The sequence below is a fragment of the Streptomyces sp. NPDC043746 genome, from assembly GCF_056436485.1.
This window is the reverse complement of sequence record NZ_JBWKCM010000011.1, coordinates 1-52,206: the sequence shown is the minus strand read 5'-3', so window position 1 is coordinate 52,206 and position 52,206 is coordinate 1. Positions and strand designations below refer to the sequence as shown.

The following is a 52,206-nucleotide window of genomic DNA, read 5'->3' as shown; positions in this document are numbered from 1 at the left end:
GGTGCCGAGGTCCCCACAAGGGGCGATGAGAAGAGGAGGGGGGAGGGGTGCCCCCGCCGGGCCCCCCCCCTCACCCCTGTCGTGCGTGCGGGGTCAGTCCCCCGCGCCTCCGGGCCGCTCGCCCGGCTGCCCGTCGCTCTCCCCCGGCTGGGGCGGGGTCTCGGGGTTGGTGGGCGGGGCGGTCGGCGGGGTGATCGTCGGCGGGGCCGAGGGCGTGGTCGGGGTCTCGCTGGGCGTCTCGCTCGGCGGAGTCTCCGACGGCTTCTCGGACGGGGTGGGCTTCTCCGACGGGGTCGGCTCCTCCGACGGCGTCGTCGTGGGGCTCGGCGGGGGCGGCGGGACCTCGCCGCGCTCCACGTCCTGGAGGTCGAACTTGGCGTTCGAGCCGCCGCCGAGGGCGCCGAGGGTGTAGTCCGCCCAGATCCGGGCCGGGAAGCCGCCGCCGTTGGCCCGGCCGGAGTTGGCCGTACCGGTGAGGGAGACCTGCCGGCCGCCCTGGGGGGACTCGCCGAAGAGGGCGACGACCGTGGTCAGCTCGGGGGTGTACCCGGCGAACCAGGCCGACTTGTTCTCCTCCGACGTACCCGTCTTGCCCGCCGCCTGGTAGGCGGAGGTGTTGGCGGCGCGGCCGGAGCCGGACTGGACGACCCCGGTGAGCGCGGAGGTCACGGTGTCGGCCGAGGCGCGGCTGATCACCTGCTGCTGCTTGGGCGCCCCCGGCTTCACCGTACGGGCGCGGTGCTCGGCGGACTGGAGGATGTGCGGGGTGACCTTGCGACCGTGGTTGTCGAGGGTCGCGTAGACGCCCGCCATGTCCCAGGTCGAGGCGTTCATGGTGCCGAGGGTGACGGCGGGGCGCTCGGGGAAGTTCTTGTCCGGTACGCCGAGGGCGAGCGCGGTCTTCTTGGTGGCGGCGGGCGTCACGTCCACGATCATCTGCGCGAAGACGGAGTTGACCGAGCTGTTCATCGCCTTCTGGACGGAGATCGGGCCGTAGCTCCGGTCGTCCTCGTTCTGCGGGTTGAACGGGGTGTCGCTGCCGACGACGGGCCGCTTGCTGGTGCCGTCGTAGACCGTGTTGAGTCCGATCAGACTGCCGTCCTGCGTCTTCGCCTCGTTCTCCAGGGCGGCGGCGAGCACCAGCGGCTTGAAGGTGGAGGCCGGCTGGTAGTCCTGGCGGGTGGCGTTGTTGACGTAGTGCTTGACGTAGTCCTCGCCGCCGTACATCGCGAGGACCTTGCCCGTCTTCGGGTCGACGGAGGTCGCGCCGGCCTGGACGGTGGCGTCGATCTTGTTGCCCTCGCGGTCGAGCTGGGACTCCAGCTCCTTGCGCATCGACTTCTCCAGCTGCTGCTGGTGCTTCTTGTCGATGGTGAGGGTGAAGGTCCAGCCGCCCGCCTCACGGTCCTCGGCGGAGATGCCCTGCTTGTCCAGCTCCTTGTTGACCGCCTCGACGAGATAGCCGGTCTGGCCCTCCATGCCCTGGGCGGGCTTGGGCTTGTCCGGGACCGGGAACTCCTGCTTCGCCCGCTCGGCCTCGGTCAGCCAGCCCATCTCCACCATGTTCTTCAGGGTGTAGGCCCAGCGGTCCTTGACCAGGCGCTTGCCGGTGTCGGTGGCGGTGGCCCAGTCGTACTGGCTGGGGGCCTGGAGGAGGGAGGCGAGGTAGGCGCCCTGGGAGACGTCCAGGTCCTTGGCGTCGATGCCGTAGTACGCCTGGGAGGCCGCCTGGATGCCGCTGGCGCCGCGTCCGTAGTAGGCGGTGTTGATGTACCCGGCGAGGATCTGCTCCTTGGACTGCTTCTGGTCGACCTTCAGCGAGATCACCAGCTCGCGGAGCTTGCGGCTGATGGTGGGGTCCTGCGTCAGGTAGTAGTTCTTCACGTACTGCTGGGTGATGGTCGAGCCACCCTGCTTGCCCTTGCCGCTGAGCGTGTTGATCAGACCGCGGGTCGTGCCCTTGAGGTCGATGCCCTGGTCCTTGTAGAAGGTCTTGTTCTCGGCGGCGACGAAGGTGCGCTGCACCTCCGTGGGCACCTGGGCCAGGTCGACGATCTGCCGGTTGACGCCGTTGTCGGAGCGGGCGAGGACCGTGCCGTCGCTGTACTGGTAGACGTTGCTCTGCCGCTCCGCGAGGGCGTTGGGGGCGGGGACGGGAACGTACAGGTAGAGCGCGAGGAAGGCGCCCATGCCCAGCAGGACGATCCCGAAGAACGTCCCCAGCAGCTTCTTCCACGTGAAGAGTCTGCGTATGCCCCCGCTCTTCGCAGCCCGGCGCGATCCCCGCGCCTGGGCTCGTCGCGCATCCGCTCGACCCATGACTGTGTTGCTCCCGCTTCTCTGCTCGACCGGCTCGCTCGGTCCACCCAGTCCGTTCAGACCTGCCAGCTAACACCGTCGGCAGGGACAAATGGCAAGCGATCCAGTCTTTTCCGGACGTGACAATCAGCACGCGTTCCCTAGGGAACCGACTCCTGGAGGGTTCACAAGGTTGCGAGAACTGTTAATGTGAAATCACATTGCTAGCGCGACGCGCGCCGGCACGGAACGGGGGACCCCATGACCGGACAGCACGACGGCCACCGCCCGGAGGCCGCGGCCCCACTCGACATCGACGCACCCGACATGCCGGAGCCGCAGGTCACGGAGGTCACCGCGCACTCGATCCCGGGCGGCCTGGGGCTGCTGCTGACCGTGTTCGGGGTGCTCTTCGGAATCAGTCTCGCCATCGCGGGCGGCATGATCGGGGCGGGCGGCAACAACGCCGTCGGCGTGCCGCTCTGCGTCTTCGGCATCCTGCTCACCCTCACCTCGTTCTTCTGCATGAGCGGTGTGAAGATGGTCGCTCCGGGCGAGGCCCGGGTGATCCAGCTCTTCGGGCGGTACGTCGGCACCATCCGCGCCGACGGGCTGCGCTGGGTCAACCCGCTCACCTCCAGCCGCAGGATCTCCACCCGCGTCCGCAACCACGAGACCGCCGTCCTCAAGGTCAACGACGCCTACGGCAACCCGATCGAGCTGGCCGCGATCGTCGTCTGGAAGGTCGAGGACACCGCACAGGCCCTCTTCGAGGTCGACGACTTCCTGGAGTTCGTCGCCACCCAGACCGAGTCGGCCGTCCGGCACATAGCCATCGAGTACCCGTACGACGCCCACGAGGAGGACGGCCTCTCGCTGCGCGGCAACGCCGAGGAGATCACCGAGAAGCTGGCCGTCGAGCTGACCGCCCGGGTGAAGGCCGCGGGCGTCCGCATCATCGAGTCGCGCTTCAGCCACCTCGCGTACGCCCCCGAGATCGCCTCCGCCATGCTCCAGCGCCAGCAGGCCGGCGCGGTCGTCGCGGCCCGCCAGCAGATCGTCGAGGGTGCGGTGGGCATGGTCGAGATGGCCCTGACCCGGATCGCCGAGCAGGACATCGTGGAGCTGGACGCCGAGCGGAAGGCCGCCATGGTCAGCAATCTGATGGTGGTGCTGTGCGGTGACCGCGCGGCCCAGCCGGTCCTCAATACGGGCAGCCTCTACCAGTGACCGACGAGACACCGCCCCGGCGGACGCCGGCCGCCCGGCCGCGGCAGCGCAAGCAGATGCTGCTGCGGCTGGACCCCGCGGTGCACGACGCGCTGGCCCGCTGGGCCTCCGACGAGCTGCGCAGCGCCAACGCGCAGATCGAGTTCCTGCTGCGCCGGGCGCTGAAGGAGGCGGGGCGGCTGCCGGGTTCGGCGGCACCCATCGCCCGCCGGGGCCGCCCGCCGAAGCGGCCCCCGGAGGAGCCGGGGACGGACGCGTAGGGCCCCGCGGACCGGGTCAGAAGGGCCCCCTCCTGAGCCGGTGGAGGTATTCCGACCGCATATACACGCCAGGTATACACGCCGTGTAGAGTGCTCCCCATGTCTATCGGTCACACCCTCCTGGGACTCCTGGAAGCCGGGCCACGCCACGGCTACGACCTGAAGCGGACGTTCGACGAGAAGTTCGGCCAGGACCGCCCCCTCCACTACGGCCAGGTCTACTCGACGATGTCGCGCCTCCTGAAGAACGGGCTCGTCGAGGTCGACGGCATAGAGAGCGAAGGGGGGCCCGAGCGCAAGCGGTACGCCATCACGGACGCCGGGATCACCGACGTCTCGCGCTGGCTCGCCCAGCCCGAGAAGCCGGAGCCGTACCTCCAGTCCACGCTCTACACCAAGGTCGTCCTGGCGCTCCTCACCGACCGCAGCGCGGCCGACGTGCTGGACACCCAGCGCTCGGAGCACCTGCGGATGATGCGCATCCTCACCGACCGCAAGCGGAAGGGCGACCTCGCCGACCAGCTGATCTGCGACCACGCCCTGTTCCACCTGGAGGCCGATCTGCGCTGGCTGGAACTGACCGCCGCCCGGCTCGACCAGCTCTCCAAGGTGGTGGCCGCGTGACCCCCGAAGGCGCCCTGCTCGCCGCCCACGACCTGCGCAAGACCTACGGTTCGACGCCCGCCCTGGACGGTGCCTCGTTCTCCGTCCACCCCGGTGAGGTCGTCGCCGTGATGGGCCCCTCCGGCTCCGGCAAGTCGACCCTGCTGCACTGCCTGGCCGGGATCATCACCCCGGACTCCGGCACCATCACCTACGCCGGCCGCGAGCTGTCCGCGATGTCGGACGCCGAGCGCAGCGCCCTGCGCCGCAGCGACTTCGGCTTCGTCTTCCAGTTCGGCCAGCTGGTGCCCGAGCTGACCTGCGTGGAGAACGTCGCGCTGCCGCTGCGGCTCAACGGGGTGAAGCGCAAGGCCGCCGAGCGCACCGCCCGGGAGTGGATGGAGCGCCTGGAGGTCGAGGACCTCGGCGCCAAGCGCCCCGGCGAGGTCTCCGGCGGTCAGGGCCAGCGGGTCGCCGTGGCCCGCGCGCTGGCCGGCTCCCCGAAGGTGGTCTTCGCGGACGAGCCGACCGGCGCCCTGGACTCCCTCAACGGCGAGCGGGTGATGGAGCTGCTCACCGAGGCCGCCCGCTCCTCCAACGTGGCGGTCGTCCTGGTCACCCACGAGGCCCGGGTCGCCGCCTACTCCGACCGTGACGTCACCGTGCGCGACGGCCGGGCGCTCGACCTGGAGCACGCCGTATGACGCTGCTCGACTCCCGTACGACACCGCCCGCCGCACCGGAGAGCCCGAAGCCGTCCCCGCGCGGCGCGGCCGCCCTCCGGGACCTCGGCCTCGGCATCCGGTTCGCCGCCGCCGGGGGCCGGGAGGGCTGGATACGTACGCTGCTGACGGCGGTCGGTGTCGGCCTCGGGGTGGCGCTGCTGCTGCTCGCCTCCGCCGTGCCGCACATGCTCGACGCCCGCTCCGGCCGCGACCAGGCCCGCAGCGAGGTGAAGGTCTCCGCCGACGACTCGGCGAAGTCCGACACCTCGGTGCTGCGGCTCGACACGAGCACGGAGTACCGCGACCGGACGGTCATCGGCCGGCTGCTGCACGCCGAGGGTTCGGCGCCCGTCCGCCCGCCGGGGGTGGCCCGCTTCCCCGGGCCGGGCGAGATGGTGGCCTCCCCCGCGCTGAAGGAGCTGCTCGAAGCGCCCGGCAGCGAACTGCTGCGCGAGCGGCTGCCGTACGACATCACCGGCACGATCGGTGACACCGGGCTGCGCTCGCCCAATGAGCTGTTCTACTACGCGGGCAGCGACACCCTGACGCCCGCCGCCGGGGCCGAGCGGATCTCCGGCTACGGGCAGCACCGCGAGGCCGACCCGCTCCCGCCGCTGCTCGTCGTGCTGACCGTCATGGTCTGTGTCGTGCTGCTGGTGCCGGTAGCCATCTTCATCGCCACCGCCGTGCGGTTCGGCGGCGACCGGCGCGACCGCAGGCTGGCCGCGCTGCGCCTGGTCGGCGCGGACATCCGTACCACCCGGCGCGTGGCCGCCGGGGAGGCGCTGTTCGGGGCGGTGCTCGGGCTGCTGTTCGGGCTGGTCTTCTTCCTGGTGGGGCGGGAGTTCGTCGGCTCGGTAGAGGTCTGGGACGTCAGCGCGTTCCCGGCCGACGTGGTGCCCGATCCGCTGCTCGGCCTGCTGATCACGGTCGCGGTGCCGCTGACCGCCGTGCTCGTCACGCTGGTCGCGATGCGCTCGGTGGCGATCGAGCCGCTCGGCGTCGTGCGCCGGGGCAAGGACCGGGGCCGCCGGCTCTGGTGGCGGCTGCTCATGCCCGTCGGGGGTCTGGCGGTGCTCGGGATCACCGGCCGGGTCGACGAGTACGCGTACGAGCCGGTGAAGCCGTTCCCGATCGCGGCCGGGGCCGTGCTGGTGCTGGTCGGTCTCGCCCTGCTGCTGCCGTGGCTGGTCGAGGCGTGCGTGAAGCGGCTGCGCGGCGGTCCGGTGCCCTGGCAACTGGCCGTGCGCAGGCTCCAGCTGAGCAGCGAGGCCGCGTCCCGCGCGGTCAGCGGGGTCACGGTGGCGGTGGCCGGGGCGATCGCCCTCCAGATGCTGTTCGCGGCGATGAACGCCGACTTCAACCGGGTGACCGGCCAGGACCCCGCCCGGGCCCAGTTCGCCGCCTACTCGGAGAACGTCACCGGCGAGGCGGCCACCTCGGCCATCGAGCAGTTCCGCGCCACCAAGGGCGTGGACGTGGTGATCGGCTCGGTGCAGGCGTACGCCTCCAAGCCCGGCGTCTACGCCGACGACGACATCCCGCCCACCACCTCGATGACCGTCGGCACCTGCGAGACCCTGCGCGAGCTGGCCCGGATCACCTCCTGCGAGGACGGCGACACCTTCGTCGTCCACCCGCCGGGCGACAAGGACATGTCCTTCTGGATCGACCAGGCCGCCCGCAAGGGCCAGGTGGTCGAGATCGGCTCCGGGGAGGGCAAGCCGCTGCGGTGGACGCTGCCCGCCGACTCCCCCACCGTGCAGGGCCGCAAGGACCCGATGGGCGACCCGCACTACGGGATCATGGCCACCACCGGCGCGGTCGACGCGGGTACGCTGCCCGGCGCGCAGATCACCGCCCAGATCCGGGTCGACCGGAGCGTGCCGGACGTCGCCGAGCACGTACGGAACACGGCGGCCCGCATCGACCCGGGGATGCGCTTCGTCACCCTGGACTCGGTGGAGCGCGACCGCCAGTACGACAGCATCCAGACCGGGCTCAAGGTGGGGGCGAGTGTGGTGCTGCTGCTGATCGCCGCCTCGATGCTGGTCTCCCAGGTGGAGCAGTTGCGCGAGCGCAAGCGGCTGCTGTCGGTGCTGGTCGCCTTCGGCACCCGGCGTACGACGATGGGCTGGTCGGTGCTGTGGCAGACCGCCGTCCCGGTCTTCCTCGGCCTGGTGGTCGCGGTCGCGGGCGGGCTGGGGCTGGGCGCCGTGCTGGCCTGGATGATCGCGAAGTCCGTCTCCGACTGGTGGCTGTTCCTGCCGCTGACGGGGGTCGGCGCGGGGCTGATCCTGCTGGTGACGGCGGCGTCGATGCCCTCGCTGTGGCGGCTGATGCGGCCGGACGGGCTGCGGACGGAGTAGCGGGAGCGGGGAGCACGCGGGTGCGACCGGGCGGAAGTCCGGCCGCACCCGCGTGCGTTCGTACGGCAGACACGTCGATCACCCGGCCGCACCGCACGCGCTCATGCGCTCAAGCGGGAGGCGCGTCCACCACCCGCACCGGGAGCGGCTTCATCGCCCCGCGCAGCGCCGCCCCGAACTCCTCGAACTCGCCGCCCCGCGCGGAGCCCGCCCGCATCGCGAGCGCCACTCGCCGGGTCGGGGCCGGGTGGGCGAAGTACCCGGTGGCCAGGGCGTCGTTGCGGGCGGTCTCCACCGTGAGGGCGGTCCGCGGCAGCAGCGTCACCCCGAGCCCGCCCGCCACCAGCTGGACCAGGGTGGAGAGCCCGGCGGCGGTCGTGGTGACCGGGGCCCCCTCCGTACGGCCCGCCTCCCGGCAGATGTCCAGGGCCTGGTCGCGCAGGCAGTGGCCCTCGTCCAGAAGGAGCAGCGGCAGCTCCCGAAGCGCCTCGCGCGGGATGTCGGCCCGGCCGCCGAGCCGGTGGTCCTGCTCCATGACCAGCACGAAGTCCTCGTCGAAGAGCGGGATCTCGCTCACCCCGGGGACCCCGAGGGGCACGGCGAGGAGGAGCAGGTCCAGGCGTCCGGCGGCGAGCCCCTCCAGCAGGGAGGAGGTCTGCTCCTCGTGGACCTGGAGGTCGAGGGAGGGGTAGCGGTCGTGGACCAGCCGGAGCACGGTGGGCAGGAGGTACGGGGCGACGGTCGGGATCACGCCGAGCCGGAGCACCCCGGTGAACGGCGCCCGGGCGGCTTCGGCCTCCTCCATCAGCGCGGCGACGGCCTCCAGCACGACGGCGGTCCGCCCCGCGAGCCGCTCCCCGGCGGGCGAGAGCAGCACCTTGCGCGTCGTGCGCTCGATGAGCTGGACACCGAGTGCCTCCTCCAGAGTGGAGACGGCTCCGGAGAGTGCCGGCTGACTCATCCCGATTGCTGCCGCCGCGTCCCGGAAGTGCAGATGTTCCGCCACGGCCGCGAAGGCGCGCAGCTGCGACAGGCTGGGCTGCCTGGTGGCCGGCTTACCGGACTGCTTGGGACGTATGCCCTGTTTCCCCTGGCCCACTGATAGGCACCTCCGATCATCACGACCGAGTGTAGCTATTTCCCTGATCAATGCACTCTGTGCCAAGGTGGATCTCGTCCAACCCTCAGGAACTCTCCCAAAAGGGGAGTTCCGACGTTGCAAGGAGTGCGCGTGCTCACTGTCGGTGACAAGTTCCCCGAGTTCGACCTGACCGCTTGTGTCTCGCTGGAGAGCGGCAAGGAGTTCGAGCAGATCAACCACAAGACCTACGAGGGCAAGTGGAAGATCGTCTTCGCATGGCCGAAGGACTTCACCTTCGTCTGCCCCACGGAGATCGCCGCCTTCGGCAAGCTGAACGAGGAGTTCGCCGACCGCGACGCCCAGATCCTCGGCTTCTCCGGTGACTCCGAGTTCGTGCACCACGCCTGGCGCAAGGACCACCCGGACCTGACCGACCTGCCCTTCCCGATGCTGGCCGACTCGAAGCACGAGCTGATGCGGGACCTCGGCATCGAGGGCGAGGACGGCTTCGCCCAGCGCGCCGTCTTCATCGTCGACCCGAACAACGAGATCCAGTTCACGATGGTGACCGCCGGTTCCGTGGGCCGCAACCCCAAGGAGGTCCTGCGGGTCCTCGACGCCCTGCAGACCGACGAGCTGTGCCCGTGCAACTGGACCAAGGGCGAGAACACCCTCGACCCGGTCGCGCTCCTCTCGGGCGAGTGAGCTGATACCGACATGGCTCTCGACGAACTGAAGTCCGCCATACCGGACTTCGCCAAGGACCTGAAGCTGAACCTCGGTTCGGTCATCGGCAACAGCGACCTCCCGCAGCAGCAGCTGTGGGGCACCGTGCTGGCCTGCGCGATCGCCTCGCGCTCGCCGAAGGTGCTGCGCGAGCTGGAGCCCGAGGCGAAGGCCAACCTCTCGCCGGAGGCGTACACCGCGGCGAAGTCGGCGGCCGCCGTCATGGCGATGAACAACGTCTTCTACCGGACCCGGCACCTGCTGTCGGACCCGGAGTACGGCACGCTCCGCGCGGGCCTGCGGATGAACGTCATCGGCAACCCGGGCGTGGAGAAGGTCGACTTCGAGCTGTGGTCGCTCGCCGTCTCCGCGATCAACGGCTGCGGCCAGTGCCTGGACTCCCACGAGCAGGTGCTCCGCAAGGCCGGCGTGGACCGGGAGACCATCCAGGAGGCCGTCAAGGTCGCCTCGGTGATCCAGGCCGTCGGTGTGACCCTCGACGCCGAGGCCGTACTCGCCGAGTAGTCACCCGCACCACACTCGCTACGCGCGGAGCCCCGGGACGACCGACCGTCCCGGGGCTCCTACGTGTACGCGACGACTCCTATGTCCGCGGCGGCTCGCCATCGGACGGCTCCGGGGGTACGGCCTCGCCGTCCGGCTCGCCCGGACCGGTCCGGGGTGCGGCGGCGGCGGGCGGCGGGGCCGGTGGCTCTGCCGGGCCCGCCGCCGGGGCGATGCCCAGCGCGGTGGCCCCGTGCTGTCCGCCGACCGGGCCGGCCGTCGCGTACGAGCGCAGATATCCGACCACCGTGTTGGTGACCGCGACCAGCGGTACGGCGACGACCGCGCCGCCGATGCCCGCGACGAGGCCGCCCGTCGCCACCGAGAGGACCACGGCCAGCGGGTGGACCCGCACCGCCCGGCCGAGGATGAACGGCTGGAGGATGTGGCCCTCGATCTGCTGCACCGCCAGCACCACGACCAGCACCATCAGCGCGGTGAACACGCCCTCGGTGACCAGCGCGACGACCACCGCCAGCGCCCCGGAGACCACGGCACCGAGCAGCGGGATGAAGGCGAACAGGAAGATGAAGACGGCCAGCGGCACCGCGAGCGGCACATTGAGGAAGTAGAGGCCGAGGCCGATGAAGATGGCGTCGATCAGGGCGACGAGCACCGTACCGCGGACGTAGGCGGTCAGGGTCCGCCAGGCGCGCGGTCCGGCCCCCGCGACCCCGGGGCGGGCGGCGGCGGGCACCAGCTTCAGGGACCACTCCCAGATGCGCCGGCCGTCGTAGAGCAGGAAGAGCGTGGAGAACATCGCGAGCAGCAGCCCGGTGAGGAACTCCACCATCACGGTGACACCCTGGAGACCGGCGGAGGTGATCTCCTCGGTGTTGGTGCTGATGGTGTCGCTGAGGTTCTTGGCGATGTCGTTGATCTGCGACTCGGTGACATGGAAGGGGCTGTCCAGCAGCCAGCGCTTCAACTCGTCGATGCCGTCGCGGACCCGGTCGGAGAGCGTGTCGAGGTTCTCCATCACCTGCCACACGACGAACCAGCCGACCAGCCCGATGACGACGAACCCGAGTACGGCGGTCACAGCGGTGGCGAGCCCGTGCGGCAGCCCTGTCCGCTTGAGCCGGACCACGGTCGGCTGGAGCATCGCGGTGATGAGCAGGGCCGCGGCGAAGGCGAGGACGACCAGCTGCACGGCGGTGATGACCTGCATCAGCACCCAGAGGGTCCCGGCCAGCACGAGCAGCCGCCAGCCCGCCTCGGCCGCGACCCGCATCCCCCACGGAATGGCGGCCACCGGATCCGGTTTGGCGGCGACGGAGGGCGCGTACGAGGGGGGCGCGGGCACCTGCCCCGGGTCCGGGGACTCCGGGGCGACGGCGGGGCCGGGGCCCGGGCCTCCGAGGGGGTCGTCGTCGGCCGCGGCGGCCGCCCGGCGCTCTTCCAGGCGAGCGCCCAGCTCCGTCAGTTCGGACCCGAAGCGGCCCAGCCAGCCCGGTAGTTTCGACATGTCCCTTTCCCTTCCCCCATCTTCGCTCCCCAGCGCTGCCCTGGATCGCCGGATGCGACCGTACACGCGAGGAGCCCCCCACCGCGGATGGCGGTGGGGGGCTCCTGGGGGCTGTCGGACCCTAGTACCAGTTGTTCGCCTGCCAGAAGGACCAGGCGCCGCACGGGGAGCCGTAGCGGCTGTCCATGTAGCTGAGGCCCCACTTGATCTGGGTGGCCGGGTTGGTCTGCCAGTCGGCGCCGGCGGAGGACATCTTGTGGCCCGGGAGGGCCTGCATCAGTCCGTACGCACCGGAGGACGGGTTGACCGCGCGGTAGTTCCAGGTCGATTCGTGGTTCACGATGTTGCTGAAGCACTGGAACTGGTCGGCGGGGACCATCTGGCGGGCCATCGCCTTGACCTGGGCGACCGTGTAGGAGCCCTGCGCGGTGAAGGAGGAGGCGTCGCGGACGGCGGACCGGCTGGCGCGCTCGGCCTCCTCCTTCTCCTTCTTCTTCTGCTCGGCGGCCTTGCGGTCGGCCTCGGCCTTCGCCTCGGCGGCGGCCTTCTTGGACTTGGCGTCCTTGGCTGCCTGGAGGCGGGCGGACTCCTCGGCCGACTTCTTCGCGGCGGCGTCGGCGGCGGATGCCTGGGCATCGGCCTGCTGCGTCAGCGAAGCGGTCTGGACCTGGGCCTGCTGGCCCGCGGGGATGTCTGCGAGCAGCGTGGTGTCGGCTGCGGCAGCCTCGAAGTTGTTGTCGTCGGCGGCAGGTGCGCCGCCCGCAGCAACGCCTACGACGGCGCCAACGGTGGTGACCGCAGTGGCAGATGCCACGGCGAACCCCCGGACCGAGATCCGGCTCACATGGTGTCCTTCCAGCATCGCCCGCTTAGGTGACCTCGCGAGCGCGTTCGTGCCCCTGGCGCTGGCCTCCCTACTGCGTGGGTCACGGGAGGCACGGGCCCGTTGGGCAACCCCGGTCGAGGGGCTGCCGCGTGGTGCTCGCGGGCGGCATACGGACAGGTCTGGTGTGGAGTTGTGTGGTGCGTGGCGCCTCTGGAGGTGCCCGAGTGCCGTATGCGGGGCCTGACGGAAGCAAGACTCTGCCGGACGGGGACGCCACGGGGCAATTCTGTGTTGCGTGGGAAAGGTCACACCTCGTTCGGACCATTGGTTCGGTGCAAATGACGGCGCAACACGGTGCCGCCCGGCTAAGCTCTTTGGCTCGCCGGGCGGCAGGAACGGGACATGCGGGTCAGATGTGCACTTCCTCCAGCATTTCGGTCACCAGTGCGGCGATCCGCGAACGCTCCGAACGCGTGAGCGTCACATGCGCGAAGAGCGGATGGCCCTTCAGCTTCTCGACCACGGCGACGACTCCGTCGTAACGGCCGACCCGGAGGTTGTCCCGCTGGGCCACGTCGTGCGTGAGCACCACGCGCGAATCCGCCCCGATCCGGGACAACACGGTCAGCAGGACATTCCGTTCGAGCGACTGCGCCTCGTCGACGATCACGAAGGCGTCGTGGAGCGAGCGGCCCCGGATGTGGGTGAGCGGCAGGACCTCCAGCATCCCGCGCCCGAGCACCTCCTCGATGACCTCGCGCCCGGCGACCGCCGAGAGCGTGTCGAAGACCGCCTGCGCCCAGGGGCTCATCTTCTCGGCCTCGCTGCCGGGGAGATAGCCCAGTTCCTGGCCGCCCACCGCGTACAGCGGACGGAAGACCATCACCTTCTTGTGCTGCCGGCGCTCCAGCACCGCCTCCAGACCGGCACAGAGGGCGAGCGCCGACTTCCCGGTGCCGGCCCGGCCGCCCAGCGAGACGATGCCGACGTCCGGGTCGAGCAGCAGGTCGAGGGCGATCCGCTGCTCGGCGCTGCGGCCGTGGATCCCGAAGGCCTCCCGGTCGCCGCGCACCAGCCGCACATGCCCCTCGGCCGTCACCCGGCCGAGCGCCTTGCCGCGCTCGGACTGGAGGACGAGCCCGGTGTGGACGGGCAGTTCGGCGGCCTCGGGGACGTACAGCGTCTCCTCGGTGAAGAGCAGGTCGACCTGTTCCCCGGAGAGGGACAGGTCGGCCATTCCGGTCCAGCCGGAGTCGGTGATGGCCAGCTCGGCGCGGTACTCCTCGGCGAGGAGGCCGACCGAGGATGCCTTGATCCGCAGGGGCAGGTCCTTGGAGACGACCGTGACGTCGTACCCCTCCGCCTGGAGGTTGCGGGCGACCGCGAGGATCCGCGAGTCGTTGTCCCCCAGCCGGTAGCCGGCGGGCAGGACCCCGGGGTCGGAGTGGTTGAGTTCGACGCGGAGCGTCCCGCCCAGATCCCCGAGGGGGATGGGGGCGTCCAGCCGGCCGTACCGGATGCGGAAGTCGTCCAGCAGACGCAGGGCCTGGCGGGCGAAGTACCCCAGCTCCGGATGGTGCCGTTTGGCCTCCAGCTCCGTGACCACCACGATCGGCAGCACGACTTCGTGCTCGTCGAAGCGGGCCATGGCTCCGGGATCGGCCAGCAGGACGCTGGTGTCGAGAACGTATGTGCGCCTGTCGGGCATGCGGCGCTTGCTACTGGTCACCACGGAAGGACGTACCCCCTCGGACGAGGTCGGGAAGCGCGACGGACGGCCGCGGAGCTCCCCGAAAGGAGAGGACGGACCGGGATCGGGCCCCTGTGCGCGGGCCGGACCACGGCCTCCGCGTCGGCCGCAGGCTGACTGCGTCTACGGTCCTTCGTGTGCAAAGGGCCTCCCGGGCGAGCGGACTGGGTGCCGCTCACTTGGATGCGACATCCGCCCGGCTGGTGACCGGATGTCGACCTGTCAGGGGTATTCCCTGTTCGGCCCGGAGCCATGCCGCTGCATATGACACGGTGTGGAGAAGTCCCGGTGGACGCGCGGTGACCCCCGTATATACGTGTCGGCCCCCCTGTGGAGGCCCGGTGAGGCCTGTAGAGGGGAGCCGACGTGCACGGAGAAGGGGAGGGCCGGATTCAGGCGCCGTAGCGGCGGTGCCGGGCGGAGTAGTCGCGCAGCGCCCGGAGGAAGTCGACCTTGCGGAAGGCCGGCCAGAAGACCTCGCAGAAGTAGTACTCGGAGTGGGCGCTCTGCCAGAGCATGAAGCCCGACAGCCGCTGCTCACCGCTGGTCCGGATCACCAGGTCGGGGTCGGGCTGACCGCGGGTGTAGAGGTGCTCGGAGATCAGGTCGGTGGAGACGATCTCCGCCAGCTCCTCGAAGGTGGTCCCCCGCTCCGCGTGCTCCATGAGCAGCGAGCGCACGGCGTCCGCGATCTCCTGACGGCCGCCGTAGCCGACGGCGACATTGACGATTATCCCGTCGACGTGGGAGGTCGACTGCTCGGCCTCCTTGAGCACGAGCTGGGTCTCGGCGGGCAGCAGGTCGAGCGTGCCGACGTGGTGGACGCGCCAGCGGCCGTCGGCGGCGAGGTTGCGTACGGTGTTCTCGATGATGCGCAGGAGCGGCTTCAGCTCGTGCTCGGGCCGGTCGAAGTTGTCCGTGGAGAGCATCCAGAGGGTGACGACTTCGACATCGGTCTCGCTGCACCAGCCGAGCAGCTCGGAGATCTTGTCCGCGCCAGCCTGGTGGCCCTGCACGGCCGAGCCCCCCGAAGCCTTGGCCCACCGCCGGTTGCCGTCGAGGATGACCCCGATGTGCTTCGGCACCTGGTCGTGGTCCAGGCGGCCTTCCACCCGGCGCGCGTAGAGCCTGTACACCAGGTCGCGGAAGTTCACTGAGTTCACCCTCTCGGTTCCGTACGGGCCCGGGGCCCGCCCTCCCCGTCGCCGGGGGTCGGGGGCCCACCCCCGCGGGGAGCACCGCACGGTCCGCACGGACCCGCGCGGGCGTGAGCCGCGCCGCACATCTGCGTTCCCCGAAGCCGCCACATTACTGCGACCGGGTCACGGGGGCCCAACCCGGTCTGTCACAACTCCGTGATAAGGAGGGAAAGTGACTGAATACCTCTCCCCCGACCTCTTCTACCGCGCCGCCGGCACGCGCTACGACGCGATGGAGTACCGCCGCAGCGGACGCAGCGGCCTCAAGCTGCCCGCGCTCTCGCTGGGCCTGTGGCACAACTTCGGCGACGACCGGACGCTGGACTCCCAGCGGGCGATCCTGCGCCGCGCCTTCGATCTCGGGGTCACGCACTTCGATCTGGCGAACAACTACGGCCCGCCGCCCGGCTCGGCCGAGCTGAACTTCGGCAGGCTGTTCGCCCAGGACTTCGCCCGATACCGTGACGAACTGGTCATTTCGACCAAGGCCGGCTATCTGATGCATCCCGGCCCGTACGGCGAGTGGGGCTCCCGCAAGTACCTGCTGTCCTCGCTCGACGCCTCGCTGAAGCGGATGGGCGTGGAGTACGTCGACATCTTCTACTCGCACCGCTTCGACCCGCACACCCCGCTGGAGGAGACGATGGGCGCCCTGGCCTCCGCCGTCCGGCAGGGCAAGGCGCTGTACGTGGGCGTCTCCTCGTACAACGCGGAGCAGACGGCCGAGGCGGCCGGGCTGCTGCGGGAGATGGGTGTCCCGGCCCTGATCCACCAGCCGTCCTACTCGATGATCAACCGCTGGATCGAGGACGACGGCCTGCTCGACACGCTGGAGGCGGCCGGCATGGGCTGCATCTCCTTCGTGCCGCTCGCCCAGGGCCTGCTCACCGACAAGTACCTGCAGGGCATCCCGGAGGGCTCGCGCGCCACTCAGGGCAAGTCGCTCGACCCCGGGCTGCTCTCGGACGAGGTCCTGCGCCGACTGCGCGGCCTGAACGACATCGCCCGGGGCCGCGGCCAGTCGCTCGCCCAGATGGCCATCGCGTGGGTGCTGCGTGACAGCCGGATGACGTCGGCGCTGATCGGCGCGTCGAGTGTGCAGCAGCTGGAGGAGAACGTGGCGGCGCTGGCCGGGCCCGCGCTGACGGCCGAGGAGCTGAAGGAGATCGACACCTTCGCCGTGGACACCGAGGGCACCAACATCTGGGCCGGGCGGGGCTGACGAGGCTTCGCCGACTGCGGGGCACCGGGGGCTGGGGGCCGAGAGCAGGGCACGGACGGCGGATCACTGACGACGGATCACTGACGGGGCGTCGGCGATGGCGGACGCCGACGGAGCACCCTCGCCCGCAGAACGCTGACGGCGGGTCAGTGCGCCGCCTGGCCGGGCCGGGAGACCTCGGCGGGGCGGCCCGTACCGGCCCCAAGAAAACGGGCCGGTCCGTGGGGGGGGATACGGACCGGCCCGAGGGGGGGTTTCCACCATAACCCTTCGTAAGTCCTGCGGGGTGCCGCGCCGCGCCACAACTACTCTCCGGGTTCACGGGACTCCGCAACGGCCCGGGACAGCGCCCTGCGACCGGCGCTCACGGGGCCGGATTCGTCCCCGGTATCGAGGGGGTGCCCCGGGGCGCGGCCTTGACGCCGAGGTCTGCCGCCGCTCGCTTGCGTGGACAGGTCCGGGGCCGGGCGCGCGAGCGGACGCCCGGCCCGACCGGCAGGCGGGGAACCACCCGGCGCTGCCGGTGGACGGGGGTGGTGGCGGGCGTCCGGCACCAGCGCCGTCCGGGCGGCGGATCGCGTGCCGGCTCGGCTCAGTGGCGGCGGTGGAAGCGGACCGCCACCGTGTCGCCCGCCGTGACCACGAAGTCGCCCTCCTCGCACCGGATGACCGCCTCGTGGACCTCGCCGTTGCCGTCCCTGCGCTCCAGCGTGCCGACGACCGTCCAGGCCCCCTCGTACGGCACCGGCGGCAGCTGGGTCAGCGGGGCGTGCTGCCACTGGCTCGCCGGTACGCACCAGTCGGGCAGCAGTGGCCAGGTGCCGGGGGTGATGCGTAACGTCCAGTCGGAGGTGCAGGTCAGCAGGACGGACTGGTCCCCCGCGATCACGAACTCCACGGCCTCCGGCTCACCCGCGCGCCCCTCGGGCCGGTAGAAGACCCCGTGCACGGCGGTGATCCGGGAGCCCGTGAGCCAGTCGGAGTTGCCGCCGCGGGCGCGCCCGGCCGGCCCGCACTCGCCGCTCTCCACCGTCATGCCGCTCCCCCTCTGCCTCGCTGCGCCTGCCGCTCCCACCGAGTAGGACGGTGGCGCGCCCGATCGCGTTGCCTGCGGGACGGTGTTGAACTGGCGTCCGTGGTAAGCGGGTTGACCCCTTTTCCGCCCGACCTTCCTCCTCCGACCGTGCCTCGTGACGCATCTTGATACGTCACCGGGGCTTGCGGGCCTCGATCAGGAAGCGCGTGGTGTGGGCGAGGAACGGCCCCTCCTCCTCGATCCTCCGGTGCAGGGAGGCCAGCTGGGGCCGGTACCGCTCGACCGTGAACCCGGGCACCATCCAGATCACCTTGCGGAGGAAGTAGACGACCGCGCCGATGTCGAAGAACTCGGTGCGCAGCCGCTCGGCCCGCAGGTCGACGACGTCCAGCCCGGCGGCCTCGGCGGCGGCGCGGGCGTCCTCGGGGTCGCGGGCGCGGCGCACCTCGGGCGGCTGCGGGCCGAGGAAGTGCTCGACGAGTTCGAAGACGCTGGCCGGGCCGACCTGCTGGGAGAAGTACGTGCCGCCGGGGGCGAGCACCCGGGCGATCTCCTCCCACCAGGTGGTCACCGGATGCCGGCTCACCACCAGGTCGAAGGCCGCGTCCCCGAAGGGCAGCGGCGGCTCGTCCGCGTCCGCCACGACGACGGCACCGAGGGGGTGGAGCCGGGCGGTGGCGCGGGCGATGTTCGGCGGCCAGGACTCGGTGGCCACGGTGAGCGGCGGAAGGACCGGTGCGGCGGCCAGCACTTCGCCGCCCCCGGTCTGGATGTCGAGCGCGGCCCGGGCCCCGGCGAGCCGGTCGGCCATGGCGCGGGCATACCCCCAGGAGGGGCGCTGCTCGGTGGCCCGCCCGTCCAGCCAGGAGAAGTCCCAGCCGTCCACGGAGGCGGCGTCGGCCTCGGCGACGAGAGCCTCGAAGCGGTCGCGGGAGGCCGAGGATTCCGGGGAGGCGAAGGGCGGAGGAGGCTGTGCGGACATACGGGGATCGTGTCAGGCCTGGGCGGAGGGCGCGACCGGATTCCGGAGCCCGGGGCAGAGGGCCCCCCGCCGGGCGGGGCCTCGCCCTTGTCGGCCTCAGTACGGAGTCAGCCGGAGGGAGCAGCCCCCGCACGCCCCCGCACGCCCCCGGAGGCGCACGGAGCGACCGGGGGACGGACCGCTACGCCCCGGGGCCGAACGCGGTAGGGATGAGGTCGCCTGTGTGCCGCCGGGTGGAGTCCTCGTACGTCCCCGGGACCGTACGCGCCCGGGATGAGCGGCTCAGGCCGCCGCACCGCCGAGGAGCACGCCGACCAGTGCGCCCGCGATCATGAACGGACCGAACGGGATGCCGGTCTTGCGCCCCGCCCGGCGCAGCAGGACGAGACCGAGTCCGTACGCCGCACCGAAGAGGAACCCGGCGAACCCGCCCAGGAACAGCACCGCCCAGCCGTACCAGCCGAGGGCGACGCCCAGGGCGAGGGCCAGCTTCACATCGCCGAAGCCCATGCCGTTCGGATTGATGAGGAAGAGCAGGAGGTAGAAGCCACCGAGGGCCGCTCCCCCGAGCAGCCCGGAGGTCCAGGACCCGGCGTGTCCGGGGAGCAGGGCGGCCCCGCCGAGCAGCAGGACGGCCGCGGCGGCGAGGGGCAGGGTGAGGAGGTCGGGCAGCCGGTGGACGCGGCGGTCGACGGCGGCGAGGAGGACCGCGACGGGCGCCAGCAACAGCCACCCGGCCAGCTCGGGCCGGACCCCCGTGGCGGCGGCGAGCGCGAGGCAGGCGACGACGGTGACGAGGGGGGCGAGGGTGCCGGGGGCGTACGGGACGGGGGGACCGGGGGTCCGCGGAACAGCGCCGTCGCCTCCGTACGGGGCGGGCCCGGCACCCTCGCCGTCGTACGGTACGGGTGCCCGCGCGCGAGAGCCGCAGGGGGCGCAGCGGGCCGGGCCGAGCCAGCCGCCGAACGGTCCGGTGAGCGCGTGCCCGGCGGGGCAGGCGGTACGCCAGGTCTCCTCGGGCTCGACAGCGAACCGGTAGGCGGCACGCGGGATCAGCCATCCGGTGGCTCCGCCCCAGACGGCGGCGACGGCGAGCAGCGCGAGGTCCACGGGACGACCCTAATCGGCGGCGAGGGCACGGGGCTTGGGCCCTGGGACCCACTCCGGCCCCGCGTTCGGGACGGGTTCGGGAGCCCCCCGGACCCGTCCCTGACCGTTCCCGTCTCTTCCCGGCCGGTCCCGTCCGTTCCCGTCTCTTCCCGTCCGTTCCTGACCCGGGCGCGGACGCCGGGCGCTACGGTCTGGGGCCATGAGAACGCGGAGATGGCGGGACGGCGAAGGGACGCTCACGGTCGACGGGGGCCAGGAGGCCCGGCGGGTACCGCTGCGGATAGCGGCCTCGTACCGGGCCAGGGCCCGGGGGCTGCTCGGGCGGGACGGGATCGACGGGGCACTGCTGATCACCCCGTGCGGGAGTGTGCACACCTTCCGGATGCGGTTCGCGATCGATGTGGCGTACCTGGACCGGCAGTTCACCGTGCTGGCGGTCCGCACGATGAAGCCCGGCCGCCTGGGCCTCCCCCGCCTGCGGGCCCGCCATGTGGTGGAGGCGGAGGCGGGGGCGATGGAACGGTGGGGAGTACGGCCGGGGGTCCGGCTGAGGCTGCGGGCGGCGGGGACGTCCTGGGGGCGGGACGAGTCCGCCATGTCCTGGGGCCGGTAACCAACGTGCTGGTCATCGGCGCGCCACCATCGGAGGCCGGTCCGCCGGCAGCCGGTCCGCCGGCAGCCGAATGCGCGGCGGCCGAATGCGCGGCGGCCCAAGGGCTGTCCGTCCTCCCTGGTGGAACAGCGCACGGCGTCAGACGCGGCGCGTCGCGAGGCGGCGGGACATCCGCGCGTACGGGATGCACCCGGGCGTTCCGACAACGCCGCGAGGTGCCGTAGCCCCCGTCGTGCGCCCGCCGGGGAAGACGGGGCGGCCCTTAGGGCGGCCCCGCGCCGAGCAGGGTCCAGGCCCCGAAAGCGGCCGACGCGCAGGCGAGCACGGCGAGGACGGTGACGGCGGGAGCGGTGAGGGCCGAGGGCTGCGCAGGGGCCGTGAGCGCCCGGGGCCGCACGAGGGCGTCCCTCGGCGGAGGCGCCTCGCGATCCGCGCCCGCCCCGGTCACGCCGCCCTGCTCCGCACGCACCCCGCCCGGCGCGCCCCGCCCGCCCCCCAGCCGGGCCAGGGCGGCGGCCGGGGGCAGGAGGAGCGGGAAGGCGGGCATCATCAGACGGGGCCGGGAGCCGAAGTAGCCGGCGCCGATCAGCGAGATGACGACGATCGCGACGGTGTAGACGAGGACGGGCAGCGGCAGCCGTTGCCGTACGCAGAGCACCACCAGCCACCCGAGCAGCCCGAGCGCCGCGCAGAGCCCCAGGGCGGCGGGCAGCGGCAGCCCGGCGATGAAGGCGGCGAGCGCGCGTCCGCCGTCGATGTGGTTGCCCCACTGCGCCTGGACGTCGAAATACGCGAACGGGCTTCCTTCGCGCACGGCGACGAACACCACGTACGCCAGCCAGCCCAGCGGCGCGAGCGCCACCCCGGCGAGCATCCGGGCGTTGCGGCGGAGCAGCGGACCGGTACGGCCACCGGCGCGGAACTCCCGTACGAGGGCGGCGGCGGCCGTGATCACCAGGGCCGCGATGAGGGCGGCGGCCGAGGGCCGGGTGAGCCCGGCGAGGACGCACAGCGCCCCCGCCACCGGCCAGCGGCCCTGGAGAACGGCGTACAGCGCCCAGGCGGCCAGGGCGGTGAAGAGCGTCTCCGTGTACGCCATCGACTGGACGAACGCCGTCGGGTACACGCCCCAGAGTGCGGCCAGCACCACCCCCGTACGCCGTCCGTGCAGATGCGCCCCCACGGCGAAGATGCCCCACGCGGCGAGCAGCCCGGCCGTCCAGGCCACGAGGAGTCCGGCACCGCCGAGGGTGAGCGGGGTCACCTCGGAGATGCCGCGCTCCAGGGCGGGGAGAAGGGGGAAGAAGGCCAGGTCGGAGTGGAGGGCCCCGTCGGGGAGGGTGACGGTGTGGCCGTATCCGTTCTCGGCGATGCGCTGGTACCAGACGGAGTCCCAGCGCCCGCTGAGCCGCACCACGGGATCCTTGCCGGAGGCCTGGGCGGCCACCCAGAGGACCAGGAGGCCCAGGGCCCGGACGGCGGCGTAGACCGCGAGCGCGGGCGCGGCGGCCCGCCAGGCGGCGGCCGTGCGGGGGCCGGGGCCGCGCGGGGCCGCCGGGGCCGGGGCGGGGGCGCCGGGCGTCCGGGTGCGGAGGTGGTGATCGGACATACGGCCGATTATGTCGTCCGCTCCGGACATTCCCGACCGCTGCACCGCCTCCCCGCCCGCCCCTCCCCCTCTTCCCTCCCCCTCTTCCCTCCCTCGCCCCGGCTCTGTTCACAGGCTGGGAACAGCACGCCCGAACACCTTCCACGGCGGGATGGTGACGGCGTCCACCACCGTCAGCTGCGGGTGTCCGGCGGCGATCTCCTCCCGCACGGCGAGGGCGTCCGGCCAGGAGTCGAGGTGCGCGGAGCCCTCGATGACGACGCCGTCCCAGTCAGTGCCGCCCGTCGCGCCGCTCCGGTCGACGACGAAGCCGATGCAGAGCACGGACGCCCGGCCGACAGTCCGCCGGATGGCACTCACCGTCCGTTCCCGCTCCACCGGCGGCAGCTCCCCCACGGAGAACTCGACGGCGACGACACCGCCGCGCGCACGCCGTATCCGCACCAGCAGATCGGGGCCGTCGTCCACCCACAGCCGGAAGCCGACCTCCTGAAGTCTTTGCAGACCGGAAATAGAGAGAAGTTGCTCCCGCGTCACCGGCGAACGGGCCCCGCACGAGGGGGCGTCCAGACTGACGAGCACGGCGCGCCCGGTCACGGGATGCACTGGACGAATACCCTCCGACTCCAGGTCACCCAGGAGTGTCGCGGCATCCAGCCGGGCCCAGCCCAGATGGTACGAGTAGAAGAACCCGGCACTCATCGACATTCCACCCCCCGTCACGACCCGAGCCTATTCATTCGCTCACGCAAACACAAGAGCGGGCGGCCGCCGTCACGGCCGAGCGTACCGAGCCGCACCGGGCACGGGCGTGGGCCCACGGGCCCACCGGCGACCCAAAGAGCGGGGCGAAGGGAGCTTCGCAGTCAAACCGGCGCACCGACCGACTGCCCACCGCATCAGGTTCGGTTCGGCCCGGGGTTGGTTCGGCCCGGGGTCGGCCGGGCCCGAAGCCAGGCCGAACCAGGACCGAAATGACACACGGCACCGGCACAACGGCCTCCTGGCTCAACGCACTTGGGCCCGACGTCGGGGCCGGGTTTGGGACCGGCTTTGGGGCCGGGGACCCGTGCCGCGGCCGCACTCCCCCCGTACGCTCACGGCCGCGGAGGGCACAGGCGCAGTCGGGGTTCGGGACGGGAGGGCGCACCGTGGGCGTGGGCGGTGGCGGTGGCGGAGGCGCGGGCGGCTGGGGGGACGGAGGGGGCGCGGGCCACATACCGTCGGGACGCCGGGGCGCGGGGGGCTCCGGCGCCTCGGCAGGCAGTCAAGCGGGCGGCCGTTTCCTCGCGCTGACCCGGAGTTGGGCCGCGGGCGCGCTGGTCTATGTCGCCGCCGGGTTCCTGATGAGTCGGGTCCTGCTCGAACCGCTGGGCTCCGGGGAGAGGTTGGAGACGTTCGGCTGGCGGCTGGCCCTGCTGCACGTCCCCGCCCTCGTCGTCACCCTGCTCACCGTCCTGGCCGCCGCCCGACTGCTCCCCGACGAGCACCGGCAATCCCGCGCCCTCTCTCTGCTCGCCGCGCTCACCGTGCCGCTGAGTGGTCTGGCGTACGGCTTCGCGGTGTCGTGGGAGGCGGTGGGGATCGAGGGCGTCCTGATGCCGGTGGTGTCGATGGCCACGGGCGCGGCTTCGGGGGTGCTCGTCGACCGGCTGCTGGAGGAACGCGCCACCCGGCCGGCGCCCCCGCCGTCGTACTCGTACGACTGGCGGGACGGCGGCGCCACCGCGACGGAGTACCTGGGCGTGGTGGTCCTCGTCGTGACGCTGATCGGCGCGATGGCGATGGCGGGGGTCGGCGGGCAGATCGGGGACCGGATCCGCTGCGCGGTCAGCTCCCTGGCCGGGGGCGGGGGCGGTGGTTCGTGTACGGCGGGCGGCGGGGACGCCGAGGCGCGACCGAGGACGGACGCGGACTACGAGCCGAAGACGTGCCAGATCTCGTCCGTCTCCGACACGGCGGGCGGGAAGGTGAAGATCGGCTGGTTCGAGTGGGGCGAGGAGTACGGGTTCCAGCAGAAGGTCTCCCAGGCCAACGCGGACGTCAACGGGGACGGGAAGGTCGACGGGAACGACCTGGTCGTCACCATGACGTTCACCGACGCGGCCTCCGCCGGGGTCACGGCGAGCACCCCGGGCGTGAAGCTCGGGAGCCTGGGCAAGGCGGATGTCGACATCGGCGGCGGCATCAAGATCACGAACGGTGACACCTGGATCTTCGCGAGCGAGGAGGAGGCCCGGAAGATGCGGGACGACATCGCGGAGATGAAGATGTGGGAGATGGCCACGAAGCACGGCGGCGGCTACGGGGGCAACTGGTACTCGGGTATGAAGTGGGCCGAGAAGAAGCAGGACATCGAGCGGAAGATCGGTGACAGGAAGATCTCGTACTCGACGGTCGGCCTCAACGCCTATGCGGACGGCGGACTTTCGGTCAAGGGCGGCGACGAGGACGAGCTCGGCGCGAAGCTGGGCGGCAAGGCCAGGTTCTCACCCGAGGTGACGGTCGCCAGGGACGACGTGAACGGCAACGAGTCGTACACCTACACCGCAAAGCTCGAACTGGAGGGCAGGCTCAGCGGAAACGCGGGCCCCCTCAAGGGCACGGTGGGCGCCGAGCAGAGCCGTACCGGTGCCATCGCCGTCACCCGCGACCAGAAGACCGGGAAGCTCGTCCGTATCGACATGACGCAGACGGTGGAGGACGTCTCGACGTCCGGAAAGGTCGAAGTCGGCGGAGACAACGGGGAGTCGGGCGCGGGCAAGCGCGGCGGCAAGGGCAGCGTGTCGGAGGGGTCGGGCAGGACCGGCGTCCAGGTGGTGACGGACTCGCTCGTCTTCGGCAAGGAGACGGACGCGACGACGGAGGCCCAACGGGCGGTGACAGAGGAGTGGTTGGGCGGCTCCGGCAACAACACGGCCCCGTTCGAGTACCTCTTCGCGAACCGGGGCATGGAGACCAGGCCGACGGGCAGCGACCCCTTCGAGCACCTGATGTTCGAGGAGGGCCGCTCCAGCACGATGCGCTACCTAGGGGAGGCGGACGCGCAGGACTTCGCCTTCGAGATCTCGCTCGGCATGAGCCTGGGCTTCTCGCTCTCCCAGGAGCAGAAGAGCCAGACGCTGACGGACGCGCGGTTCCTCGGGGCGCCACGCGGGGACGGTCGCACGTATCTTCCGTACAGCTACTGTGCGAACTGAGCCCGCTGCCCCTCGCATGACGGACCCGGCCGACCGGCACGACGGAGAGGCGATGGCAATGACGAGAACCCGGCGGATGCACAGGGCGGCCGCCGCGGCCGCCCTGGGGCTCACACTCCTCCTCCCGCTGTCCGGCTGCGGCAGCGACACCGGGGGCGAGGCCTCGGTCCCCGAGGGCTGGTCCACGCTGGACACCAGCAGTCTGAGCGTCGGCTACCCGAAGGAGGAGGGGTACGCGGAGCAGCCTGCGGGCGAGCGGAGCCCGAACAACGCGGCGGTCGCGCTGAAGGTCGAGAACGGCATCCGCACGGGCATGGTCTCCGTCCAGCTGGACTTCGCCACGGGCGTGAGCGACGCGGGCGGGGCGGCAGCCGCGGCGGGCGCCGGCATCGGCCTTGGCTCCACCCGCAAGGCGACGAAGGACGTCCGCCTGGCGGGCCCGGAGAAGGCGCGGGACGCCTGCCGCATCGACTACGGCTTCACGGCGGACGGCAAGGAGGACACCCCGAACCGGGGCACCCCGATGACGGGCGTGCTGGTCGCGGGCGTGGACTCGGGCGGTGTGCCTTTCGTGGTGCGTCTGAACGCGGTGAAGGGCGCGGTGAGCGAGAAGGAGCTGGACGCGTTCGTGGGGTCGATCACGGTGAAGTAGGGGTGATGCAAGCCCGTTCGAGCCCCCACCAGCGGCTGAGGTAGCCGTTCGTCGTCGTGGCCGTGACCTGGCGGCCGTCCGAGGTGTCGACGGTGACCTCGGCGGCCTCCGAAGAGACCCACCCGTGGGAGAAGTGAGCGGCGTTGCCGTCGCCGCTGTTGCGGGTGTGGAGCGAGCCGTCGTCCAGAGTGAGGGTGACGAGCGGGCGGTACCGACGCGGGCGTGGTCCCGTGTGCGTTGCGGTGATCGCCCACGCCGACGCGCGCACCGGCACCTGGACTGACGGTCGACCGGCGGACCGCCGAAGTCCGCTTCGAGAGCGGAAATTCCCCTCAACACACGTCATTGACACTCCACTTGGTCTGGACCAATGATTCGGCCCATGCGAAGATCCCGAGTAGCGCTCGCCGCCCTTGTGCCCCTTCTGATGCTCGTCGGCCTGGGGGGAACCGCACAGGCCGGGCCCGCCCAGGCCTGGCCGAAACCCGTCCCCGTCGTCACCAAGGTGGAGACCGAGGACCCCGTCGTCTTCATCACCATCGACGACGGCTGGTTCGAGGAGGAAGACCTCCCCGCGCTCATCGAGGCCCGGCAACTCCTCCTCGACCGTCGGGTCCCGGCATCGCTGTTCCTCCTCCCGGGCGCCTACGCGCAGCGCACCGACTACTTCCGGACGTTCCTCGACCACGGCCCCTCTCGGATCGAGAACCACACTCTCAACCACCCTGATCTGACAACCCTGGACGGGGCGTCCCAGCGTGCCGAGATCTGCGGTGCCCGGGATCGGCAGCTGGCTGCGTTCGGCGACGGGCCGCGACTGCTGCGGCCCTCGGGCGGAGCGGATTACCAGTGGCCCTACTACAGCGACGAGACCCTGACCGCTGCCCGCGCCTGCGGAGCCGAGGCCCTCGTCACCTGGACCCACGGCGACCTGACCAGCTGGGGCTCGTGGACGCCACCCATGCCTGAACTGCGGGCGGGCGACATCCTCCTGCTGCACTTCACCAAGAACCTGAAGGCTGATCTGACCCGCGTGCTCGACGCCGTCGACGAGGCGGGCCTCACCCCCGCGAACCTGCGACAGTACGTCCTCGACGGAGGCCGCGGCTGAGCATCGATCCGCCGGCCGGGGCCCGGGGATGGACGCGGGACAGCACGGGGGCGCGGCCCGCGTCTTCGCACCCCCGGTGCGGCGGAAGTGCCCAGTCGGGGTGCCAGCACGCCGGACGCGACACCCCCGGGGCACCAGGCGACTGACGCAGCGCGTCGTCCCGCTCGCGCACGGAGACACACTCCTCCCTGCCGGGCACCACTCTCGGCGCCTGGACGGAAGTCGACACAACGCGCGTTCGGCTGATCAGGCATGTCAGGGGGCTCATGAGCGCGCAGCGCCGGCGGCGAGCAGGGTACGCGCGATCGCCGCGCTGCGCGGGTCCCGCCCAGCAGGATCCCGCTCAACGCAAGACCGCACCCGTTCGTGTCTGGTCGCACGCACAGGCCAGGAACCCTGGGGCTCTTCACTGCCGCACGGCCGCGGTGACATCCCGGAACGGCAGGCCCACGCCGTACGGATAGCAGCCGCGTAGACCCTCCGCGCCACCGGCCTGCCGCACCACCTGATGAGGCCGTCGGAAGAACAGTTGCACCGTCCGGCAGGGCGAAGAACAGTCATGCCTCACGGATACCGGGAGGCATTCCAACAGACGATCCGCGATATCAAGGCCGGCCAGGCGGCTCACCTGCTGTGACGGTGAGGGGCCCGCACCGTGAACACGTCAAGGTGCGGACCCCCGGCCGTCCACGGAGCGGAACAGGTCAGGAGCCCTCGCCTCGCGGGAAGGACACCTCCACGCGGCGGTTCTTCTTCCGGCCCTCCTCGTCGGCGTTGCTGGCGATCGGGTACTGCTCGCCGTAGCCCCGGATCTCGTACGTGATCGTGGGGCCGAGCTGCTTCGACAGGACGCCGTGCACGGCGTCGGCGCGCTGCTTGGAGAGAACGTCGCCGTGGGCGGAGGAACCGAGGTTGTCGGTGAAGCCGAAGATGCGGACCTTGGTCGTGTTCTGCTTCTTGATCTCTTCGGCGATGGCCGCGATACGGGCGTGGGCCGCCGAACTCAGCTTCGCGCTGTCCTTGCCGAAGAGGACCTCCGCCTGGAGCGCGAACTTGATGTCGGCGTTGCTGTCCTCGCGCCGCTCCTCGCCGCCGAGGTCTTCTACGACCTGGACGATGTCGAGGACCTTGGCGGGTCCCAGCGTGCCGCCGTCGGGCATCCTCAGGTCCGGGTCGTTTGCGTCGACCTCCACAGGGGGGACCGAATGCGCTTCGGTGCCCGGTGGAACGCTGGGGCCGTCATCAGCCAGGGCGGGCATGGTTCCGAGCAGCGTGACGCTGGCGACGACCGCACACGAAACGACGGAGAGAGCCACCGGCTTCATCCGGGTACGCAGGGGAATCATGTCGGCCGTCACCCGGAGATCTTGAGGGAAGTCGTCGCGAAGGTCGGGAGCGTGAAATCGACCTCGGTCGTCGTGGCGGGCGGGGCCGGGAATTGCATGAAGACCGATGTGCTCTTTCCGGCCATGAGGGGCGGGATACCTGTCGTGCACAGGCAGCGGTTCTCGGTGTCCCGCAGAATGTAGTAGCGCTTCTTCCCCACCTTGTCGACCAGCGTGGCTCCGGCGACAGAGTTGGGGTTCGCCGCAAGTAGCGCCGTCTCGGATCCGGCCCAGGCTGTCGTATTCGCCGACTGGGTTCCCTCGTTCTTGATCACGCCGTGCACGGTCACGAAGCCGCCGGAGTCACGCTTGACCTGATTGACCACCAGCGTGAGCCCGTCCAGACCTCGCGCCTCGGCCAGTCTGGTGTTCGGGTCCACGTTCTCCGCCGCAGCGGTGTCCATCGGCGGTTCGCCCTTGCCCTCGGACGGCGGCGAACTGGCCGATGCGGACGGCTCGGCCGAGCTCTCGCTCCGGGGCGCCGCCCCGCCGCCGTCGTCACCGCATCCGGTCAGGGCGAGAGCGAAGGCGACTACGGCGGCGAAGGCCAGCGCGAACCTTCTCTTTCCTGTGGCACGCCGAAAACTCATGGTCCGATTCCCCTACTCGTCGTTCGATGTCACTGGTCGACCAACCGCACATCGAAGAGATCCTTACTCACACGAGGCCAGTCAGGGCGGCTACTCGTGGAGATCTCGAGCACCGCGCCGTTTCGGCACGTGAAGATGTACAGGTCCTTGATGCCGTCCTGGGTGAGGTCCTCGGCTTTCCATGTGCACCGGAACTCGATAAGCGCAGTCGCCGTGGCCTTCGCGACCGTGCGCTCGGAGCCGGGAAGGACCGGCGAGTCGACAGACTGGCGTCCCTCGACGTTCACGGTGATCTTGTAGCGGGGGTATCCGTACTCCGCCACGCAGGAACGCCCGTCATTCCCGTTGGCGTCTGCCAGCCGCTTCGCCTCGGCACAGGGCCGGTAGTTCTCGAAGGGCCTCTGCAGGAACAGGTCCAGCGTCTCCAGCGGGAGGGCCCGGAGGAACCTGGTCTCGATGTCGTCGCGAGCGGTTTGCGCGGCGGCCAGGGCGGCAGCGTCCGCGGCTCCCTGGGACCCGTTGCGCAGAGCGGACGCCTTGCCGACGGCAAAGAAGGCGAACGCAAGGAAGAGCAGGCCCGCCACCATCACCACGTAGATGGGGAAGGCCTGCCCTGAATCCTTGCGCGGGCGAGCGAAGATCACTGGGCCGTGATGGCGTTCACCAGGCCCTGGATGCGTGTGGAGATCGCCCCGCCGATCCCCGTAGCCACGATCGCCCCGATGATCGCCACGACCACCAGAATGATGCCCAGGTACTCGAACGCCGTCTGCCCCCGGTCCTTCGCCGCGTAGCGTTTCTGGATGGCGCTGACGGCCGTGCTGGTCCAGCCGTTGACGCGGACGGCGGCCTTCAGGGTGAAGTTCGACATGGGGTTCCCCTCCTGGTTCGGCCGACCGGTTGCCGGCCGACTCGGGCGCTTCTGCGGTGTCGGCCTCGGGTCCGGCTTCCTCCTGGCCGGGGCCGGGGGCGACGGGAGAAACATAGGGGGGGGTGGCGTGCGGTCAGAGGGCCCGTGGGCCCATTCCCGGGCCCAAAGGGGTTTCCGGGGGCGCTCGTTCGGCGTACCGGCGGTCATGGGTGCCGTCCGGGGTCGCGGGGGGCCGTGCCCAGCCAGCGGGCTATCGCCTCGCTGCGGGTGGTGCTGTGGAGCTTGGTGAAGATGCGGTTGATGTGGTTCTTGACGGTCTTCTCGCTGATGAAGCAGGTGGCGGCGATCTGCTGATTACTCATTCCGGACGCAATCAGGTCCATGACCTCCACCTCCCTCGAACTGAGCCCGTACTGCTGCCTGTTGGGGGGAGAGACCGACCCCCCGGCCTCAGAAGACTGTCCCACAGGAGGTTGCAGTCGCGAAAGGCTTTCCGAAGGTTCGCCCGGTCGGGGGGCGTGGTGAACGGGCACCGGTGCGGTGGCGAGGGCAGCGCCCAGGCCGTCGGGCAGGGGGACGCGGTCCGGGGCCGTGCCGTGGCGCATGTGGGCCAGCAGGGCGTCGGCGGCCGTGGCGGTGAAGTTGGCGCGGCCGTTCCTCGTGTCCCGTACCGCCTGGACGAGCTGGTCCGCCGTGAACTCGCCGTGCACCAGGTAGCCCCCCGCGCCCAGCCGCAGGGCCTCGTGCACGATCTCGCTCTCCCTGCTGTACGTCAGCATCAGTACGGGGGCGATGCCCACCAGGTGCGGCAGCGCCGAGATGCCGTCCACCCCGGGCATCCGGACGTCCAACAGGACCACGTCCGGGCGGTGGTGCAGCGTCTTCTCGTACGCCTCGCGGCCGTCCGCCGCCTCCGCGACGACCTGGATGTCCGCCCGGCCCGAGAGCAGCACGCCCAGGCCCGCTCGCACCACGGGGTTGTCGTCGGCCACCACCACCCTGAGCGTGGCCACGGGGGGTGCGGAGGGCAGGGCGGGGGGTCCGGCCGCGGGGCGCGGGCGGCGGGGTGAATCGAAGGGGTCGTCCGGCATGTTGCGACCTCCTCTCTCCGGGCGGGGGTGGGATGTAGGGGTGCGGGGCAGGTGGGGGACGCGGGCAGGGGTGTGCGGGTTCAGTCGGGGAGGGGCCGGGCGGGCGCCCTGGCCGGTGGAGGTACGCCCGTCAGGGCCGCCAGCGGAAGTTCCACCCGTACCTCCGTCCCCCGCTCCGCCCTCCCCCGGCCGATCCTGATCCGGGCCCCGATCGACGCCGCCCGCTCCACCATGCCGACCAGGCCGAAGTGGCCCGCCCTGCGCAGGCTCTCCAGCGTGGTTCCGGCGGGGAGGCCGCGGCCGTCGTCGTACACGCTCACCTGGAGGACATCGCCCTTCACCCCGGCGAGGACGACCAGGTAGGTGGGGGACGCGTGGCGGTGCGCGTTCTCCAGCGCCTCCGAGGCGACCGTCAGGAGCTGGCGCGCCACCGCCTGCGGGACCGGGGGGACGGGGGTGTCCGCCGAGAGACGGCGGAACCTCGCCCCGACGGGGTGGCCAGCGGTGAAGTGCGCTGCCTGCGCCTCCAGTTCGGCGATCAGGTCCACCCCGCCCTCCAGGCCCTGCTCCCGTCGCAGGTCCGTGAGCAGTTCCCTCGACTCCGCCGCCGCCCGGCGCGCGGCCCTCGCCACCAGCTCCGCGTGGCGCCGGACCGTCGGCGGGTCCATCCGGTCGGCCGAGCACGCCAGGCCGTCGGCGGCCAGGGCCAGGCCGTGCAGGGTCTTCGCCACCGAGTCGTGCATCTCCCGTGCCAGACGCGTACGTTCGCCCTCCACCGCCTCGTTCACCGCCAGCCGCGCCCGGGTCTCGGTGAGCGCCTGCGTGGCCGTCCCGAACCGCAGGAGCAGGTTGCGCAGAGTGACCCCTACCGCCCCGGCGATCACGCAGAAGCCGGGCAGGAGCAACGCTGTCGCGCCGCCCGCCTCCAGCTTCGGCACACTCGCGTACACCCCGAAGACGATCACGACCTGGAGCGCCGCGAAGACCGCCGCACCGCGCCAGCCCTGGACCAGGCCCGCCAGCAGGGGGGTGCAGACGGTGACGTACGCGAGGGTGGACTCGGGCGTCGCCGTGATCAGCAGCAGCGAGCCGAAGGCCGCGTCGACGGCCAGCAGCCAGGGGTGGCGCAGCAGGACGGGGCCGAACCGTTCCCAGTCGCGGAACAGAACGTACGAGCCCATGAACGTGACCAGGATCGCCGCGCCGATGAACCAGGTGGGCAGGCCGGGGGCGGTGCGGGCGATGGCGTACGGGGTCGCTATCGCGATCATCGCCAGTCGGAAGCCGAATACCTGGCGGCACATGGCCTGCAACGCGTTGACCTGGATGGCGAAGGCCGGGGCCTCAGGGGTGTCCGTGTGCGCCCGCGCCAGATCCGTGGCCAGGTCGGTGGGCGCGAGGGTCGTCCCCGCGTCGGAGATCGTCACGTCAGCGGCCCTGGGGCCGGCGGCTGCGAAGCCCGCGCCGAGGTTCGCCTTCAGGCCGGGGCGCCCGCCGCTCAGTTGGTATGCCATGCGCCTGTCACCTCCGGTGCGCTGCCCGTACGGCCCCGTAAGGACCCGGCGGCCCCGCGGGCCCCGTCGTACTCGTCGTCCCCACCCCTCATGCCGTTCATGTCAGCCGCCCGTGAGGAACGAGAAGTCGACATCCGCTCCGTACACGAAACCCACCGTGAGGAGGACGAGCGTGCCCGGCAGCAGGAACGACGTCACCGCGAAGGTCGCCTTCGGGACCGCCTTGGCCGCCTTGCGGCGGGCGTTCTGGGCGTCGGTGCGGCGCATGTCGTTGGCGATCTGGATGAGCGTCTCGACGATCGGGGCGCCCAGCTCCTCGCCCTGCTGGAGCGTGGTGACGAACATGGCGACCTGCTCCGAGTCGTTGCGCCTGCGCAGCTCCTCGAAGGCCTGGCGGCGGCTGACGCCCATGTCCATCTGGCGCAGGGTGATGCGCAGTTCGTCGGACCACGGGCCCTCGTACTTCTCCGCCACCCGGTCCAGCGCCTGCCGGAAGCCGAGGCCGGCGGAGACGACGACGGCGAGGACGTCGAGGAAGTCCGGCAGGGTGCGTTCGATGTGCTCGCGGCGGACCCGGACCGCCGACCAGATGCCCGCCTCCACCCAGAACAGGCCGAAGGCGATCATGAGGAGGGCGAGGAAGACCTGGCCCTGGAGGAGCATGGAGAAGGCGCCCAGGAGGCCGAGCGCGCCGTAGACGGCGCGGCGGGCCGCGTAGCGGTCGATGGTGAGGCCGCCCGGGTTTCCGGCCAGGTCGATCTGGCGGCGCTTCTTGTTGACCGCCTTCGGGCCCATCATCCGCAGCACCAGCGGGGCCCAGCGGATGCCGAGCCGGTCGATGCCGGAGCCCACCGCGCTCGTGCGGGTGGCGCCGGACTCCAGGGCGACGGCGAGGTCGCCGGGGAGCTTGGCGTCGGCGCGGTACATCCGGATGCCGTGGATGGCCCCGTAGACGGCGATGCCGGCCACCAGGGCGAGCAGCAGGTCCATGGTCCGTACGTCCCCTCTCTCTTCCCGGCTCTTCCCGGTCTCAGACGTCGATACGGGACAGGCGGCGGATGACCACGAACCCGATGGCGTACAGGGCGATGGCCACGACCACCGCCGCCTGGCCGATGAACGCACCCGTCATCCGGTCCAGCGCGCCCGGCATGACCGCGTTCATCAGGAGCATCGCGCCGATGCCGAACGCCGGTACGGCATAGGCGGTGACGGTGACCTGGGAGAGCTGGGTCTTGACCTCGCGGCGGGTCTCCTTGCGCTCCTCCAGCGTCTCGGTGAGGTTGCGCAGGGAGCTGACGACCGTACCGCCGGCCCGGTTGGAGAGCACCAAGGTCGTGACCAGGACGACCAGTTCGCGGGAGGGGAGGCGGTCGGTCAGCTCGCTCAGGGCCTCTTCCAGGGTCTCGCCTACCGTCAGCCTCCTTGCGACCCGCGCCAGTTCCTCGCCCGCCGGGTTCTCCATCTCCTCCGCCGCCATGGAGAGCGCGGTGCGCAGGGCCAGCCCGGCCTGGGTGGCGTTGGCCAGGATGCGGGAGAGTTCGGGGAGTTGGTTGATGAACCGCTCGGTGCGCTTCGTACGCTGCCAGTTGAGGAACGCGTTGGCGCCCCAGAGGCCGATCAGGGCGGCGACCGGGCCGAAGAACGCCGCGAGCATGGAGGAGGCGATCATCCACAGTCCGGCCATCGCGACCAGGGCGTAGACGAAGAACTCGCCGGGGGTCGACTCCATGCCGGTCGCGGCGAGTTTCAGTTCCAGCTTCCGGCCGAGCGCGGTGGCCCGCAGCCTGCGGTCCAGGCCCTTGAAGCGGCGGTGGCGGCCGGTCTCGGGGAGCTGGCCGACGTGGGAGAGCCGCTCCACGAGCGCGTCGCGGTCGGCCTTGCCGCCGGAGTAGGCGTACAGGCCCATCACGCCGAGCACACAGGCGAGCAGCGTGACGCCGACGGTGACGAGGGCGAGGTTGACGTTGTCCATGGCGCGGTACCTAGTTGGCCTCTCGGGTGGCGAGTTGGGCGGCGTGCTCCGCGACGCCGAACGCCTGCGGGACGGGCTGGCTCGCCAGATAGAGCCGGTCGGCGACCCTGCGGGGCAGCGGCAGGTACTGGAAGCGGCCGTAAATGCGGCCGTCGGCGGCCATCGGCTGTGCCTCGAACCGGGCGACGGTCACGATGCGGTACGGGTCGCGGCCGTGCGAGTCCAGCACCGCGATCTCGGTGACCTTCCTGGTGCCGTCGGCGTGCCGGGTGAGCTGCACGATCACGTCCACCGCGCTGTTGATCTGGTCGTGCAGCGCCTCGAAGGGGATCTCCACCTCGGACATCGAGGCGAGGGTCTGAAGCCGCATCAGCGCGTCCTCGGCGCTGTTGGCGTGGACCGTGGCGAGCGAGCCGTCGTGGCCGGTGGACATCGCCTGGAGCATGTCGAGCGACTCGCCGCCGCGGACCTCACCGACGACGATGCGATCGGGGCGCATGCGCAGGGAGTTGCGGACCAGGTCGCGGATGGTGATCTGGCCCTTGCCCTCCACGTTGGCCGGGCGGGACTCCAACCGGATGACATGGCTCTGCTGGAGCTGGAGTTCGGCGGAGTCCTCGATGGTGACGATGCGCTCGGCGTCCGGGATCAGTCCGGAGAGCGCGTTGAGGAGCGTGGTCTTCCCGGTGCCGGTGGCGCCCGAGACGATGATGTTGAACTTGGCCTGGACGAGACCGGCGAGCAGGATCAGCATCTGCTCGTCCAGTGAGCCGAACCCGATCATCTCCTGAAGGGTGAAGGAGCGCGGGAAGCGGCGGATGGTGAGCGTGGCGCCGGTCAGGGAGAGCGGCGGGATGATGACGTTGACGCGCTCGCCGCTGGGAAGGCGGGCGTCGACCATCGGATTCGACTCGTCCACCCGGCGGTTGACGGTCGACACGATGCGCTCGATGGTCTGCATCAGCTGCTCGTGCGAGCCGAAGCGCAGGGGCAGCCGTTCGACCTTGCCGCTGCGCTCGACGTAGATCTGGTCGGGTCCGTTCACCATGATCTCGGTGATCGAGGCGTCCTCCAGGAGCGGTTCCAGGATGCCGAGGCCGAGCGCCTCGTCCACCACCCGTCGGATCAGCTGCGAGCGCTCGACGGTGGAGAGGACCGGGCCCTCGCGGCTGATGATGTGGCCGAGGACGCGCTCCAGCCGGGCCCGGCGGTCGGCGGCGGCCAGCGAGGACATCTCCGCGAGGTCGATCTCCTCCAGCAGCTTGGCCCGGTAGGTGGTCACCAGGTGGCCGTCCTCCCGTGCACCGCCCTGCTCGTCGGGGGCGGTCATGCGTGCCCGCAGGCTCATCTGCCCAACTCTCCTCGGTGTAGCGGGTGTAGCGCGTCAAGCGGGTGTCCCGTGCGGGGTCACTCGCGCGGCATCGTGGCGCTCCGGGTCGCCGTCCAGGGGCCGATGCCGGGGACGAGCGAGGGGACCTTGACCGCGACAGTGGCGGTGATGTCCTCGAAGCCGCTCTGGCTGTAGGAGAACCCGTTGCCCTCCACCCAGCCGCTCACCGCCCCCCGGGCCGCCGCCTCCGGGTCCCCGGGGGCGTCGTAGCTGGCTGCGGTACGGGCTCCGGCGCGGGCGGCCGTGCCCGCCTGGTTGGCGGCGTACGCGGCGATGCCGAGCTGGATGGCCAGCAGGGCGACCAGGAGCAGGAGGGGGAGGAAGCCGAGGTACTCCAGGGCCACCTGGCCGCGGTCCCGACGCCCCTTCCGGGCCGGTGCCGGTACGTTCGACCGGCCCCGGCGCGCCGTCCCGGCCGGTGTCGACCCGCTCGCGCGGTCCCGACGCGCCATCGCGGACGGTGCCGGTACGTTCGAGCGTCCCGGGCGCCTCCCTCTGCCGAGGGCCCCGAGGCCTTCTCCGTACGCAGCGGTCGTCATCGCCAGTCCTCCAGCGCCGATCCGGCTTCCCCGTCGATGTCGATGTCCAGGTCGAACAGGCCCGGCACCAGCACCGGCACCTTGAGCGTCACCTTCGCCTCGTACAGGTCCGCGCCCCGGCCGCAGCTCACCCGGGCCCCGCTCGCCCAGGCGGCGGGCAGATCCTCCAGGGCCCCGGCCCGGCAGGCGGCCCCCGGCGCGTACTCCGCCCCGCTCCCCTTGCGTGCGCCCACGTCCGCCGCGTTGCCCGCGAGACTGAAGGTGTAGCCGATCAGGGCGCACTCCCAGAGCACGAGCATGATCAGGATGATGAAGGGGGTCATCCCCAGGAACTCGACGGCGGTCTGCCCCCGGTCATCCCCCCGGAGTCGCCGGAGTCCTCGGGGCCCTCCGAGCGCCCCCGGCCCCCGTGCCTCCCCGGCGCTTCGCGCTCGTCCGGCGCATCCGGCTCCCCCGGGCCCCCGTATGGAGCCGCGCGCCGTCCTCGTGGTCGTCGTCATCGCTCAACGTGTCCCCTCGGCGTCTGCGGGCCCGCCGCGCCGTCGGCGCGGGCGTCCGATCGAGCCCCGGTCGTTCGTGAAGGTGCCGCTGTTCCTCTTGGCGAGCACGCCGCCGCCCTTCTTGGCGGTCGCGCTCGGCCTGACGATGCCCAGCTCTCCGGCCAGGCCCCACAGGGCCTGCTTGACCGTGCTCCTGGCGTCCAGTTCGTGCAGCCGACCGGAGTCGACCGACGCCTGGAGCTCCTTGAAATTGGCCGGGACCGCCGCACTCGCGACCCGGGTGCCGGTGATCTTCTGGATCAGCGGCGGCTGGATCTCGGTGTTGCGGGTGAAGCGGTTGACCAGGGTGACGGTCTCCTCGGCCTTGCGGATCTGGAGCCGTTCCCACATCCGTACGATCCGCTTCGCACCGCGCACCGCGACCACGTCCGGGGTCGTCACCAGCAGGGCGGTGTCCGCCATCTCGATGGCCGCCGCGTTGGCCCCGTTCATCTGGCCGCCGCAGTCGATGACGACGATCTCGTACCGGGAGCGCAGGGCGCTGACGATCTGGCGGGACGAGCGGTCGCTGACCTCCTCGCCGCGTTCGCCCTCGCCGGGAGCGAGCAGCAGGGCGAGGCCCGTGGAGTGGGAGAAGACCGCGTCGGCCAGCACCCGGGGCGAGATGTCGGTGATCAGGGCGAGGTCGGCGAGGGAGCGCCGGAACTGTACGTCGAGGTACGAGGCGATGTCGCCGGTCTGGAGGTCCATGTCGACCAGGGCGACCGTGTGACCCGACGCCTGTGCGGCCAGCGCGAGTTGGATGGCCGCGACGGTGGCCCCGACGCCGCCCTTGGCGCCGGTGACGGTGACGACCGTGCCGCCGGGGCCGGTGAGGACGTCGCCCGCGGAGGAGAGGTGGCGGCGGACGCCGGTGGACCACTGGGCCGCGGCCTGGACCCGGTTGGCCAGCTCCTCGTAGCCCACGGGCAGCGTGACCAGGCCCCGCGCGCCGGAGTCCATGGCGGCGGCGAAGAGGCTGGGGCTCGCGTCGGTGGTGATCATGACGACCCCGACGGAGGGGAACCGCAGGGAGACCTCCCGGATCAGCTCCAGGGCCGGGACCGGGCCGATCCGCTCGTGCACCAGCACCACTTCGGGCAGCTCGTCGAGGGCCTCGCCGGCGAGCCGCGCCAGGGTGTCGATCAGCTGGGTCGAGTCGATCACCGGGCCGGCCGGTTCGGCGTCGGGCAGCTGGCTGAGCAGGGTGGTGAGCGAGCGGGCCGCGTCGGGGTCACCGACGGCCGGGAGGATTCTGGTGGTCATCCGATCCTCACTTGTCCTTGTCGAGCGTGTAGGTGCGGTCGCCCGGACGGATGGTGCCGTCGCTGCCGGGGGCGACGAGGGCGAGACGTACGTGCTCCGCGAAGGACTCGGCGTAGGCGATGCGCTGGGCGTCCAGGGTGTTCAGGGCGAAGGTGATCGGCACGGCCTCGGTCGCCTGGTTGCGCCGGCTGTCGCTGCTCGGGTCCAGGGGGGTGAGCTGGCCGACCTCCAGCACCTTGGCGTTGGAGACAATCACCTTGGACTGGGCGGGGTCGCCCTTCTCCCTCTGCTCACCGGCGAACGTGGCGTAGATGTTGACCGTGGCCCCGGGGGTGATCTTGCCCGCGACGCCGGTGGCGGCGTCGATCATGATGGCGATCTCCTGCTCACCGGCCCGGAGTTCGGGCTTGCGGACCATCATGTCCGACTGGAGGAGCGAGCCTTCGCGGAGCCGGGTGACGGCGATCTTCGACTCGACCTCCCGGAGGTCGGTCACCGCGTTCTCCGAGAGCCAGCGCTTCGGCATCGTGATCTTCTCGAACTGCCTGCCGTTCAGGGCCGTGTAGGGAGCCACGTCGCTCTTCACCCGGTAGGCGGTCACCTCGGGGCCGACCTTGGAGTTCACATCGCTGATCACCGAGAGCACCCCGGCGAAGGCACCGAAGGCACACAGGACCGACAGGAGCAGGAGTATCACGCCGCGGCGCTGGCGGGAGTTCATGACCGGTCAACCTCGTTCGGATCGGGATGCGTGCGGTTCGGTGTGCGCGAGTTCGAGGAGTGCGGAGGTACGGGGCCGGGGCGCGCGAGGCCGGGTGCGACGGTGCGGAAGGCCTAGGGGCCGGAGCGGCTGCCGGATGCGAGCTGGAGGACACCGGTGGACGGTCCGCGGTCGCGGTTCTGGGGGGCCGCGAGCAGGGCGGAGCAGAAGGCGCAGCGGTCCCCGATGAGTTCCATCGCGCACCAGTGGCATTTCTCCCGGCGGACGGAGGCGACCAGTTGGTACAGCACGGAGATGTCCGGGAGATGGGCGGCGAACTCCACGAGCTTGCCCGTGCCCCACCAGCGCGGCGAGTCGGCGGGGACGGCCGTCTCGTGCACGGCCTGGACCTTCCAGGCGGGAGCAAGGGTCTCCCGCACCCAGTCGGACGCCAACGGGCCTTTGGCGACGAGGAGATGTGTACGGAATGCCGGTCCGGTCAGGGGCTCGGCCGTCGGGCCCACCTTGAGGAGCTGCGGTTCGGGCCCGGCGAGGACGGCGAACTGGGAGCCGGGGACCCAGGACCTGGCGTGGCTCTTGAGGCTGACCGGGACCCGGTCGAGCCTGGCCACCGAGTTGAGCAGGGCGCCCGCGTAGATGTAGTGCGACAGCAGCCGGGCCGCGGAGGCGACGACGCCGGGGCTGAAGTCGCAGATGGACAACTGGCGGAGCTGGCGCACCAGTACGGCCACGCCGAGGGGCGGCAGCTCCACCTTGACGAGGGCGATCCGGTCGCTCTCCAGGATCGAGCGGATGGAGTGGAGGCGGCGTTCGTGCTCGGGCCGGATGCCGCTGGGGTAGAGGGCGATCACATAGCCGTGCTGTTCGAGCAGCAGGTGCATGTCGCCGATCGCCAGTTCCAGTGCCTGGGCTCCGGGGGCCTGGAGCAGGGCCGCGGTCGGGGTCTGCTGATCGGTGGGCGGCAGCACCAGATCTGCACTCGTCACTGCTATCGCGGTCGGCACGCTCTTCCCCGTTCGGCTCCGGCCGCCGTCAAGACGTCGGCCGCAATCGCTTGTGCTCCGTGCTCCTGCCTCAGCACTTTAGCCACGTCTCATCAGGCAGAGAACAGTTAGCAGGGACCAGTGCGTCATCATGCGAACACCGTTCGTACGGGATTCGGGCGCCAAACGGGACGAAATCGATTCCGGGCAACTCAGCCGCCCTTGCGGAGCGTTACCGAAGAATCCATGCGGAATCCGGGCACGTTCTCGTTACCGCACGTCAGGGCGGAGCGGGGTGCTTTCCGGACCGCACCGGCAGGGTGTTTCCGTCACCGTACGGAGACCTTCGGCAAGATCACCCGTGTGGGTCGCGGGGTGGTGGCGCCGGATCACCGTCGGGCAAAGAATCCCCGGCGGGGACAGCGCCGCAGGCCCGGCGAAGCACCGCCGGGGCACCCCGCGCCCACCTGCCGCAGGCGCCACCGGGCTGCCGCCGGGACCCCGTTCGCTTCCGGTGGTGTTTCCCGGGGTGCTGCCGGAGGCCTTGACAACTCGATTGGTCTGGACCAGCTTATGCGCAGCGGTGGCCACCGCTTCTGCTCCACCCCGCACGGCAGGACCCATCCCCGCCGCACCACCCCGCCACGTACCACCAACTCCCCACGGAGGCCCACGTGCAACGCTCCGCAGGCAGCAGAAGACGACGCAGGGGGAACGCCTCCCGGCCCTTCCTCGGCGGCGCCATGGCCGTGATCGCGGCCGGGGCCCTGACCGTCACCGGGCTCGTCTCCACCGCCCAGGCCGCCGACGTCAACAACGCCAGGAACCCGGGCTTCGAGTCGGGGCTCGCCAACTGGGCCTGTTCCGGCGGCAGCGGCACCACCGTCTCCACCCCCGTGCGCAGCGGCACGTCCGCGCTGAAGGCCACCCCGGCCGGCCAGGACAACGCCCGGTGCTCGCAGACCGTGGCCGTGAAGCCCAACTCGACGTACGCGCTCAGCTCCTGGGTGCAGGGCGGCTACGCTTACCTCGGGGTGACCGGTAGCGGCACGACCGACGTCTCCACCTGGACGCCCGGCTCCACCACCTGGACCAAGCTCTCCACCAGCTTCCGGACCGGCCCCAGCACCACGTCGGTGACCGTCTACACCCACGGCTGGTACGGGCAGTCCGCCTACTACGCCGACGACATCGAGGTGACGGGCCCCGACGGCGGTGGCGGCGAAGGCCCCGGCCCGGTCATCCCGGGTGCCCCCGCCGGTCTCGCCGCGGGCGCCACGACGACCTCCTCCGTCGCCCTGTCCTGGAACGCGGTCTCCGGCGCCACGGGCTACAAGGTGTACCGGGACGGTGTGCAGGCCGCCACCTCCACCGGGACCTCCGCGACGGTCACGGGGCTGGCCGCCGACACGGCGTACCAGTTCTCCGTGAGCGCCACCAACGCGGCCGGCGAGTCGGTCAAGTCCGCCGCGATCACCGCGCGTACGGCCAAGCCCGGTACGGACCCCGGCCCCGGCCCGGCCGTGCCCAAGCACGCGGTGACCGGCTACTGGCAGAACTTCAACAACGGCGCGGCCGTCCAGAAGCTCACCGACGTGCCGGCCGACTACGACATCATCGCGGTCTCCTTCGCGGACGCCACGCCGACACCGGGCGCGGTCACCTTCAACCTGGACACCGCCGGGCTGAACGGCTACACCGACGCCCAGTTCCGGGCGGACATCAAGACCAAGCAGGCGCAGGGCAAGAACGTCATCATCTCCATCGGCGGCGAACTGGGCACGGTCCGGGTGGAGAACGACGCCTCGGCCACCGCGTTCGCCAACTCGGTGTACGCCCTCATGCAGGACTACGGCTTCAACGGCGTCGACATCGACCTGGAGAACGGCCTCAACGCGACCTACATGACGAAGGCGCTGCGCCAGCTGTCGGCGAAGGCGGGCCCCGGCCTCGTCATCACGATGGCACCGCAGACGATCGACATGCAGTCGACGTCGGGTGAGTACTTCAAGACGGCGCTGAACATCAAGGACATCCTGACCGTCGTCAACATGCAGTACTACAACAGTGGTTCGATGCTCGGCTGCGACGGCAAGGTCTACCACCAGGGTTCGGTGGACTTCCTCACCGCGCTCGCCTGCATCCAGTTGGAGAACGGTCTCGACCCGTCCCAGGTCGGCATCGGCGTCCCGGCCTCCACCCGGGGGGCGGGCAGCGGATACGTCGCCCCGTCGGTCGTGAACGCGGCCCTGGACTGCCTGACCAAGGGCACCAACTGCGGTTCGTTCAAGCCCTCGAAGACCTACCCGTCGCTCCGCGGCGCGATGACCTGGTCGACGAACTGGGACGCGACGGCCGCATTCGCCTGGTCCAAGGCGGTCGGCCCGCACGTCCGCAACCTGCCGTAACCCCGGCGCGCACCACGCCACCGGCAGCACCGGCCGCGTGCACCGCGCCACACCGCAGCACCGGCGCGTGCCACCGCGCCTCCCCCGGAACCTGCAGCGCCGCCGCTCCCCCGGCGGCGCTGCGGCGTTTCACCGAGCCGGTCACCCTCTGCTCACCAGGGCAGCTCCCGCACCTGCTGGACGCACAGCACGACGAACAGCAGCCCCGCCAGGGCCAGCATCCCGTTGCTGACCCACCCGTTGCGCCATTCGCCGGGCGTGCGTGAGGAGTTGAGCAGCCAGATCAGGGTCAGGGCCAGGAAGGGCATGAAGAACGCGCCGAGCACGCCGTACGCGATGACCAGGCCGAAGGGCTCGTCCAGCCAGAGCAGGGCCATCGGCGGGAAGGTCAGCCAGAGGAGGTAGGCGCGGAAGGGCACCGACCGCTGCTGCCGGTCGGCGGTCTCCGGGCCCGCGTGCTCCTTCTCCCCGGCCGCCGGGGCCCGGAACCGCTCCACGAAGTCGGCGAACATCAGGCTCACCCCGTGCCAGACGCCGATCAGCGACGAGAACGAGGCGGCGAAGAAGCCGACCAGGAAGAGCGTGGCGGTGGCCCCGCCGAACCGGGCCTCCAGCACCTTGCCCAGGTCGACCAGCCCCCGGTCCCCCGAGGTGAGGGCGGTCTGCGAGGCGTGCAGCAACTCGGCGCCGACGACGAGCATGGCGACGACGAAGATGCCGGTGGTGATGTAGGCGACCCGGTTGTCGAGCCGCATCACCTTCATCCAGGCGGAGTTGCTCCACCCCTTGGCGTTGACCCAGTAGCCGTACGCCGCCATGGTGATCGTGCCGCCGACGCCGCCGATCAGCCCGAGGGTGTAGAGCAGCGAACCGTCCGGCAGCGCGGGGACGAGCCCGGCGAGCGTGGCCCCCGCGTCCGGCACCACCCGGGCGGCCACGTACACGACGACCACGAACATGATGCCGACCAGGACCGTCATGACCTTCTCGAAGACGGCGTACCGGTTGAACCAGACGAAGACCAGCCCGGTCAGCCCGGTCACGATCGCCCAGAACTTCAGCCCCGGCCCGTCGGGGAAGAGCGCCACGACGGGCAGGGCACTGGAGGACATGGCCGTCGCGCCGTAGATGAAGCCCCAGAGGACGACGTACACCGCGAAGTAGACGGTCGTCCACGCTCCGAGGCTGCGCCAGCCGTCGAAGAGCGTGCGCCCGGTGGCCAGGTGCCAGCGCCCGGCCGCCTCGGCCAGCGAGATCTTGACGAGGCACCCGATCACCGCCGCCCACAGCAGCGTGTACCCGAACTTGCTGCCCGCGACCAGCGTCGCGACCAGATCCCCGGCCCCGACCCCGGTCGCCGCGACGACGATCCCGGGGCCGATGTACTTCCAGCTGGACGTGCGCGGCCGGGAGGCCGGCTCCCCTGTCCCTGTGGTTGCTCTTGTCTCAGCCATGCCGATCAAGGAAGCGCAATCGGCGGGTCGGCACAAGGGGGCGCACGGGGGCGGGAGGGGGTGCGCTCACCCGCGACAGAGGGATCCCGCGGCCCGGCGTCCCAGCCCTCACCGTCCACGCGGGCGGCGAGCGCGCGGCGCGCCGCGCGAGGACGGCGTAGCGTTTGTCGGGGGACCTGTTGGCCGGCGGTGGGTGGCGGACACGGGCGGGGGAAGCGGTTTCGGCGGCGCGCCGCGGCTTTCCGAAGGAGGCGCCATGAATCGGCAGACCGTGGATCCCGTCCGGCAGGAGGAGTTCGCCGGGCGGATGACGCAGGTCCTCAACGATGCCTGCCTGGGGTATCTGTGCAGCCTCGGGCACCGGACCCGGTTGTTCGACGTGATGGCGCTGCTGCCACCGTCGACCAGTGAGCAGATCGCCGGGGCCGCCGGGCTGGACGAGCGCTATGTGCGCGAGTGGCTGGGCGGGGTGACCGTGGGCGGAATCGTCGTGTACGACCCGCAGGAGCGTACGTACCGGCTGCCGGCCGAGCACGCCGCCTCCCTCTGCCGGGCCGCCGGGCCCGACAACCTGGCTTCCTTCCTCCAGGATCTCGCGCTGATCGGACTGGTGGAGGACCAGGTGGTCGCGGCGTTCCGGGACGGGGGCGGGGTGCCGTACTCGGCGTATCCGAAGTTCCAGGAACTGCAGGCGGAGGAGACCGCCCGGGTCTACGACGCCGCCCTGGTCGACGCGATCATCCCCCTGGTGCCGGGGCTGGCGGAGCGGCTGGGCTCGGACGGCGGTCTGGACGTGCTCGACATCGGTACGGGCCAGGGGCACGCCGTCAACCTGCTGGCGCGGGCGTTCCCGGCCAGCAGGTTCCGCGGGGTGGACATGTCCGAGGACGGCATCGCGGCGGCCCGGGCCGAGGCGGCGGCGCTGGGCCTGCGGAACGCGCGGTTCGACGTGGCGGACGCGACTGCGGTGACCGGCCCGTACGACCTGGTCACCGCCTTCGACGTGATCCACGACCTGGCCCGCCCGGCGGAGGCCCTGGCGGCCGTCGCCGGGGCGCTGCGGGACGACGGGGTGTTCCTGATGGGGGACATCGCGGCCTCCAGCCTGCTGGAGGAGAACCTCGACCACCCGCTGGGGCCCGCGCTCTACACCTTCTCGGTCTTCTACTGCATGACCGTCTCGCTGGGCGAGGGCGGGGCGGGGCTGGGGACCGTGTGGGGCCGGCAGACCGCGCTGCGGATGCTGGAGGAGGCGGGGTTCAAGGAGGTCGCGGTCCGGGAGGTGGAGGGCGACATCCTGAACCTGTACTACGTCGCGCGGAAGGGGAGTTGAGGGCGGGGCCGAGCACGGCACGGCGCCCCGGGGGGATGGGACGCCGTGCCGTGAGACGGGTGGGAGAGTTGCCGCGGGTGGACCAGGCCGACCGGTGCGGCAGGTCCTTCGGGGGCGCCGGAGCCGGAGCCCGAGCCGTCAGCTGAGCACCGCGAGCGCGTCGATCTCGATCAGCAGGCCCTTGGGCAGGCCCACGTAGACCGTCGTCCGCGCCGAGGGGGCCTCCTTCAGGTTCTGCTCGGCGAAGTAGGCGTTGTAGATCTCGTTCATCTCCGCGAAGTGGTCCACGTCCGTGAGGTAGACGCGCATCATCATCACGTCGTCCCAGCTCGCGCCGCCCTCCTCCAGGATCGCCTTGACGTTGGCGAAGGTCTGGAGGGTCTGCTCGCGCAGGGTGGGGCCGGCCGGGGTCGGGGCCTGGCCCTCGACCGCGGGCAGGAAGCCGACCTGGCCGGCGACCTGGAGGATGTTCCCCTTCTTGACGCCGTGCGAGAACCGGGCCGGCGGCGCGGTGTGGGTGGAGGGGGTGAGCGCGATCTTCTCGGTCATGGCTGATCAGACTTTCCTGGGTCGGTGGGTGCCGGAGCCGGAGTACTCCCGGCTGACGGTCTCGGCGGTGCGCCGGACCAGCGGGAGAAGGGTGAGGAGTTCCTCGGCCGTGACGACCACGTTCGGTGCGGAGACCGACATGGCCGCGACGACCCGGCCGTCCGCGCCGCGGATGGGGGCGCCGATGCAGTTGATGGACTCCTCGTGGCCACCGAGGTCGGTGGCCCAGCCCTGTTCGCGGACGACGGCCAGCTCCTTGAGGAAGGCGGGCGCGTTCGGCGTCGAACGGGACGTGTACATGGGGTAGTCGAGCTTCTCGGCGATCGCGCGCCGCTCGGGCTCGGTGAGGTCGGCCAGCAGCAGCTTGGCCACGGCCGCGACGGTGATCGCGACGGGCTTGCCGATCCGCGAGTACATCCGGACCGGGTAGCGGCTCTCGACCTTGTCGATGTAGAGGACTTCCTGCTCCTCGTAGACCGCGAGGTGCACGGTGTGCCCGCAGCGGTCGTTCAGCTCGACCAGGTGAGGGTGGGCGATCTCCCGTACGTCGAGGTTCTCGACGGCCTCCTGGGCGAGCGCGAAGAGCCGGGCGCCCAGACGGTAGCGCTGGTCCTGCTGGCGGTAGACGAGCCCGTGCTCGTGGAGCGTACGCAGCAGGCGCAGCGCCGTGGACTTGTGGACGCCGAGCCGCTCGGCGACCTGGCCGAGATCGGCGGGGCCCTGGGCGAGCAGCGGCAGGATGCTGAGTGCCCGGTCGACGGTCTGGCTCATGGCGTACGTACCTCCTCGTGGGCCCGGTCGGCTGCGGTCCAGCCGGGGCCGAGACGAAGTCTCCCCCAGGCGCCGTCGTCGAGGGCGACGAGGCCGTCGGCGTGGTCGCGGGCGGGCGGTTCGGTGAGATCGCCGGGGACGGTGAGGACGGCGGCGGCCATCAGGTGCCCGTGCCGGACCCGGTCCCGTACGGGCAGGCCGCGCAGGGTCGCGGAGAGGAACCCGGCGGCGAACGCGTCCCCGGCCCCGACGGCGGCGACGACATCGACGTGGAGCGCGGGGACGGAGGTGACGGTGTCACCGCTCCCCGTCCCGGCGGCGTCCTCGGCCACGGCCACGCCCTCGGCCGCGCCCTCCGTGGAGCGCGAGCCGGGGGCGTCCTCGGCCCCTCCGGCGTTCGAGGAGCGGGGCCCGGGGCCGCGTCCCGAGGCGAACACCGTCGCACCCGCGCTCCCCCGCTTCACGACCACCAGGCCCGGCTCCGGCAGGGCCGCCCGGATCGCCTCCGCACCGGCGATCCCCCACGCCTCGTCCGCCTCGTCCTCCCCGACGAAGACCAGGTCGCAGCGGCGGGCCAGCTCCAGCAGCACACCGGCGTCGCCGTCCCGCCACAGCCGCGGCCGGTGGTTCACGTCGAAGGAGACCAGCGGGCGGCCGGGGCGCGCGGCCGTCAGCTCCCGCAGCAGGGCCAGGCAGTCGGCGGAGAGCGCGGCCGTGATCCCGGACAGATGCAGGATCCGCCCCGCGAACAGCTCCTCGTACGGCACGTTCGCCGGCGACATCGCGGACGCCGCCGATCCCGCCCGGTAGTACGCCACCTCATGGGTCCCGGTTCCGCGATCCGCCGCCGTACGGAAGTAGATGCCCGTCGGCCGGTCCGGATCCCGGCGGACCGCCGAGGTGTCGACCCCGTACCCCGCGATCGTCTCGACCAGGTGGTCACCGAAGCCGTCGGCCCCGACCCGCCCCACCCAGGCCGCCCGGTGCCCGGCGGCGGCGAGTGCGCAGGCCACGTTGGACTCGGCGCCCCCGATCCCCCGCCCGAAGGACGGCACGTCGGCGAGGCGGCCGGGCTGCGAGGGCAGGAACGTCACCATGGACTCACCGAGGCAGACGACATCGGTGGTCGCGGCGGCGCGGGCCGTCCCTGCTGCGGGTCCGGACACTGAGGGCTCCTCGCTGGTCGGTGTGCGGGCCGGTGGTCACCATTGACCGGGCGTCGGCTCGGATGTTAGACAGCGTTGAGCGATATACGCAATGAATGTTGCATATGTTGCAACGAACTTCGAGGAGCTCACCTTGGCAGCCGACCGCCCCACCGACCGTCCCGCGTCACCCACGGCCGACCACACCGCGCCCCCGCGCTCCGCCCGCCCCGCCCCGCCGACGACCGGCCGCGCCGCCTCCCCGGCCGTCGAGCACGCCGCCTCCCTCGCGGCCGGCCTCGCCGACGAACGCGTCGACCACCGCTTCAAGGCCCTGCCGCCCGACGCCGAGGGCCTGACCGTCAAGACCCTCGCCGCCGAGCGCCGCAACCTCTTCACCGGCGGGTTCACCACCCCCGTCCTCGCCCTCTCCGCCGAGTCGGTCGAGCACAACCTGGCCCTGCTGGAGACGTACGCCGAGCGCCACGGCCTCGCCTTCGCCCCGCACGGCAAGACATCGATGGCCCCGCAGCTGTTCGCGGACCAGCTGCGGCGCGGCGCCTGGGGCATCACGGCCGCCGTTCCGCACCAGGCGCGGGTCTACCGGGCGTACGGGATCGGGCGGATCTTCCTCGCCAACGAGCTGGTCGACCCGGTCGCGCTGCGCTGGCTGGCCGACGAGCTGAGCGCCGACCCGGAGTTCCGCTTCATCTGCTACGTGGACTCCGTGCGCGGGGTCGAGCTGATGGAGGAGGCCCTGAGCGCGGCGGGCGCCACCCGCCCCCTCGACGTGGTCGTGGAGCTGGGCGCGGGCGAGGGCGCGCGGACCGGGGCCCGGACACAGGCCGACTGCGCGGCGGTGGCCGACGCGGTGGCGGGGGCCGGGTCGCTGCGCCTGGTGGGCGTGGCCGGGTACGAGGGCGAGGTGCCGGACGCCGACCCGGAGCGCGTACGGGCGTGGCTGCGGCGGCTCGTGGCGCTGGCGGACGCGTTCGACGGCGAGAAGCGGTTCGCCGGGGCCGAGGAGATCGTGATCAGCGCGGGCGGCAGCGCCTGGTTCGACGCGGTGGCGGACGTCTTCGCGGAGATCGGCGAACTGAGCCTGCCCGTGTGCAAGTTGCTGCGCTCCGGTGCGTACGTCTCGCACGACGACGGCCACTACAAGCACCTGACCCCCTTCAACCGGGTCCCCGAGGAAGGGGCGTTGGAGCCCGCGTTCCGGCTCTGGGCCCAGGTGGTCTCCCGCCCGACCGGCGAGCAGGCCTTCCTGAACGCGGGCAAGCGGGACGCGGCGTACGACCTGGATCTGCCCGAGGCCCAGGTGGTCCGCTCCGCCCGGGACGGCTCGGTCCGCCCCGCCACCGGGATCACGGTCACCGGCCTGTCCGACCAGCACACGTGGGTGCGTACGGAGACAGGGGCCGGGCTGGAGGTGGGCGACTGGGTCGGGATGGGCCTCTCGCACCCCTGCACCAGCTTCGACAAGTGGCAGCTGATCCCGCTGGTGGAGGCGGACGGCACGGTCACGGACTACATCCGCACGTTCTTCTGAGCCGTTCCGTTTCCGCTCTCCGAGAGGTCACCCATGGACCTGGTCCTGCGCGACGCGCTCGTCGTCGACGGCACCGGCGAGCCGTCCTACCGCGCCGATGTGGCGGTGGACGGCGGCCGGATCGCCGAGATCCACCGCGAGGGCACCCCCGGCCCCCGGCCCACCGCCACCCGGACGGTCGACGCCGACGGGCTCGCGCTCGCCCCCGGCTTCATCGACATGCACGCCCACAGCGACCTGGCGCTGCTGCGCGACCCGGACCACAGCGCGAAGGCGGCGCAGGGCGTCACGCTCGAAGTCCTGGGCCAGGACGGCCTGTCGTACGCCCCGGTCGACGACCGTACGCTGGCGGAGGTCCGCCGCTCCATCACCGGCTGGAACGGCGACGGCTTCGACATCGACTTCGACTGGCGCACGGTCGGCGGCTACCTGGACCGCCTGGACCGCAACTTCGGCGGCCAGGGCATCGCGGTCAACGCCGCCTATCTCATCCCGCAGGGCACGGTCCGGATGTACGCGGTCGGCTGGGAGGACCGCCCGGCCACCGACGCCGAACTGGCCCGGATGAAGGGGCTGGTGGACCAGGGCATGCGGGAGGGCGCGGTCGGCATGTCGTCCGGCCTGACCTACACCCCGGGGATGTACGCGGACGGCGCCGAACTCACCGAGCTGTGCCGGGTGGTGGCCCGCCACAGCGGCTACTACTGCCCGCATCACCGCAGTTACGGGGCGGGGGCGCTGGAGGCCTACGAGGAGATGGTGGCGCTGACCCGTAGCGCGGGCTGCGCCCTCCATCTCGCCCACGCCACCATGAACTTCGGCGTGAACAAGGGCCGGGCGCCGGACCTGCTGGCCCTGCTGGACGGTGCGCTGGAGGCGGGGGCCGACATCTCGCTCGACACCTACCCGTACACCCCCGGCTGCACCACCCTCGTGGCGATGCTGCCGAGCTGGGTGAGCGAGGGCGGCCCGGAGGCGGTCCTCACCCGGCTCGCGGACCCTTCGAGCGCCGAGAGGATACGGCACCACCTGGAAGTACTCGGCTCGGACGGCTGCCACGGGGTGCCGATCGAGTGGGACACCATCGAGATCTCCGGCGTCAGCGCCCCGCACCTGGGCGGGTACGTGGGCCGGACGGTGGCGGAGTCGGCGGCGCTGCGCGGCGAGGAGCCCTGGGAGACCGCGCGGCGGCTGCTCACCGAGGACCGGCTGGGCACGACGATCCTCCAGCACGTCGGCCACGAGGAGAACGTCCGGCAGATCATGCGCCACCGGGTGCACACGGGCGGCAGCGACGGCATCCTCCAGGGCGACAAGCCGCACCCGAGGGCGTACGGCACGTTTCCCCGGTATCTGGGCCGGTACGTCAGGGAGTTGGGAATCCTCTCGCTGGAGGAGTGCGTGGCCCACCTCACCTCCCGCCCGGCCGCCCGGCTGCGGCTGGCGGACCGGGGCCTGGTGCGCGAGGGGTACCGCGCGGACCTGGTGCTCCTGGACCCGCAGACGGTGGCGGCGGGCTCCACCTTCGAGGAGCCGCGCACCCTGCCGGTGGGCATCCCGCACGTGCTGATCGACGGCAGGTTCGTGATCGAGGACCACCGCCGTACGCCGGTGCTGGCGGGCCGGGCGGTTCGGGGCGCGGGAGCCGCCTGAGGCCCCTAGGAGGCGTCGGCGGCACGCTCCGCCGCCCAGGCCAGGTCCTCCTTGGTGGGGGCGTCGTCCTGGGTGAGCGCGCGCCGCCAGTATCCGCTGAACTCTACGGCCTGCTTGGGCAGTTGCCGATCCATCACCAGGTGGCGGCGGAGGTCCCGCACGGCGGACGCCTCCCCCGCCACCCAGGCCGCGTCCACCCCGTCGAGGTCGGCGCCCGCTCCCCGTACGGCCGCGACGAGCGAGCCGCCCCGGTCCCGGTGGACCCACCGGACCTCCGCCCCTCCGGCGGCGGGCGGCAGCTCCCGCTCCTCCGCCGCGTCCGCGACCTCCGCGTACACGACCGCCGAGGTCCCGGCGGGCAGCGCCTCCAGCACCGTGGCGATGGCCGGGAGCGCCGTCTCGTCCCCGGCGAGCAGCATCCGCTCCGCCTCCGGCAGCGGCCGGGCGTAGAGGGAGGACGGGCCGACCATGCCGAGGACGTCACCGGGGCGGGCCGCCGCACCCCAGCGCGCGGCGGGCCCGCCGTCGCCGTGCAGCACGAAGTCCACGGCCATCACGTTGCGTTCACGGTCGTAGGAACGGACGGTGAAGCTGCGCATCCAGGGCCGCTCCGCCTCCGGGATCGCGAGGTACGCCTCGTACCAGCGCATGCCGTACGGATCGTCGGCGTCCCGCTCCGGCAGCCGGGGCACCGCGTGCCCGGCGCGCGGCAGGCAGAGCTTCAGCTGCTGGTCGGGGCGGTCCTCCAGGAGCCCCGGCAGTTCGTCGGCGGTGAAGCCGACCCTGGCCGTGCCGGGGGTGATCCGCTCGACGTCCACGACCCGTACGTAGGTGACCGGCAGCGCCTGGCCCATCGCGACCCAACCCCTCTCATGGCAGCGGCCACGGACGACCGCTGATACCTTACGGCGTAATGAATTACCCGCCGGACGTTACTTTACACCGTAAGGAGTCGCACGTGGTGGTCTTCGCCGGGCAGGGCGACCCGTACCGTTCCCTCTCCCTCCTCTGGCGCGCGGACGCCCCGCGGTCGGCACGTGGCGGCCCGGGCCCGAAGCCCCGCCTCAGCGTGGACGCGATCGTGGCGGCGGCCGTGGCGCTCGCGGACGCGGAGGGGATGGCGGCCCTGTCGATGCGCGCGGTCGGCGAACGGCTGGGACGCACGGCGATGGCGCTCTACACCTACGTCCCCGGCAAGAGCGAGCTGCTGGACCTGATGTACGACGCGGTCCACGCCGAACTCCCCACCGCACACCCGGAGTCGGCCCCGGACGACTGGCGCACGCCGCTCACCGCCTGGGCCGCGGACGTCCTGGAGTTCTACGTACGCCACCCCTGGGTGCTCCAGGTCTCGCAGGCGCGGCCGGTGCTGGGACCGCACGAGTACGCCGGGCTGGACACGCTGATCACCCTGCTGCGGGCGACGGGCCTGCCGGCCGGGGCGGTGCGGCGGCTGGTGGGCACTCTGGTGCCGTTCGTACGGGGCTCGGCGCAGACGGTGGCCGACGCCCGACTGGCCGCCACGGCCACCGGCAGCTCCGACGCGGAGTGGTGGGCGGCGCGCTCGGCGGCCCTGACGGAGCTGGTCCCGGACTTCGCGGAACGCTTCCCCGCGGTGAGCGGCCTGGAGGCGGAGGGCCCGGTGGCGCCCTACCCGGGTGCGGCCCCGGACGACGGGATGCCGTATCCGGAGCGGGAGGCGCGCGAGACGTTCCGGGTGGGGCTCGGGGTGCTGCTCGACGGCATCGAGGCGGGGGGGGGGGGGGGGGGGGGGGGGGGGGGGGGGGGGGGGGGGGGGGGGGGGGGGGGGGGGGGGGGGGGGGGGGGGGGGGGGGGGGGGGGG

Annotated in this window: 48 protein-coding genes; 17 read left to right on the top strand and 31 right to left on the bottom strand. The window is 71.8% G+C overall.

The window, feature by feature from the left end:
• Positions 1-93: 93 nt before the first annotated feature.
• Positions 94-2,319 (bottom strand): transglycosylase domain-containing protein, encoded by a 2,226-nt coding sequence (locus tag AC0682_RS14535; RefSeq protein ID WP_478533099.1) that lies wholly within the window; start codon positions 2,317-2,319, stop codon positions 94-96.
• 240 nt (positions 2,320-2,559) lie between these two features.
• Between AC0682_RS14535 and AC0682_RS14530 the strand changes: the two genes are divergently transcribed.
• The 5 genes from AC0682_RS14530 to AC0682_RS14510 all read left to right on the top strand — a co-directional run bounded on the left by AC0682_RS14530 (position 2,560) and on the right by AC0682_RS14510 (position 7,485).
• The gene (locus tag AC0682_RS14530; protein ID WP_478533098.1) at positions 2,560-3,528 is read left to right on the top strand and encodes an SPFH domain-containing protein; all 969 of its coding nucleotides are present in this window, start codon (positions 2,560-2,562) and stop codon (positions 3,526-3,528) included.
• Positions 3,525-3,788, top strand: a complete 264-nt coding sequence (locus tag AC0682_RS14525) for a type II toxin-antitoxin system antitoxin (RefSeq protein ID WP_254811795.1) — start codon at positions 3,525-3,527, stop codon at positions 3,786-3,788. The genes AC0682_RS14530 and AC0682_RS14525 overlap by 4 nt, the downstream gene beginning before the upstream one ends.
• A gap of 99 nt (positions 3,789-3,887) precedes the next feature.
• On the top strand, positions 3,888-4,412 hold the full coding sequence (locus AC0682_RS14520; protein WP_254811796.1) for a PadR family transcriptional regulator: 525 nt from the start codon (positions 3,888-3,890) through the stop codon (positions 4,410-4,412).
• The gene (locus AC0682_RS14515; RefSeq protein WP_254811797.1) at positions 4,409-5,095 is read left to right on the top strand and encodes an ABC transporter ATP-binding protein; all 687 of its coding nucleotides are present in this window, start codon (positions 4,409-4,411) and stop codon (positions 5,093-5,095) included. The genes AC0682_RS14520 and AC0682_RS14515 overlap by 4 nt, the downstream gene beginning before the upstream one ends.
• Positions 5,092-7,485, top strand: coding sequence for an ABC transporter permease (locus AC0682_RS14510; RefSeq protein WP_478533095.1), 2,394 nt, complete (start codon positions 5,092-5,094; stop codon positions 7,483-7,485). The genes AC0682_RS14515 and AC0682_RS14510 overlap by 4 nt, the downstream gene beginning before the upstream one ends.
• Before the next feature lie 109 nt (positions 7,486-7,594).
• On the opposite strand, the gene AC0682_RS14505 is transcribed toward AC0682_RS14510, so the two are convergent.
• On the bottom strand, positions 7,595-8,584 hold the full coding sequence (locus tag AC0682_RS14505) for a hydrogen peroxide-inducible genes activator (protein ID WP_478533093.1): 990 nt from the start codon (positions 8,582-8,584) through the stop codon (positions 7,595-7,597).
• A gap of 132 nt (positions 8,585-8,716) precedes the next feature.
• On the opposite strand from AC0682_RS14505, the gene AC0682_RS14500 reads away from it, so the two are divergent.
• Complete coding sequence (locus tag AC0682_RS14500; RefSeq protein WP_254811800.1) at positions 8,717-9,271, top strand: peroxiredoxin; 555 nt, start codon at positions 8,717-8,719, stop codon at positions 9,269-9,271.
• A 12-nt stretch (positions 9,272-9,283) separates the two neighbouring features.
• On the top strand, positions 9,284-9,817 hold the full coding sequence (locus AC0682_RS14495; protein WP_109163846.1) for an alkyl hydroperoxide reductase: 534 nt from the start codon (positions 9,284-9,286) through the stop codon (positions 9,815-9,817).
• Positions 9,818-9,896: 79 nt separating this feature from the next.
• Here AC0682_RS14495 and AC0682_RS14490 read toward each other — a convergent pair whose 3' ends face one another.
• The 4 genes from AC0682_RS14490 to AC0682_RS14475 form a co-directional block, all read right to left on the bottom strand.
• A complete protein-coding gene (locus AC0682_RS14490) occupies positions 9,897-11,324 on the bottom strand; it encodes an AI-2E family transporter (RefSeq protein ID WP_254811801.1) in 1,428 nt (475 codons plus the stop codon).
• A 121-nt stretch (positions 11,325-11,445) separates the two neighbouring features.
• Positions 11,446-12,168, bottom strand: coding sequence for an aggregation-promoting factor C-terminal-like domain-containing protein (locus AC0682_RS14485; protein WP_254811802.1), 723 nt, complete (start codon positions 12,166-12,168; stop codon positions 11,446-11,448).
• Positions 12,169-12,559: 391 nt separating this feature from the next.
• Positions 12,560-13,882 carry a PhoH family protein gene (locus AC0682_RS14480; protein ID WP_254811803.1) on the bottom strand — a complete coding sequence of 441 codons (1,323 nt, stop codon included), beginning with the start codon at positions 13,880-13,882 and terminating at the stop codon, positions 12,560-12,562.
• A 410-nt stretch (positions 13,883-14,292) separates the two neighbouring features.
• A complete protein-coding gene (locus tag AC0682_RS14475; RefSeq protein WP_254813196.1) occupies positions 14,293-15,054 on the bottom strand; it encodes an isoprenyl transferase in 762 nt (253 codons plus the stop codon).
• Positions 15,055-15,271: 217 nt separating this feature from the next.
• On the opposite strand from AC0682_RS14475, the gene mgrA reads away from it, so the two are divergent.
• Positions 15,272-16,321: an L-glyceraldehyde 3-phosphate reductase gene (gene mgrA, locus AC0682_RS14470; protein WP_478533091.1), complete on the top strand. Its 1,050-nt coding sequence runs from the start codon at positions 15,272-15,274 to the stop codon at positions 16,319-16,321.
• A gap of 592 nt (positions 16,322-16,913) precedes the next feature.
• On the opposite strand, the gene AC0682_RS14465 is transcribed toward mgrA, so the two are convergent.
• The 3 genes from AC0682_RS14465 to AC0682_RS14455 all read right to left on the bottom strand — a co-directional run bounded on the left by AC0682_RS14465 (position 16,914) and on the right by AC0682_RS14455 (position 19,449).
• The gene (locus AC0682_RS14465; protein WP_478533090.1) at positions 16,914-17,357 is read right to left on the bottom strand and encodes a hypothetical protein; all 444 of its coding nucleotides are present in this window, start codon (positions 17,355-17,357) and stop codon (positions 16,914-16,916) included.
• A 172-nt stretch (positions 17,358-17,529) separates the two neighbouring features.
• Entirely contained in the window at positions 17,530-18,339 is an 810-nt protein-coding gene (locus tag AC0682_RS14460) for a class I SAM-dependent methyltransferase (protein ID WP_478533089.1), read from the bottom strand.
• A gap of 282 nt (positions 18,340-18,621) precedes the next feature.
• On the bottom strand, positions 18,622-19,449 hold the full coding sequence (locus tag AC0682_RS14455) for a prepilin peptidase (RefSeq protein ID WP_478533087.1): 828 nt from the start codon (positions 19,447-19,449) through the stop codon (positions 18,622-18,624).
• 199 nt (positions 19,450-19,648) lie between these two features.
• On the opposite strand from AC0682_RS14455, the gene AC0682_RS14450 reads away from it, so the two are divergent.
• Complete coding sequence (locus AC0682_RS14450) at positions 19,649-20,062, top strand: DUF192 domain-containing protein (protein ID WP_478533085.1); 414 nt, start codon at positions 19,649-19,651, stop codon at positions 20,060-20,062.
• A gap of 262 nt (positions 20,063-20,324) precedes the next feature.
• On the opposite strand, the gene AC0682_RS14445 is transcribed toward AC0682_RS14450, so the two are convergent.
• Positions 20,325-21,671 (bottom strand): hypothetical protein, encoded by a 1,347-nt coding sequence (locus tag AC0682_RS14445; protein WP_478533084.1) that lies wholly within the window; start codon positions 21,669-21,671, stop codon positions 20,325-20,327.
• Between the two features lie 108 nt (positions 21,672-21,779).
• Positions 21,780-22,373: a hypothetical protein gene (locus AC0682_RS14440; protein ID WP_478533206.1), complete on the bottom strand. Its 594-nt coding sequence runs from the start codon at positions 22,371-22,373 to the stop codon at positions 21,780-21,782.
• A 455-nt stretch (positions 22,374-22,828) separates the two neighbouring features.
• Between AC0682_RS14440 and AC0682_RS14435 the strand changes: the two genes are divergently transcribed.
• Both AC0682_RS14435 and AC0682_RS14430 read left to right on the top strand, forming a co-directional pair.
• Positions 22,829-24,871, top strand: a complete 2,043-nt coding sequence (locus AC0682_RS14435) for a hypothetical protein (protein ID WP_478533205.1) — start codon at positions 22,829-22,831, stop codon at positions 24,869-24,871.
• 58 nt (positions 24,872-24,929) lie between these two features.
• Positions 24,930-25,523 (top strand): hypothetical protein, encoded by a 594-nt coding sequence (locus AC0682_RS14430; RefSeq protein WP_478533204.1) that lies wholly within the window; start codon positions 24,930-24,932, stop codon positions 25,521-25,523.
• Here the strand turns inward: AC0682_RS14430 and AC0682_RS14425 are convergent.
• On the bottom strand, positions 25,510-25,797 hold the full coding sequence (locus AC0682_RS14425; protein WP_478533083.1) for a hypothetical protein: 288 nt from the start codon (positions 25,795-25,797) through the stop codon (positions 25,510-25,512). The genes AC0682_RS14430 and AC0682_RS14425 overlap by 14 nt on opposite strands.
• Before the next feature lie 108 nt (positions 25,798-25,905).
• Here AC0682_RS14425 and AC0682_RS14420 point away from each other — a divergent pair, with 108 nt between their 5' ends.
• Entirely contained in the window at positions 25,906-26,634 is a 729-nt protein-coding gene (locus tag AC0682_RS14420; protein ID WP_478533081.1) for a polysaccharide deacetylase family protein, read from the top strand.
• A gap of 704 nt (positions 26,635-27,338) precedes the next feature.
• On the opposite strand, the gene AC0682_RS14415 is transcribed toward AC0682_RS14420, so the two are convergent.
• The 14 genes from AC0682_RS14415 to AC0682_RS14350 form a co-directional block, all read right to left on the bottom strand.
• Positions 27,339-27,959, bottom strand: coding sequence for an OmpA family protein (locus tag AC0682_RS14415; RefSeq protein ID WP_478533203.1), 621 nt, complete (start codon positions 27,957-27,959; stop codon positions 27,339-27,341).
• Positions 27,960-27,988: 29 nt separating this feature from the next.
• Positions 27,989-28,609: a hypothetical protein gene (locus tag AC0682_RS14410; RefSeq protein ID WP_478533079.1), complete on the bottom strand. Its 621-nt coding sequence runs from the start codon at positions 28,607-28,609 to the stop codon at positions 27,989-27,991.
• Between the two features lie 29 nt (positions 28,610-28,638).
• Positions 28,639-29,250: a pilus assembly protein TadG-related protein gene (locus tag AC0682_RS14405; RefSeq protein WP_478533201.1), complete on the bottom strand. Its 612-nt coding sequence runs from the start codon at positions 29,248-29,250 to the stop codon at positions 28,639-28,641.
• Positions 29,250-29,480, bottom strand: a complete 231-nt coding sequence (locus AC0682_RS14400) for a hypothetical protein (RefSeq protein WP_478533078.1) — start codon at positions 29,478-29,480, stop codon at positions 29,250-29,252. The genes AC0682_RS14405 and AC0682_RS14400 overlap by 1 nt, the downstream gene beginning before the upstream one ends.
• A 203-nt stretch (positions 29,481-29,683) precedes the next feature.
• Positions 29,684-30,571 carry a response regulator gene (locus AC0682_RS14395; RefSeq protein ID WP_478533077.1) on the bottom strand — a complete coding sequence of 296 codons (888 nt, stop codon included), beginning with the start codon at positions 30,569-30,571 and terminating at the stop codon, positions 29,684-29,686.
• Positions 30,572-30,651: 80 nt separating this feature from the next.
• On the bottom strand, positions 30,652-32,085 hold the full coding sequence (locus tag AC0682_RS14390) for a sensor histidine kinase (protein WP_478533075.1): 1,434 nt from the start codon (positions 32,083-32,085) through the stop codon (positions 30,652-30,654).
• 102 nt (positions 32,086-32,187) lie between these two features.
• Positions 32,188-33,075, bottom strand: a complete 888-nt coding sequence (locus AC0682_RS14385; RefSeq protein ID WP_478533073.1) for a DUF5936 domain-containing protein — start codon at positions 33,073-33,075, stop codon at positions 32,188-32,190.
• A 40-nt stretch (positions 33,076-33,115) separates the two neighbouring features.
• The gene (locus AC0682_RS14380) at positions 33,116-34,060 is read right to left on the bottom strand and encodes a type II secretion system F family protein (protein ID WP_478533071.1); all 945 of its coding nucleotides are present in this window, start codon (positions 34,058-34,060) and stop codon (positions 33,116-33,118) included.
• A gap of 10 nt (positions 34,061-34,070) precedes the next feature.
• Entirely contained in the window at positions 34,071-35,408 is a 1,338-nt protein-coding gene (locus tag AC0682_RS14375; protein WP_478533069.1) for a CpaF family protein, read from the bottom strand.
• Between the two features lie 59 nt (positions 35,409-35,467).
• On the bottom strand, positions 35,468-35,794 hold the full coding sequence (locus AC0682_RS14370; protein ID WP_478533067.1) for a TadE/TadG family type IV pilus assembly protein: 327 nt from the start codon (positions 35,792-35,794) through the stop codon (positions 35,468-35,470).
• A gap of 191 nt (positions 35,795-35,985) precedes the next feature.
• Positions 35,986-36,489: a TadE/TadG family type IV pilus assembly protein gene (locus AC0682_RS14365; RefSeq protein WP_478533066.1), complete on the bottom strand. Its 504-nt coding sequence runs from the start codon at positions 36,487-36,489 to the stop codon at positions 35,986-35,988.
• 3 nt (positions 36,490-36,492) lie between these two features.
• Positions 36,493-37,794, bottom strand: coding sequence for a CpaE/TadZ family protein (locus AC0682_RS14360; protein ID WP_478533065.1), 1,302 nt, complete (start codon positions 37,792-37,794; stop codon positions 36,493-36,495).
• 7 nt (positions 37,795-37,801) lie between these two features.
• Positions 37,802-38,515, bottom strand: a complete 714-nt coding sequence (cpaB, locus tag AC0682_RS14355) for a Flp pilus assembly protein CpaB (protein WP_478533063.1) — start codon at positions 38,513-38,515, stop codon at positions 37,802-37,804.
• Between the two features lie 113 nt (positions 38,516-38,628).
• Positions 38,629-39,501, bottom strand: a complete 873-nt coding sequence (locus tag AC0682_RS14350; RefSeq protein WP_478533062.1) for a hypothetical protein — start codon at positions 39,499-39,501, stop codon at positions 38,629-38,631.
• A gap of 671 nt (positions 39,502-40,172) precedes the next feature.
• Between AC0682_RS14350 and AC0682_RS14345 the strand changes: the two genes are divergently transcribed.
• Positions 40,173-41,906 (top strand): chitinase, encoded by a 1,734-nt coding sequence (locus tag AC0682_RS14345; protein WP_478533061.1) that lies wholly within the window; start codon positions 40,173-40,175, stop codon positions 41,904-41,906.
• 152 nt (positions 41,907-42,058) lie between these two features.
• Here the strand turns inward: AC0682_RS14345 and AC0682_RS14340 are convergent, their stop codons facing one another.
• Complete coding sequence (locus AC0682_RS14340) at positions 42,059-43,360, bottom strand: Nramp family divalent metal transporter (RefSeq protein WP_478533059.1); 1,302 nt, start codon at positions 43,358-43,360, stop codon at positions 42,059-42,061.
• Positions 43,361-43,616: 256 nt separating this feature from the next.
• Between AC0682_RS14340 and AC0682_RS14335 the strand changes: the two genes are divergently transcribed.
• Positions 43,617-44,693, top strand: coding sequence for a class I SAM-dependent methyltransferase (locus AC0682_RS14335; protein ID WP_478533058.1), 1,077 nt, complete (start codon positions 43,617-43,619; stop codon positions 44,691-44,693).
• Between the two features lie 138 nt (positions 44,694-44,831).
• On the opposite strand, the gene AC0682_RS14330 is transcribed toward AC0682_RS14335, so the two are convergent.
• The 3 genes from AC0682_RS14330 to AC0682_RS14320 are packed head-to-tail and all read right to left on the bottom strand — an operon-like array spanning position 44,832 to position 47,179.
• The gene (locus AC0682_RS14330; protein ID WP_254811805.1) at positions 44,832-45,242 is read right to left on the bottom strand and encodes a RidA family protein; all 411 of its coding nucleotides are present in this window, start codon (positions 45,240-45,242) and stop codon (positions 44,832-44,834) included.
• A 6-nt stretch (positions 45,243-45,248) separates the two neighbouring features.
• Positions 45,249-46,013 carry an IclR family transcriptional regulator gene (locus AC0682_RS14325; RefSeq protein WP_254811806.1) on the bottom strand — a complete coding sequence of 255 codons (765 nt, stop codon included), beginning with the start codon at positions 46,011-46,013 and terminating at the stop codon, positions 45,249-45,251.
• Positions 46,010-47,179: a sugar kinase gene (locus AC0682_RS14320; protein WP_478533057.1), complete on the bottom strand. Its 1,170-nt coding sequence runs from the start codon at positions 47,177-47,179 to the stop codon at positions 46,010-46,012. The genes AC0682_RS14325 and AC0682_RS14320 overlap by 4 nt, the downstream gene beginning before the upstream one ends.
• A gap of 133 nt (positions 47,180-47,312) precedes the next feature.
• Between AC0682_RS14320 and AC0682_RS14315 the strand changes: the two genes are divergently transcribed.
• Both AC0682_RS14315 and AC0682_RS14310 read left to right on the top strand, forming a co-directional pair.
• Positions 47,313-48,710, top strand: coding sequence for an alanine racemase (locus tag AC0682_RS14315; protein WP_478533055.1), 1,398 nt, complete (start codon positions 47,313-47,315; stop codon positions 48,708-48,710).
• A 33-nt stretch (positions 48,711-48,743) separates the two neighbouring features.
• Complete coding sequence (locus AC0682_RS14310) at positions 48,744-50,363, top strand: N-acyl-D-amino-acid deacylase family protein (protein WP_478533053.1); 1,620 nt, start codon at positions 48,744-48,746, stop codon at positions 50,361-50,363.
• Between the two features lie 5 nt (positions 50,364-50,368).
• On the opposite strand, the gene AC0682_RS14305 is transcribed toward AC0682_RS14310, so the two are convergent.
• Positions 50,369-51,217 carry a siderophore-interacting protein gene (locus tag AC0682_RS14305; RefSeq protein WP_478533051.1) on the bottom strand — a complete coding sequence of 283 codons (849 nt, stop codon included), beginning with the start codon at positions 51,215-51,217 and terminating at the stop codon, positions 50,369-50,371.
• A gap of 104 nt (positions 51,218-51,321) precedes the next feature.
• On the opposite strand from AC0682_RS14305, the gene AC0682_RS14300 reads away from it, so the two are divergent.
• A partial coding sequence (locus AC0682_RS14300) for a TetR/AcrR family transcriptional regulator C-terminal domain-containing protein (protein ID WP_478533049.1) occupies positions 51,322-52,206 on the top strand: 885 nt, incomplete at its 3' end.

What these genes read in the sequence shown, in the direction of transcription:
- AC0682_RS14535 (WP_478533099.1), bottom strand. Translation starts at nt 2,319, where the DNA reads ATGGGTCGAGCGGATGCGCGACGAGCCCAGGCGCGGGGATCGCGCCGG.
- AC0682_RS14530 (WP_478533098.1), top strand. Translation starts at nt 2,560, where the DNA reads ATGACCGGACAGCACGACGGCCACCGCCCGGAGGCCGCGGCCCCACTC.
- AC0682_RS14520 (WP_254811796.1), top strand. Translation starts at nt 3,888, where the DNA reads ATGTCTATCGGTCACACCCTCCTGGGACTCCTGGAAGCCGGGCCACGC.
- AC0682_RS14510 (WP_478533095.1), top strand. Translation starts at nt 5,092, where the DNA reads ATGACGCTGCTCGACTCCCGTACGACACCGCCCGCCGCACCGGAGAGC.
- AC0682_RS14495 (WP_109163846.1), top strand. Translation starts at nt 9,284, where the DNA reads ATGGCTCTCGACGAACTGAAGTCCGCCATACCGGACTTCGCCAAGGAC.
- AC0682_RS14490 (WP_254811801.1), bottom strand. Translation starts at nt 11,324, where the DNA reads ATGTCGAAACTACCGGGCTGGCTGGGCCGCTTCGGGTCCGAACTGACG.
- AC0682_RS14465 (WP_478533090.1), bottom strand. Translation starts at nt 17,357, where the DNA reads ATGACGGTGGAGAGCGGCGAGTGCGGGCCGGCCGGGCGCGCCCGCGGC.
- AC0682_RS14460 (WP_478533089.1), bottom strand. Translation starts at nt 18,339, where the DNA reads ATGTCCGCACAGCCTCCTCCGCCCTTCGCCTCCCCGGAATCCTCGGCC.
- AC0682_RS14450 (WP_478533085.1), top strand. Translation starts at nt 19,649, where the DNA reads ATGAGAACGCGGAGATGGCGGGACGGCGAAGGGACGCTCACGGTCGAC.
- AC0682_RS14445 (WP_478533084.1), bottom strand. Translation starts at nt 21,671, where the DNA reads ATGTCCGATCACCACCTCCGCACCCGGACGCCCGGCGCCCCCGCCCCG.
- AC0682_RS14440 (WP_478533206.1), bottom strand. Translation starts at nt 22,373, where the DNA reads ATGAGTGCCGGGTTCTTCTACTCGTACCATCTGGGCTGGGCCCGGCTG.
- AC0682_RS14430 (WP_478533204.1), top strand. Translation starts at nt 24,930, where the DNA reads ATGACGAGAACCCGGCGGATGCACAGGGCGGCCGCCGCGGCCGCCCTG.
- AC0682_RS14420 (WP_478533081.1), top strand. Translation starts at nt 25,906, where the DNA reads ATGCGAAGATCCCGAGTAGCGCTCGCCGCCCTTGTGCCCCTTCTGATG.
- AC0682_RS14415 (WP_478533203.1), bottom strand. Translation starts at nt 27,959, where the DNA reads ATGAAGCCGGTGGCTCTCTCCGTCGTTTCGTGTGCGGTCGTCGCCAGC.
- AC0682_RS14410 (WP_478533079.1), bottom strand. Translation starts at nt 28,609, where the DNA reads ATGAGTTTTCGGCGTGCCACAGGAAAGAGAAGGTTCGCGCTGGCCTTC.
- AC0682_RS14400 (WP_478533078.1), bottom strand. Translation starts at nt 29,480, where the DNA reads ATGTCGAACTTCACCCTGAAGGCCGCCGTCCGCGTCAACGGCTGGACC.
- AC0682_RS14395 (WP_478533077.1), bottom strand. Translation starts at nt 30,571, where the DNA reads ATGCCGGACGACCCCTTCGATTCACCCCGCCGCCCGCGCCCCGCGGCC.
- AC0682_RS14390 (WP_478533075.1), bottom strand. Translation starts at nt 32,085, where the DNA reads ATGGCATACCAACTGAGCGGCGGGCGCCCCGGCCTGAAGGCGAACCTC.
- AC0682_RS14385 (WP_478533073.1), bottom strand. Translation starts at nt 33,075, where the DNA reads ATGGACCTGCTGCTCGCCCTGGTGGCCGGCATCGCCGTCTACGGGGCC.
- AC0682_RS14380 (WP_478533071.1), bottom strand. Translation starts at nt 34,060, where the DNA reads ATGGACAACGTCAACCTCGCCCTCGTCACCGTCGGCGTCACGCTGCTC.
- AC0682_RS14375 (WP_478533069.1), bottom strand. Translation starts at nt 35,408, where the DNA reads ATGAGCCTGCGGGCACGCATGACCGCCCCCGACGAGCAGGGCGGTGCA.
- AC0682_RS14365 (WP_478533066.1), bottom strand. Translation starts at nt 36,489, where the DNA reads ATGACGACGACCACGAGGACGGCGCGCGGCTCCATACGGGGGCCCGGG.
- AC0682_RS14360 (WP_478533065.1), bottom strand. Translation starts at nt 37,794, where the DNA reads ATGACCACCAGAATCCTCCCGGCCGTCGGTGACCCCGACGCGGCCCGC.
- cpaB (WP_478533063.1), bottom strand. Translation starts at nt 38,515, where the DNA reads ATGAACTCCCGCCAGCGCCGCGGCGTGATACTCCTGCTCCTGTCGGTC.
- AC0682_RS14340 (WP_478533059.1), bottom strand. Translation starts at nt 43,360, where the DNA reads ATGGCTGAGACAAGAGCAACCACAGGGACAGGGGAGCCGGCCTCCCGG.
- AC0682_RS14335 (WP_478533058.1), top strand. Translation starts at nt 43,617, where the DNA reads ATGAATCGGCAGACCGTGGATCCCGTCCGGCAGGAGGAGTTCGCCGGG.
- AC0682_RS14330 (WP_254811805.1), bottom strand. Translation starts at nt 45,242, where the DNA reads ATGACCGAGAAGATCGCGCTCACCCCCTCCACCCACACCGCGCCGCCG.
- AC0682_RS14325 (WP_254811806.1), bottom strand. Translation starts at nt 46,013, where the DNA reads ATGAGCCAGACCGTCGACCGGGCACTCAGCATCCTGCCGCTGCTCGCC.
- AC0682_RS14310 (WP_478533053.1), top strand. Translation starts at nt 48,744, where the DNA reads ATGGACCTGGTCCTGCGCGACGCGCTCGTCGTCGACGGCACCGGCGAG.
- AC0682_RS14305 (WP_478533051.1), bottom strand. Translation starts at nt 51,217, where the DNA reads ATGGGCCAGGCGCTGCCGGTCACCTACGTACGGGTCGTGGACGTCGAG.